Raw genomic sequence first — 56,882 nt, 5'->3', positions numbered from 1 at the left:
CGGCATCCCGGTGCGGGTCGCACACGTCGAGGGCGACGACCTCACCGGCCGGTACCCGGGGAGCCTCGCCGCGCACGCCTACCTCGGCGGCTTCGGCATCGCGGCCTGTCTGCGCGAGGGCGCCGACGTCGTCGTCACGGGGCGGGTCACCGACGCGGCCCTCGTCACCGGTCCCGCCGCCGCGCACTTCGGCTGGGCGCCGGCCGACCACGACCGGCTCGCGGGGGCCGTCGTCGCCGGGCACGTGCTGGAGTGCGGAACCCAGGCCACCGGCGGCAACTACGCCTTCTTCGGCGAGCGGCCCCCCGGCGACCTCCTGCGGCCCGGCTTCCCGCTCGCCGAGGTGCACGAGGACGGCAGCAGCGTCATCACCAAGCACCCCGGCACCGGCGGCTTCGTCGACGTCGGCACCGTCACCGCGCAGCTGCTCTACGAGACCGGCGGCGCCCGGTACGCCGGACCCGACGTCACCGCCCGGCTGGACACCGCGCGGATCGGCCGGGAGGGGCCCGACCGGGTGCGGATCGAGGGGGTGCGGGGGGAGGCCCCGCCGCCCACGCTCAAGGTCGGGCTCAACCGGCTCGGCGGATTCCGCAACGAGGTCGTGTTCGTCCTCACCGGGCTCGGTGTCGAGGCCAAGGCGGACCTCGTGAAGGAGCAGATGGCCGGCGCGCTCGCCACGTCGCCGCCCGCCGAGGTGCGCTGGGAGCTGGTACGCACCGACCGGGCCGACGCCGGTACGCAGGAGACCGCGAGCGCGCTGCTGCGGCTCGTCGTGCGGGACCCGGGGCAGGAGGCGGTCGGGCGGGCGCTGAGCGGGGCCGCCGTCGAGCTGGCGCTGGCCAGCTACCCCGGATTCCATGTGGTGGCGCCACCGGGAAGGGGCGCACCCTATGGGGTCTTCGAGGATGTGTACGTCCCCCATGGTGCCGTCGGCCATGTGGCCGTCCTCGACGACGGCCGCCGCATCCCGGTCGGCCCGCCCCACGACACCGCCGTCCTCGCGGACGTACCGGAGCCAAAGCTGCCGGAGCCCCTGGCGCCCGGCCCGGTCCGACGCGCCCCGCTCGGCCTGGTCGCCGGCGCCCGCAGCGGGGACAAGGGGGGCGACGCCAACGTCGGGGTGTGGGTCAGGAGCGACGACGCCTGGCGGTGGCTCGCGCACGAGCTGACCGTCGAGCGGCTGCGCGAGCTGATCCCCGAGGCCGCCGGCCTGCCCGTCACCCGGCACGTCCTGCCCCGCCTGCGCGCCCTGAACTTCGTCGTCGAGGGCATCCTCGGCGAGGGCGTCGCCGCGCAGGCCCGTTTCGACCCGCAGGCCAAGGCGCTCGGCGAATGGCTGCGCTCCCGCCACCTGGACATCCCGGAGGTCCTCCTGTGACCGTCCTCGCATCCGCCCTGGACACGGCGGGCCCCGACTACCGGGCCCACCGCGAGGCCATGCTCGGCAAACTCGCCGCACTCGACACCGAACACGCCAAGGCCCTCGCGGGCGGCGGCGAGAAGTACGTCGACCGGCACCGCGCGCGGGGCAAGCTCCTCGCCCGCGAACGCGTCGAACTGCTCCTCGATGCCGACACCCCGTTCCTGGAACTGTCCCCGCTGGCCGCCTGGGGCAGCGAGTACACGGTCGGCGCGTCCCTGGTCACCGGGATCGGGGTCGTCGAGGGCGTGGAGTGCCTGATCACGGCCAACGACCCGACGGTGCGCGGCGGCGCCAGCAATCCGTGGAGCCTGAAGAAGGCCCTGCGGGCCAACGACATCGCGCTCGCCAACAGGCTGCCCGTGATCAGCCTGGTGGAGTCCGGCGGCGCCGACCTGCCGTCCCAGAAGGAGATCTTCATCCCGGGCGGTGCGATCTTCCGCGACCTCACCCGGCTGTCGGCGGCCGGCATCCCGACCGTCGCCGTCGTCTTCGGCAACTCCACCGCCGGAGGCGCGTACGTCCCCGGCATGTCCGACCACGTGATCATGGTCAAGGAGCGGGCGAAGGTGTTCCTCGGCGGTCCGCCGCTGGTGAGGATGGCCACCGGGGAGGAGAGCGACGACGAGTCCCTGGGCGGCGCCGAGATGCACGCGCGCGTGTCGGGCCTCGCCGATCACCTCGCCGTCGACGAGCCGGACGCCCTGCGCCGGGCCCGGCGGGTCGTGGCCCGTATCAACCACCGCAAGGCGTACCCCGATCCGGGGCCTGCCGAGCCGCCCGTGTACGACCAGGACGAACTGCTGGGCGTCGTGCCCGGCGACCTGAAGATCCCCTTCGACCCGCACGAGGTGATCGCGCGGATCGTCGACGGCTCCGACTTCGACGCGTTCAAACCGCTGTACGGAACCAGCCTGACCACCGGCTGGGCCACCCTGCACGGCTACCCGGTCGGCATCCTCGCGAACGCCCGGGGGGTGCTGTTCAGCGAGGAGTCGCAGAAGGCCGCCCAGTTCATCCAGCTCGCCAACCAGCGCGACATCCCGCTGCTCTTCCTGCACAACACCACCGGCTACATGGTCGGCAGGGAGTACGAGCAGGGCGGCATCATCAAGCACGGCGCCATGATGATCAACGCGGTCGGCAACTCGAAGGTCCCCCACCTGTCCGTGCTCATGGGCGCCTCCTACGGCGCCGGGCACTACGGCATGTGCGGGCGGGCGTACGACCCGCGGTTCCTGTTCGCCTGGCCCGGCGCCAAGTCCGCCGTCATGGGTCCGCAGCAGCTCGCCGGGGTGCTGTCCATCGTCGCCCGGCAGTCCGCGGCGGCGAAGGGCCGGCCGTACGACGACGAGGCGGACGCGGCGCTGCGCGCCATGGTCGAGCAGCAGATCGAGTCCGAGTCGCTGTCCATGTTCCTGTCGGGGCGGCTGTACGACGACGGCGTCATCGACCCGCGCGACACCCGCGCCGTCCTCGGCCTGTGCCTGTCGGCCATCCACACCGCGCCCTACGAGGGCGTGCGCGGTGGCTTCGGCGTCTTCCGGATGTGAGGCCCGTGATTACTTCCGTTCTTGTGGCGAACCGGGGCGAGATCGCCTGCCGGATCGCCCGCACCTGCCGTGAGCTGGGAATCCGGACGGTGGCCGTGCACTCGGACGCCGACGCGGGCGCGTTGCACGCGCGCGTGGCGGACGAGGCCGTACGCCTTGTGGGGGCGGCGCCCGCCGACACGTACCTGCGCGGCGACCTGATCGTGAAGGCCGCGCTCGCGGCCGGCGCGGACGCCGTGCACCCCGGCTACGGGTTCCTCTCCGAGAACGCCGGCTTCGCGCGCGCCGTACGCGACGCCGGCCTGGTGTGGATCGGACCGCCCCCGGACGCCATCGAGGCGATGGCGTCCAAGACGCGCGCCAAGGAACTCATGGGCGTCGCGCCCCTGCGCGAGGTCACCGAGGCCGACCTCCCGGTCCTGGTGAAGGCGGCGGCGGGCGGTGGCGGACGTGGGATGCGCGTCGTACGGAGCCTCGCCGACCTGGACGCCGAACTGGCCGCCGCGCGCGCGGAGGCCGCGAGCGCCTTCGGTGACGGCGAGGTGTTCGTCGAGCCGTACGTGGAGGAGGGACGGCATGTGGAGGTGCAGGTCCTCGCCGACACGCACGGCACGGTGTGGGCGCTCGGCACCCGGGACTGCTCCCTGCAGCGCCGCCACCAGAAGGTGATCGAGGAGGCGCCGGCACCCGGCCTGACCGGCGAACTCGCCGCGGAACTCCACGCCCTCGCCGTACGCGCCGCCCGCGCGGTGGGCTACACCGGCGCCGGGACCGTCGAGTTCCTCGTCGCCGGGGGCCGGGCGCACTTCCTGGAGATGAACACCCGGCTCCAGGTGGAACACCCGGTCACGGAGGCCGTGTTCGGCCTCGACCTCGTCGCCGAACAGATCCGCGTCGCCGAGGGACACGCCCTCGGGGACGACCCGCCCCCCGCGCGCGGTCACGCCGTGGAGGCCCGTCTGTACGCCGAGGACCCCGCCCACGACTGGGCGCCGCAGACCGGCCGTCTGCACCGCCTCGCCGTCCCCGGCGCGGTCCGCCTGGACACCGGCTTCACCGACGGCGACGACATCGGCGTCCACTACGACCCGATGATCGCCAAGGTCGTCGCCCACGCACCCACCCGCGCGGAGGCCGTCCGCAAGCTGGCCGCCGCCCTGGAGCGGGCGGCGATCCACGGCCCCGTCACCAACCGGGACCTGCTGGTGCGTTCCCTGCGGCACCCGGAGTTCACCGACGGCCGCATGGACACCGGCTTCTACGACCGTCACCTGTCCGGGCTGACCGCACCGGCCCCCGACCCGTACGCCGCGCTCGCCGCCGCGCTCGCCGACGCCCATGGCCGGTCCCGGTTCGGCGGCTGGCGCAATCTGCCCTCGCAGCCACAGGTCAAGCGGTACGCCGTGGCGGGCGAGGAGTGCGAGGTCCGTTACCGGCACACGCGGGACGGGTTCGTGGTGGACGGGGCGCGGGTGGTGCGTGCCGACGCCGGTCTCGTCGTCCTCGAAGTCGACGGCGTCCGACGCCGCTTCGAGGTCAGCCGCTACGGCGACCGGGTGTGGGTCGACGGCACCGCCCTCACCGCCCTGCCGCGCTTCCCCGACCCCACCGCCCGGCCCGTCCCGGGCTCCCTGCCGGCCCCGATGCCGGGCACCGTCGTCCGGGTCGCGGAAGGACTGGCCGTCGGCGCCTTCGTACAAGCAGGGGAGCCCCTGCTCTGGCTGGAGGCGATGAAGATGCAGCACAGGATCACAGCTCCGGTCACGGGCACGCTGAGCGCCCTGCACGCACAACCGGGACAGCAAGTGGAGGTCGGCGCCCTTCTGGCCGTCGTGGAGGCGGACGCCCCCCAGGGTCCGCCCGATACGCCGATCCGCCGCGTGGGCGCGACCGGTCACACACCCGCAGCCGAAGGAGACGCATGACCGCCCTCATCGAATCCGAAGAGCACAGGGCCCTCCGGGAAGCCGTCGCCGCCCTCGGCAACCGCTACGGCCGCGCCTACATCACCCGCACCGTCGCCGAAGGCAACCACCCCGCCGAACTCTGGTCGGAGGCCGCCAAGCTCGGCTACCTCGGCGTCAACCTCCCCGAGGAGTACGGAGGCGGAGGCGGCGGCATCGCGGAACTCTCCCTCGTCCTCGAGGAGCTCGGTGCCGCCGGCTGTCCGCTCCTGCTGCTGGTCGTCTCGCCCGCCATCTGCGGCACCGTCATCGCCCGCTTCGGCACCGGGGAACAGAAGCGGGAGTGGCTGCCGGGCCTCGCCGACGGCACCCGCACCATGGCCTTCGGCATCACCGAACCCGACGCCGGTTCCAACTCCCACCGCATCACGACCACCGCGCGGCGCGACCCCGGCACCGGTGACTGGCTGCTCACCGGCCGCAAGGTGTTCGTCTCCTGCGTCGACGTCGCCGACGCCACCCTCGTCGTCGGCCGCACCGAAACCGTGTCCGCCGAAGAGGGCCGCACCGGTCGGCTCAAGCCCTGCCTGTTCATCGTCCCGCGCGACGCCGAGGGCTTCGAGCGGCGGCAGATCGACATGGAACTCGGCGCCGTCGAGAAGCAGTTCGAGCTGGTCCTCGACGACGTGCGGCTGCCCGCCGACGCCCTGGTGGGCGATGAGGACGCGGGCCTGCTCCAGTTGTTCGCCGGGCTCAACCCCGAGCGGATCATGACGGCCGCCTTCGCGATCGGCATGGGCCGTTACGCGCTCTCCCGCGCCGTCGAGTACGCGCGCGAGCGCACCGTGTGGAACACCCCCATCGGTGCCCACCAGGCCATCGCCCACCCCCTCGCCCAGGCGCACATCGACCTCGAACTCGCCCGCCTGATGATGCAGAAGGCCGCCCTTCTCCACGACACCGGCGACGACGCGGGCGCGGGTGAGGCCGCCAACATGGCCAAGTACGCCGCCGCCGAGGCCTGCGTGAAGGCCGTCGACCAGGCCGTGCACACCCTCGGCGGGAACGGCCTCACGCGCGAGTTCGGCCTCGCCTCGTTGGTAACCGCCGCGCGCGTGTCCCGTATCGCTCCGGTGAGCCGGGAGATGATTCTCAACTACGTCTCCCACCAGACCCTGGGCCTGCCCAAGTCGTACTAGGCCGTCTTGGAGGAACCATGTTCCGCAGCGAGTACGCAGATGTCCCACCTGTCGAACTCCCCATCCACGACGCCGTGTTCGCGCGCGCCGCCGAGTTCGGGGACGCCCCGGCACTCATCGACGGCATCGACGGCACCACCCTCACGTACGAGCAGGCGGACCGGTTCCACCGACGTGTGGCCGCCGCCCTCGCCGAGGCGGGCGTGCGCAAGGGCGACGTGCTCGCCCTGCACAGCCCCAACACGGTCGCCTTCCCCCTCGCCTTCTACGCGGCCACCCGCGCGGGTGCCTCGGTCACCACCGTCCACCCGCTCGCCACCGCCGAGGAGTTCGGCAGGCAACTGGCGGACTCCTCGGCCCGCTGGATCATCACCGTCTCCCCGCTGCTGCGGACCGCGCGCAGGGCGGCCGAACTCGCGGGCGGCGTCGAGGAGATCCTCGTCTGCGACAGCGCGCCCGGCCACCGCTCCCTGATCGACATGCTGGCCTCCACCGCCCCCGAGCCGCAGGTCGACATCGACCCCGCCGAGGACGTCGCCGTCCTGCCGTACTCCTCCGGCACCACCGGCACCCCCAAGGGCGTGATGCTCACGCACCGCCAGATCGCCACCAACCTCGCCCAGCTCGAACCGCTGATCACCGCCGGCCCCGGCGACCGCGTCCTCGCCGTGCTGCCGTTCTTCCACATCTACGGTCTGACGGCCCTGATGAACGCCCCCCTGCGCCAGGGCGCCACCGTCGTCGTCCTGCCGCGCTTCGACCTGGAGACGTTCCTGGCGGCCATCCAGAACCACCGCATCACCGCCCTGTACGTGGCCCCGCCCATCGTCCTGGCCCTCGCCAAGCACCCCCTGGTCGCCGAGTACGACCTCAGCTCCCTGAAGCACGTCATCAGCGCCGCCGCACCCCTGGACGCGAGCCTCGCCGCCGCCTGCTCGCAGCGGCTCGGCCTGCCGCCCGTCGGCCAGGCGTACGGCATGACGGAACTGTCGCCGGGCACCCACGTCGTCCCCCTGGACGCCATGGACGACGCGCCCCCCGGCACCGTCGGCAAGCTCGTCGCCGGCACCGAGATGCGCATCGTCGCCCTCGACGGCCCGGCGGGGGACCTCGGCCCCGGCGAGTCCGGCGAGATCCTCATCCGCGGCCCCCAGATCATGAAGGGCTACCTCGGACGGCCCGACGCCACCGCCGCGATGATCGACGAGGACGGCTGGCTGCACACCGGCGACGTCGGGCACACCAACGAGGACGGCTGGCTGTTCGTCGTCGACCGGGTCAAGGAACTCATCAAGTACAAGGGCTTCCAGGTCGCCCCCGCCGAACTCGAGGCACTGCTCCTGACCCACCCCGGCATCGCCGACGCCGCCGTCGTCGGCGTGTACGACGACGACGGCAACGAGGTCCCGCACGCCCACGTCGTCCGCGGGCCGTCCGCCCCCGGGCTCTCCCGGAGCGAGGTCATGAGGTACGTCGCCGAACACGTCGCCCCGTACAAGCGGGTCCGCCGCGTCACGTTCGTCGACGCCGTCCCCCGCGCGGCCTCCGGGAAGATCCTGCGCCGCGAACTGAGGACGCGGTCCGGGGAGCCCTCGTGACCCTGATCGGCCGCACGCGCGCGCGGGGCGTCGAGACCCTCAGCCTCGACGCCCCCGAGCGCCGCAACGCCCTGTCCGCCGCCCTCGTCGCCGAACTGGCCGACGCGCTCACCGACGCCGGCGAGGACGGCGACGTCCGCGCGGTCGTGCTCACGCACACCGGGAACACCTTCAGCGCGGGCGCGGACCTGCGTGAACCGCCGACCCCGCAGGCGCTGACCGGGCTGCTGCGGCAGCTCGTCGAACTCCCGAAACCGGTCGTCGCGCGGGTCACCGGGCACACCCGCGCGGGCGGCCTCGGCCTGCTCGGCGCCTGCGACATCGCCGCTGCCTCGGACACGGCCACGTTCGCCTTCACCGAGGTCCGCATCGGGGTCGCCCCGGCCGTCGTCTCCCTGCCGCTGCTGCCCCGCACCGACCCGCGCGCGCTGGCCCGCTACTACCTCACCGGGGAGCGCCTCGACGCCGCGGAAGCCGTCCGCACCGGCCTGCTCACCGCGTCGGGCGAGGACGTCGACGAGGTCCTCGCCCCGGTCCTCGACGGCCTGCGCCGGGCCGCACCCGAGGCCCTGGCCGAGACGAAGCGGCTGCTCACGGCTAGGGTGCTGGAGACCTTCGACCGGGACGCCGCCGACCTGACCGCGCTCTCGGCCCGCCTCTTCGCCTCCGCCACCGCACGGGAGGGGATGACGGCCTTCCTCGAACGACGGGACCCGCAATGGGCGGTGTGAGCACGACCGACCGCAGCGACCGCGGTGACCGCGGTGACCGCGCCGAGCGCGTCCCCAAGCAGGACCGCAGCCGGGTCACCCGGCAGCGGCTCCTGGAAGCCGCCGTGGCCTGCCTCGCCGAACGCGGCTGGGCGGGCTCCACGGTCCTCGTCGTCGCCGAACGCGCGGGCGTCTCACGGGGAGCGGCCCAGCACCACTTCCCGACCCGCGAGGACCTCTTCACGGCCGCCGTCGAATACGTCGCCGAGGAACGCTCCACCGCCCTGCGCGCCCTCTTCCCCGACGGCACGACCGCCGGTGACCGCCGCGCGGTGGTCACCGCGCTGGTCGACCTCTACACCGGGCCCCTGTTCCGCGCCGCCCTCCACCTGTGGGTCGCCGCCTCCAACGAGGAGCAGCTGCGGCCCCGCGTGACCGAGCTGGAGTCCCGCATCGGGCGCGAGAGCCACCGCGTCGCCGTGGACCTCCTCGCCGCCGACGAGACCCGCCCCGGCGTCCGCGAGAGTGTCCAGGGCCTCCTCGACATGGCCCGCGGCCTGGGCCTCGCCACCCTCCTCACCGACGACGCGGCCCGGCGCGAGCGGGTGGTACGCCAGTGGGCGGCGCTGCTGGACGAGGTGCTCGGCTGACGGGGGGAGAGGGGTGCGGGCGCCGCCCGCCGAGGCCGCCGGGACGGCGGCGAGGATCCGGGCGGCGGGGGTGCTCCGAAGGGCCCGGCACCCGCCCTGACGCGTCCGGCAGCCGGCCCTTCGGGACGTTCCGCACGCGAGCGGGCGTCCCGCAGGCCGCCCCGTCCGGTGCAGGTCCCGGCGCGGCACCGATGACCTGCCCGCCCGTTCACGGGCTCAGCCGCTCCACCCTCCATCCCCCGTCCGGCCGGGCCGTGTAGCGCAGGCGGTCGTGGAGGCGGTTCTCGCGGCCCTGCCAGAACTCGACCGTCTGCGGGGCCACCCGGAAGCCGCCCCAGTGCGGCGGGACCGGCACCTGCTCGCCCTCCGGGTACCGGGCCGCCAGCTCCGCGTACGTCGCGTCCAGGTCCGTACGGCCGGCCAGTACCGACGACTGGCCGCTCGCCCACGCGCCCAGCTGCGAGCCGTGCGGGCGGGTGCGGAAGTAGGCGGCCGTCTCGTCCCGGCCGGTGCGCCGCGCGACGCCGGTGACGATGACCTGCCGGGCCATCGGATGCCATGGGAACAGCAGCGAGACGTACGGGTTGACGGTCAGCTCGCGCCCCTTGCGGGAGTCGTAGTTCGTGTAGAACACGAACCCCCGCTCGTCGAAGTGCTTCAGCAACACCGTGCGGGAGCTGGGCCGGCCCTGCGCGTCCGCCGTGGACACGACCATCGCGTTCGGCTCGAACAGGCCGCCGTCCGTCGCCGCCTGCTTGAACCAGCGTGCGAACTGCTCGACGGGGGCGGCGGCCAGGTCGGTCTCGGAAAGTCCCTCGGCCCGGTACTGCTTGCGCATCGAGGCGGGGTCGAAGGGAACGGGGTCTCGGGCGGTCACATGGTCATCCTGCCGTATGGGCGGATCCCGTGGGCGGTGAGCCCGCAGGTCCGTGCGGCACGTCCCGTGGGACGGGCACGCGTGGAGGGCCGCCCGGAATTCAGTGGCACTGAGTGCCGCAAGCACTCCCCAAAACTGGCACTCAGGGATATCGTTGCTGGGCAACTGCTCCGGTTGGGTGGCCGCCGGCCGGGCATCACAGGGGTGACGTCCCGGACCGCGAGTCCTTGCGATGACGACCGTGGAGCCACCGGACGCGCACCCACCTCGACAGACCGACCGGTCACCGACCGGTCGACTCACCGACCGGCCGGCGCGTGGTCGTCCCACCCACACCGCCATCCGCCGCCCCCACCACGAGGAGCCGCCTGATGTCCGACTTCGTACCCGGGCTCGAAGGAGTCGTCGCGTTCGAAACGGAGATCGCCGAACCGGACAAGGAGGGCGGCGCACTCCGGTACCGGGGCGTCGACATCGAGAACCTGGTCGGGCACGTCTCCTTCGGGAACGTCTGGGGCCTTCTCGTCGACGGCGCCTTCAACCCCGGTCTGCCGCCGGCCGAGCCCTTCCCGATCCCCGTCCACTCCGGTGACGTCCGCGTCGACGTCCAGTCCGCGCTCGCCATGCTGGCACCGGTCTGGGGCCTGAAACCGCTCCTCGACATCGATGCCGGGCAGGCCCGCGACGACCTCGCGCGGGCCGCCGTCATGGCCCTCTCCTACGTCGCCCAGTCCGCGCGCGGCCAGGGCCTGCCCATGGTCCCGCAGAGCGAGATAGACAGGGCGCGGTCCGTCGTCGAACGCTTCATGATCCGCTGGCGCGGCGAACCCGACCCCAAGCACGTCGCCGCCGTCGACGCGTACTGGACCTCCGCCGCCGAGCACGGCATGAACGCCTCCACCTTCACGGCCCGCGTCATCGCCTCCACCGGTGCGGACGTGGCCGCGGCCCTCTCGGGCGCCGTCGGCGCCATGTCGGGTCCCCTGCACGGCGGCGCGCCCTCGCGCGTCCTCGGCATGATCGAGGAGATCGAACGCACCGGAGACGCCGAGGCGTATGTGAAGGGGGCGCTCGACCGGGGCGAACGCCTCATGGGCTTCGGCCACCGCGTCTACCGCGCCGAGGACCCCCGCGCCCGCGTGCTGCGCCGCACCGCCCGCGATCTCGGTGCCCCGCGCTTCGAGGTCGCCGAGGCGCTGGAGAAGGCCGCCCTGGCCGAGCTCCACGCCCGCCGTCCCGACCGCGTCCTGGCCACCAACGTCGAGTTCTGGGCCGCCATCGTCCTGGACTTCGCGGAGGTGCCGGCCCACATGTTCACCTCGATGTTCACCTGTGCCCGTACGGCGGGCTGGTCGGCCCACATCCTCGAGCAGAAGCGCACCGGCCGCCTGGTCCGCCCCTCCGCCCACTACACGGGCCCCGGCAGCCGCGACCCGCACGAGATCGAGGGCTACGCGGACATGGCCGACCGGGCCTGAGGCCGGGCTCCCGAAAGCGCACGGAAACGCAGACGACCCGCGAGCCTGGTCCTCCAGAGGAGGGGCCGGCCGGACGTACCGGCGACTCGCGGGTCGGGCGACTGCGTTGGATTGGGCCGGTCGCGTGCATCACGCACACGCTGGTCCGGCGCCGAACCGAGTACGGCGACGGGCTACTGGCCCGCAGCCACCTCTTCCGTCCGGTATGCGTACATCTGCCGAACCACCTCCTTTCCGGAATGCCACCACCTTAGGAAACGCCCCGCCGTCCGATCAACCGCTTTTTCGAGATATTGACCGTTGGACGTGTCGCCGCTGGTCACCCACCGTGCGGCGGACGGGAGACACGGGGCGGCGGGCGATCACGAGCGGGCCGGTGTCCGAGGAGCGGACCGGCCGCGCGCGGGCCGTGGTGGACGGGGACCGGGTGTACGTGTCCGGGACCACCGGGTTCGACCACGCGGCGATGACGATCTTCGACGACGTGGTCGAGCAGGCCGGGCAGTGCCCGCGGAACATCGCGGCGGCCCCGGACGAGGCGGGGCGCGCCTTCGCCGACGTGGCGCGGGCGCGGTACCCGCTGCCCGCGCGGGAGGACTTCGAGCCGTGCCGGCCGGTGCTGAGGCGCTGCCCCGGCGAGGCCCGGCCCGCGGCCACCGTGCAGGTGTGCGGGCCCGCCGGCCCGCGGATGAGGATCGAGACCGAGGTGGACACCCGGCCGGGGAGCGGCGGCTGAACGGCCGCTGGGCGAAAACGGGTGCGAAATGCCGGGGGCGTACAACGATTCCCTCAATGTTGCGGGAACCCGGTGTGCGCTGAGTCACGTTCAAGTTGAATGATGGCAAGTGGGCGGACCGACGTGCCGTACGTAGGACGCAGCTGCAGGGGGTGTCCAGGTGAGTGCTTCCCGGCGTAGTGGGACCACCGACGAACTGGGGCCCGACGGGCCCGGGCGGGAGAGTCCGGACGGTTCCGATCTGCTGGCCGCGTTGCTGGACGGCATGGACGCGGCCCTGTGCGCCTTCGACGCGGACGCGGTGGTGACGCACTGGAACCGTGAGGCCGAGCGCATCCTCGGGTGGACCGCGGCCGAGGCCGTGGGCCGGCGGGGTTTCGCCGGATGGGCGGTGCGCGGCGCGGACGCCGCGGAGGTCGAGGCCCGGCTGATGTCGGCCATGGAGACCGTGGGCCGGCAGGTGCACGAGTTCGCGCTGCTGACCAAGGGCGGCGGCCGGGTGCTGGTACGGACCCAGTCCGCGGCCGTACGAGGGCCCGACGGGGAGCCGGCGGGTGTGTACTGCGCGTTCAGCGAGGTGCACACGCAGATCGACCTGGAACGGTCGATCGCGCTGAGCGAGGCGCTGCTGGAGGACGCGAGCTGGGGCGTCGTCCTCGTCGACGCCGATCTGCGGCCCGCCGTGGTGAACGCGCACGCGGCGAAGGCGCTCGGCACCGGGCGCGCCTCCGTGCTGGGGCGGCCGCTCGGGGAGCTGCTGTCGCAGGGCGTGGAGGAGCTGGAGAGCGCGCTCACCCATGTGCTGGCGGAGGGTGCTCCGCCCGCGCCCGCCGAGATCTGGGTGAGTGTGCGGGAGCCGAAGGGCGAGCGGCGGCGGTGCTGGCGGTGCGGCTTCGTGCGGCTGGCGTCGCCGCTGGCGGAGGAGCCGGTGCCGCTCGGTGTGGGCTGGCTGTTCCAGGACGTGACCGAGGCCCGGCAGAGCGAGCAGGAGGCGTCGCTGGTGCGGTTCCGGGCGCAGCAGCTGCACCGGGCGGCGCGGGCGGCGGCCGAGTGCGAGGACCCGGCGGAGGCCGTCACCGTCCATCTGGACTTCGCGCTCGCCGGGTTCGCCGACCACGCGCTGATCGACCGTGTGGCGGGCCGGACGGCCGACGCGGCGGCAGGGACGGAGGGCGAGGCGGGGGGCGCGGGCCGGGTCCGGCTGGTGCGGATCGCGGCCACACCGTCCGGGGCGCCGGGACCGAGCCGGCTCGCCGGGCGGGCGGGGCTGCCGGTGCGGTACGGCCCGGGCCATCCCGCCCTGCGGTGTGTCGAGCGGGCGGGTTCCGTACGGGCCGACGCGGGGGCGGTGACGGCGCCGGAGGCGCGGGCGTGGGCGGTGTCCCGGCAGTGGCCCGCGGACGTGGCGCACGCCCTGTGCACGGTGCTGCGCAGCCGCGGACGGACGCTCGGTGCCGTGACGTTTCTGCGCGGCCCGGGACGCAACGCCTTCGAACGCCCCGACGCGATGTACGCGGAGGACGTGGCCCTCCGCATCGCCACGGCCCTGGACCTGGCGGGAGTGACCGGGCAGCGTGAGTGACGGCGGGCCCGGTGCCGGGATTCGGTGCCGGGACTCAGCGCCGGTAGAAGATCCGGTCGGCGTACTGCTCCAGGACGCGGCCGTTCCAGTCGTGGCCGCCGTCGACGTTGCCGGAGCGCAGGAGGGGCGGCTCGATACCGCGGTCGGCCAGGGTGGCGGCCGCTGTGGCCATGACCGCCTGGAGGAGGGCCGCGGTGACGACGGTGGAGGCGGGGGCGAAGGGGGCGGGGACGTTGTCCAGGGTCAGCTCCGCGTCGCCGACCGCGATCTTGGAGTCCAGGACGAGATCGCAGTGGTCCTTGAGGTAGGTCCCCGACGCGTGCCGGGACGTCGTCTTCGCCGCGTACGCCACCGAGGTCACGCCGATGACCTTCAGGCCCAGGGCACGGGCGTTCATGGCCATCTCCACGGGCAGCGCGTTGCGCCCGGACAGGGAGACGATCACCAGCGCGTCGCCCGCGCGGGCCGGGGACGAGTCGAGCACGGCGCCCGCGAGTCCGTCGACGCGTTCGAGGGCCGAGCCGAGGGTGGCCGGCATCACGTCGACGCCGACGACGCCCGGGACGGCGAGCAGGTTCATCAGGGCCAGTCCGCCCGCGCGGTAGACGACGTCCTGCGCGGCGAGCGAGGAGTGGCCGGCGCCGAAGGCGAAGAGGCGTCCGCCGCCCGAGACCGTGTCGGCGAGCAGGGTGCCCGCGGCCGCGACGGATTCGGCCTCCTCGTCGCGGACCCGGTGCAGCAGGTCGATCGCGGCGTCGAGGAACCGGCCGGCCGGCGTACGGTCGCTCATGCGGCATCCCTTCGGGGTGGACTGCTGCCGATCACCGTGCGGTCCGGACCGGCGCCGTGTCAATATGACGGCCCGAGGAGCCGGGAAGCCCTTCGTGGCGGCCCCGCACCACCCTGTACCACCCCGCGCATACCCTTCGTTTCCACGGTGCGCCCCGGTTGTCGGCGCCATGCGTCAGAATTGGGTTCAGGGCCAGCGCATGCGCCGGTGAGCCGTCCAGCCTCCGGCAGAGCCAATCGCAGATCTCATCGAGGGGCACGTATGTCCGGACTGATCGACACCACGGAGATGTATCTCCGCACCATCCTCGAGCTGGAGGAGGAAGGCGTGGTCCCCATGCGCGCCCGGATCGCGGAGCGGCTCGACCAGAGCGGGCCGACGGTCAGCCAGACGGTGGCGCGGATGGAGCGCGACGGCCTGGTGTCCGTCGCGGCCGACCGCCACCTGGAGTTCACCGACGAGGGCCGCCGGCTCGCCACCCGCGTGATGCGCAAGCACCGCCTCGCCGAGTGTCTGCTCGTCGACGTGATCGGCCTGGAGTGGGAGCAGGTGCACGCCGAGGCCTGCCGCTGGGAGCACGTGATGAGCGAGGCCGTCGAGCGCCGCGTGCTGGAGCTGCTGCGGCACCCCACCGAGTCGCCCTACGGCAACCCGATCCCGGGCCTGGAGGAGCTGGGCGAGAAGGACGGCGCCCACCCGTTCCTGGGCGAGGGCATGGTGTCCCTGGCCGAACTCGACCCCGGCCCCGAGGGCAAGACGGTCGTGGTGCGCCGGATCGGCGAGCCGATCCAGACGGACGCGCAGCTGATGTACACGCTGCGCCGGGCGGGCGTCCAGCCCGGTTCGGTGGTCAGCGTGACGGAGTCGGCGGGCGGTGTGCTGGTGGGCAGCAGCGGTGAGGCGGCCGAACTGGAGAAGGACATCGCCTCGCACGTGTTCGTCGCCAAGCCGTAGCCGTAGCCGTAGCCGTAATCGTGTCCGTGTCCGGTCAACTCGACCGGCGTGGAGGGAAGTTGCGGCGCCGGTGCTATCGCGCCGAATCCGGGACCGAGTGCGCCGAAGCGCAGCGCTCGCCCGGTTCGCGTGCGAGGCTGTCGCGTGAGGCATATGGCCTGAGGGGCTCTTGGCCGGGCCGGCAGCGCTGCCATCCGGCCGGGGAGGGGCGGGAGGATGTGCCGTGACCACGTGAGGAGCCCCGGCGCCGCACGGCGCCGGGGCCTGTCCTCCCCTGTGCTGACCCGGAGCCCCGAGCTCCCAGGGTCATTCCCTGCGGACCGGTTTCCCCGAGTGGTCCGCCTCCCGTTGGAAATCTCCCCCCGGCCGCGGCGATCAATCCTCGAACAGGGTCACTCGAACGAGGGGTGTTGGCGGCTGGAACCGCATTCTCGAAAGCGCATTCGATAATCTGTGGGGCGGCAACAGCAGGCAGGGCAAGCAGCACGGCAGGCAGCGAGCTGGGGGTGCCAAGACGATGGCGCGACGCATCGACGTGACGGGGGCGGACGGCGTACGTCTCGCCGCCTGGGAGTTCGGCGACCCGCCCAAGACCGGCAGCGACCCGACGGAGCGCCCGGACGTGCTGTTGCTCCACGGGCTCATGGGACGCGCCTCGCACTGGGCGTCCACCGCCCGCTGGCTCTCCGCGCGGTACCGGGCGGTCGCCCTCGACCAGCGCGGCCACGGCCGCAGCGACAAGCCCGCGCAGGCATCGTTCACCCGGGACGCCTACGTCGACGACACCGAGGCCGCCCTCGAGCAGCTGGGCCTCGGCCCGGCCGTCCTCATCGGCCACGCCATGGGCGCGCTCACCGCCTGGCAGCTGGCCGCCAAACGACCCGACCTGGTGCGCGGGGTGATCATCTGTGACATGCGGGCCTCCGCGCTCGGGGCCGCCTCGCAGCGCGAGTGGGCGCAGTGGTTCAAGGCCTGGCCCGTCCCGTTCGCCACGCTCGCCGACGTCCGCAAGTGGTTCGGCGAGGACGACCCGTGGGTGGAGCGTCCGAACCCGGCCCGCGGCGAGTTCTACGCCGAGGTGATGGCCGAGTCCCCGGACGGCTGGCGGCCGGTCTTCGACACCGGCCAGATGCTCCGCTCCCGCGAGACCTGGGTGTACGACGCGCACTGGGAGGAGCTGGCCCAGGTGCGGTGCCCGGCCTTGGTGGTCCGCGGCCTCGACGGCGAACTGGGCCGCGCGGAGGCCCAGGAGATGGTCCGCGTCCTGCCCCGCGGCCGGTACGCGGAAGTGGCCGACGCCGGCCACCTCGTCCACTACGACCAGCCCGACGCCTGGCGCACGGCCATCGAACCGTTCCTGGACACCCTCCAGGACACCTGAGCCCCGAGCGGTCCCGGTCCCTCGCCGGGTCCGTCCGCCGGCCGTGCCGCGTCACAGGCCCCGTTCCCGCCCCGCCCGGAGGGCGTCCTCAGCCCCTGCTGACCGCCGTGAGGATCTCCGGCAGGCGGCGGGCCGTGCTCGGGGCCGCGAGGCGCAGGCCAAGGAATGTGAGGGCGGCGCCGTACGCCGTGCCTGCCGGGAGCAGCAGCCACGTCCGGTCCCCGCCGCCCTCGCTCACGTTCAGCCAGATCGTGAGGGCGATGACCGGTGCGCAGAGCACGGCCGCCGCCACCATGCCGCCGAAGATCGAGATCCAGGCGAGTCCGGTCTGCCCGGGGGCGACGTTCTTGTGGCCCTCCTGCGGGATGGAGTAGGGGAAGCGCGCCGACGTCCACGCGCCGGTCGCGAGCATCGCGCCGAGGAGGGCGAAGGACAGCCCCAGGGCCTCCGGCAGCCGCGGCCAGTCGCCGAGCATCGCGGTGGTCACGACGGTCACGAGCGTCGAGTACGGCAGGGTGACCAGCAGCAGGGCCAGGGCGCGGGCACGGAGCTCGACGTAGGCGTCCCGGGGGCCGGCGATCGTCGTCGCGACCATCCAGAACGCGGAGGTGTCCTGGCCGAACTGGTTGTACATCATGATGCCGAGCATTCCGGCGGCGAAGCAGGCGAAGTAGACCGAGCCGGTGCCCTGCCAGGCGTTGAACACCGGAACGATCAGCCCGATGGCCAGCGAGGTCACCCACGCCGCCTTGGTCTTGGGGTCGCGCCAGATGTAGCGGAGGCCGCGTTCCATGACCGTGCCGGTGCGTCCCGCGGGCAGCAGCCGGGCGAGCCCGGTCGAGGAACGGTCGCGCACGGCCGCCTCCCCGCCCTGCAGGGTGGATCCGTCGGGCGAGGTCATCAGCTGCGACAGCGACCGCGACCAGAGCGCGAGGAGGACCACCAGCGCCCCGGCGGTCAGCGCGAGTTGGACGGCGGCGGCCCCGTACGCGCCCCCGCCCGCCGAGTGCACCGCGCCGATCGCGGACGCCGGCGGAACCCACCGGACCACGTCCGCGACCGGTGCGAGCTGTTCCAGCCCGGAGGAACCGAGCCGCTGCACGGCGAAGTTGACGAACTGCGCGCCGACCGCGATCACGAGGCCGCTGAGCACCGCGAGGTCGCGTCCCCTGCGGCTGGTCAGCAGCCGCACGTTGGCGGTGGCGACCGCGCGGGCCAGCGCCACGCACACCAGCAGCGCCGACGGGACGGCGAGGACACCGACGGCGGTCGCCACCCCGCCGCGCGCGACGGCGACCGCCGAACCGGCCAGCACGCACAGCGTGAACAGCGGCCCGATGCCGACCAGCGAGGCGACGAGCAGGGCCCGCACCAGCGGGCGGGGGCGCAGCGGCAGCATCACCAGCCGGGTCGGGTCGAGAGTCTCGTCGCCGCTGGGGAAGAACAGCGGCATCACCGCCCAGCCCAGCGCCAGCACCGCCACGAGCAGCACGACCAGCGACTCGGCGTGGTCGACGCGGCGCAGCGCGATCAGGCCGACGAGCTGGAGCGCGGCGAACAGCAGGGCGAAGACGGCCGAGGCGATGTAGGCGGCCCTGCGGCCACCGGACTGCCGCAGCCCGCCCCGCAGCAGCGACAGCTTCAGCCGGACGAAGACGGGCGTGATCGAGGGAGCGGAGACGGGAACGGGAGCGATGCCGGGGGCGGGAGCGGGGTGGGGCGCGGGGGCGGTCACCGGGGCCCGCCCCCCAGCCAGTCGAGGGCGGAACCGGTGTCGCGGCGGTGCGCGCCGACGAGTTCCAGGAACGCCGTCTGCAGCGAGGGCGCGTCGCCGCGTACCTCGGCGAGCGGCCCGTGGGCGCGGATCCGGCCCGCTGCCAGCACCGCCACCCAGTCGCACAGCGACTCGACGAGCTCCATGACGTGGGAGGAGAACACGACCGTGGCACCGGAGGCGGTGTACCGCTCCAGAACACCCCGGATGATCTGCGCGGAGACCGGATCGACGCCCTCGAACGGCTCGTCCAGGAAGAGCACTTCGGGATTGTGCAGCAGCGCGGTGGCGAGGCCGATCTTCTTGCGCATGCCGGTCGAGTAGTCGACGACGAGCTTGTGCTGGGCCCCGGCCAGGTCGAGGACGTCGAGGAGCTGGGTGGCCCGTTTGTCGACCTCGGCGCCGGGCAGGCCGCGCAGCCGGCCGGTGTAGGCGAGCAGTTCGCGCCCCGACAGCCGCTCGAACAGCCGCAGCCCCTCCGGCAGCACCCCGATCCGCGCCTTGACCTCGACCGGGTCGCGCCACACGTCGTGTCCCACGACCTCGACGGTGCCCTGGTCGGGCCGCAGCAGCCCGGTCACCATCGACAGCGTGGTGGTCTTGCCCGCTCCGTTCGGTCCGACGAGCCCGATGAACCTGCCCGCGGGCAGCTCCAGGTCGATCCCGGCCACCGCGACCTGCTGACCGAACCTCTTCCAGAGCCCCCGCACACGTACGGCGGCCGGACCCGCCCCTGTTCGTGCTGTTACCTCCGTCATACGAGGCACCCTACGGGGGCCCGTCCGACGAGGGGACGGGCCGTGCGCACCGAGTTCCTCTCCCGACGCGTGTCCCGCCGCTCCCGGAGTTCCTACCGCTCCTACCGCTCCGGCCGCTCCCGCCGCTCCCGCAGTTCGCGCCGCTCCCGCCGCTCCCGGCGGTCCTGCCGGTCGCGGCCGCACGCGTACGCCAGCGGCGGGATCAGCTCCGCGGCGTCCGGCAGCCACCGGTTCGCCGGTGTCGGCCTGCTGGCCCACTGCACGGCCCCCTTGGACCCGAACCGCGTGGGCGGGGCCGCCACGTACGTCCCCTCGCCCCGCACGGTCAGATCGAGCGGGGACAGCGACCAGCCCAGGGAACGGATCAGGGCCGGCACCTTCGCGGCGGCGCCGGGGAGCACGAAGAACTCCATGCGCCGGGCGGGCGTCAGGGTCACCGGCCCGAGCGCCAGTTCCATCCGCTCCATCCGGGCCAGCGCCAGGAATCCGGCCGTCTCGGATACGGAGATCGTGTCGAAGGAGTGGCCGGTGGGCAGCAGGATCGAGGCCGTCGGCCGCATCTGCCACATGCGGCGGACGGCGCTCGCACTGCCGGTCGCCTGGCCCGCCCAGTCGGAGCGCGCCGGGTGTGCGCCGGGTGCCGGGCACTCGACGACACCGCACGAGCAGCGGTGCACTCCGTCGACGGCCTCCAGCCAGGTGCCCGGAAACACGTCCCAGTGCCGCTCCTCGGTATAGCGAACCGCGGTGTCCAGCAGGGTTTCCCCGCGCTGCTTCGGGATCTGTCCGGCATCGGTGCCGGGGATCGTCTCTTCCACGATGAACACAACTACGTCCGCCACCAGGGGTTACGCCCGTGCCCGTGCGCGGGGGAGGGCACCTGCCCGTGGTCGGGGCGCATGGGTGCATGTGCGGGGGCGCGCGTGGGGATCGGTGTCCGCGGGTGGGTAGCCAAGGATGGGTGGCCAAGGGTGGGTGGTCAGGAGGGGTCCGGCATCCGCCGTTACCCCGTCAATTCGTACATGCCTCGCATCTTCGGCACCTCGGCGGGGCATTGATCTTCCCGGCCGGAACTTTCGTCCCTTCACGAGGGGAGTTGCCAGGGGACGGGCGGGCCCGGCCGCCGAAGACACGTCAACTCGGTGCGCGGGCAGGCACCGCAGCCTCAGGGGGTATGCCATGGCCGCAAGGCCTCTCGTCGCGCGGCAGCCGAACGAACGACTGCAGGCGCTCATCCAGGAAGCCGGGTGCTCCAACGCCGGGCTGGCCCGCAGAGTCAACATGTGCGGTGCCGAACACGGCCTCGACCTGCGGTACGACAAGACGTCGGTGGCCCGCTGGCTGCGCGGACAGCAGCCGCGGGGCCGGGCACCGGTGATCATCGCGGAGGCGCTCGGACGCAAGCTGGGCCGTACGGTCACGATCGACGAGATCGGCATGGCCAACGGCAAGAACCTCGCGTCGGGTGTCGGTCTCCAGTTCTCGCCGACGGTACTGGGGGCCATAGAGCAGGTCTGCGAGCTGTGGCGCAGCGACGTGGGCCGGCGGGACTTCCTGTCCGGCTCCTCCGTCGCCGCGTCCGCGCTGGTGGAGCCGAGCCGGGACTGGCTGATCTCCGCCCCCGACCCGCAGGTCGCGCGCTCGGCCGGGCCGCGGGTCGGGCGCTCCGACGTGGCGGCCGTGCGGGCCATGACGCAGTCCCTGGCGGACCTGGACCACCAGTACGGCAGCGGGCATGTGCGCCCGGTCGTCGTGCACTACCTCAACAGCGTCGTCTCCGGGCTGCTCGCCGGATCGTACCGGGAGGCCGTCGGACGTGAGCTGTTCGCGGCGGTCGCCCGACTGACCGAACTGGCCGGGTACATGGCCGTCGACACCGGGCAACCGGGCCTCGCCCAGCGCTACTACATCCAGGCGCTGCGGCTGGCCCAGGCGGCCGGCGACCGGGGGTACGGCGGGTACGTGCTCGCCGCCTCCATGAGCCATCTGGCCGCGCAGCTCGGAAACCCCCGTGAGATCGCGCAGTTGGCGCGGGCGGCGCAGGAAGGCACGCGCGGGCGGGCGACCCCGCGCGCGGAGGCCATGTTCCGAGCCGCGGAGGCACGCGGACACGCGCTGATGGGTGACGCGCACGCCGCGCAGGAAGCGGCCGGGCGCGCGATCAGCGCCATGGAAGCGGCCGACCCGGCCTCGGGGGACGATCCCGTGTGGATCACACACTTCGACACGGCCTATCTGGCCGACGAATTGGCGCACTGTCACCGCGACCTGGGCCAGGCCGAGGCCGCCGCGCGGTGCGCGCGCGAATCGCTGGACGGGCATCCCGAGTCGCGGGCGCGGCGCCGGGCGATCGGCTATGTGCTGCTCGCCACGGCGCAGGTGCAGCAGCGGGAGGTCGAACAGGCCTGCAGTACGGGCCTGAAGGCGGTGGAACTGCTCGACGGACTCAGGTCCGACCGGGGCGCCGAGTACCTGGAGGACTTCCAGCAGCGGCTGGAGCCGTATCAGGAGGAGCCGGTGGTGAGGGAGTTCGGCGCGCGCATGGCCCTGCCCGCGGCGGCGTGAGCGCGGCGGACAGGCCGCACGGGCCCGGCGGGGCACCGCAGGGGTGGTGCGACCGGACGCCGGTCGCCGGGTGAACCCGGCGGCCGGCGACGGGTGAACACCCGGGGTGGTCCCGGGTGAACGGGCGGGCAACGCGGGGTCGACGCGGGAGCGGAGCGGAGGGGGTGACGTGAACAGCGTGCGGTGACCCGGTTTTGTTACCGCGTTCACAGGGCATGAGGTCAGGTCCTGTGCTGCGTGGCACCGGGCTCCGGAGACCCGGTAGCGTGAGCCGACGATCCACAAGGTTCCCCATGGGTAGGAGTCCCGGTGACGCAGAGTGGACAGGGCGAGGAGCCCTCGGCGCGCCCCGCGCGCGAAGGCATCGTGCTGCCCTCCGACGGCGGCGAGCCCCTGCTGCCGGGCATGACGGGTACCCCGGCCGGTCCGGTCGCGCCGGACGGACGGGCGCCCGACGCGACCGGGCCGGCCGGCGGCCGGACCTGGGGCACGCCGTGGGGGCCCGAGCAGCAGACGCCGCCCGCGTCGCAGCCGCAGTCCGGACAGGAGTGGCAGTCGTCCCCGCCCGCCCAGCAGTGGGATACGCGGGAACCGGCGCCCTGGGGCACGCAGGGCCCGGCCGCGGGTCAGCAGGGCCCGGGCCCGCTGCCGCCCGAAGGCGCGCAGGCCCCGGCCCACGGCGGGACCTACGGGACCCACTCCCCGTACGCCCCGACGTACGAACCGAACGCGGCAGGCGGCTCCGCCCCCGGAGGGGCGGGCGGGTACGGGCAGCAGGGCGGAGGCACTCCGCTGCCGCCGCAGCAGGGTTCCGGATACGGTGCCCCCGCCGGCGCGTACGGCTCCGGCGGGGCGGGCGCGCTGCCCGACGGGTCGGAGGGGGCCACCCAGTTCATGCCGCCGGTGCCCGCCGCCCCCGTGGACGAGGGGGCGACCCAGTTCATACCCCCGGTGGGTCCGGGAGCGCTGCCTCCCGAGATGCCCGCCGCACACGACGAAGCGACCCGTTACCTGGGTCTGCCCGCCCAGGGCCGGGACGGCGGACCGCCACCGCCCGCGGGCAACCCCGACGCCGAGGCCACCCAGTTCATGGCACCGGTGACCGACCGGCCCCAGGGCACGCCGTACGGCGCCGCGCCCGGTGCTCCCTCCGGTGTTCCCGCCGACGAAGGGAACCGGCAGCCGCCCGCCGAGTTCGACAACCTCTTCCGTGCCTCCGGCGGCGAGGAGCAGGCCGGGTCCACCCAGCAGATGCCCCGCGTCGAGCACCAGCGGCCCCCCGCTCCTCCGCAGGCCGGACACGGCGGCGGCGGCGGTGGCGGCCGGCGTGCCGCACGTCGGAACGAGGGCGGAGGCAGGGGCGGCCGTACGGGTTCGAAGGTGCCGCTGATCGCGGCGGTCGGCGTCGGTCTCGTCGTGCTCGGCGTCGGGGCGGGCGCCCTGCTCGGCGGCGGGGGCGACGACGGCGACGGCAACCAGACGGTCTCCGCCACCGCGCCCGCGAGCGAGGCGTCGTCGGCCGAGCCGTCCGCCGAGCCGTCCGTCGACCCGGTCCGGCAGCAGGCCGTCGAGCTGGACAAGCTGCTGGCCCACAGCGGCGACAGCCGGTCCGCCGTGATCAACGCGGTGGAGGACGTGAAGGCCTGCAAGGACCTCCAGCAGGCGGCCAAGGACCTGCGGGACGCGGCCGGGCAGCGCAACCAGCTCGTCACCGACCTGACCGCGCTCCCGGTGGACGAACTGCCCGGGCACGCGGCGCTGACCGCCGCGCTCACCAAGGCGTGGCAGGCGTCGGCGTCGGCCGACAACCACTACGCGGCCTGGGCCGACCAGACCGCGGGCAAGAAGGGCTGCAAGAAGGGCCAGGCCCGTTCGACCGGCGAGACCGCGGCCGCCAACAAGGCCAGTGGCACCGCGACCGCCGAGAAGACCAGGGCCGCCGAGCTGTGGAACGCGATCGCCAGGGAGCACGGCCTGACCGAACGGCAGCCGACCCAGCTGTGACCGGCCCGGCCGCGGCCGGGTGGACGTCCTGCCCCGTGCGTCAGGCCAGATCGACGTTGCGCAGCGTGTCCGTCACGTCGATGAAGCCGTCGCGGCCGGACACGAGCCGGCCGTCCTCGACCTCCTGGAAGGTCACGTGGGCGTTGACCAGCCGGGGGAAGCCGACAGCGGCCAGCTTGTCCTGGAACTGCCAGCGCAGGGTGGGGGTGAGCCCGCCCGTCTCGGCCTTCAGTCCGTCGTCCAGCGTCCGGGTCACGGTGTCGGCGCTGACCTCGCCGTCGCCGAGCGACTCGAGGACCTGCCTGAACACCGTGTAGGCGATCCAGGTGGTCTGCACGCCGGCGTCGGCGGGGTCGATCCGGTTGTCGCCGAACGCCTCCTTCTTGATGACGTCCTTCATCGGGTCCCAGAGCTCGTCGCTCGACGCCGGGTACCAGCCGGTGACGTACGACCCCTCGTACGGGCCCGACGCCCCGCCGGCCGCGTTGATCGTCGTCTGGTCGACGCTGCCCAGCACGGTCGCGGTGCGCACGTCCGGGTAGTCGGCGCGGGCGCGGCGGAAGGAGTCCATGAAGGTGCTGGTGCGGTCGCCGAGCGCGGGCACCACGCAGCCCTCGCCCTCCGGGCCGGCGGTGCTGGTCTCCAGGGCCCGCTTCGCCTGCCCGCCGTACTCGGTGGCCTCCTCCGCCGCCCGCTGGTCCGCGGTCGGCTCGTGGCCGCCCGCGGACAGGCCCGAGTCGAGCAGCGGGGGCAGCTGGTCGCCCGCGATGGTGTCCGGCCGGATCAGGGTGACCGGCCCGCAGACGTCGGCGAGGGCGCGGCCGAGGCCCGCCAGCAGCGCCGGCTGGCCGCCGTTGACGGGATAGGACAGCGGGCTGGTGAACTCGTCGGTGGTGATGCCGTAGCCGCCTATGTACGGGATGCCGGCGCCCTCGAGGGTCGGCAGGAACGCGTCGGCGTGCTGGCTGTACGAGCCGACCACAGCGACGGCGTTCTCCTTGACGGCGGTCCGGGCGCACCGCGAGGCGGACACGCTGTCGTTGTGCTCGTTGCAGGTGATCACGTCGAGCTCGCGGCCGTTGATGCCGCCCCGGGCGTTCACCCAGCTCGCGTACGCCCGGGCGAAAGCGGGCATACCCGGCTTGTTGGTGGCGCTGGTCTTCTCGGGTGCCCAGGTCATGACGGTGATCGGTTCGTCGCCGGCGCCTCCCGGGCCGGGGACGACCCCGCATCCGGCGGTCAGCATCGTCGCCGCCAGCGCGCCCGCGGTCAGGGTGCCGGCTCTGGACGGCCGAGGGCCGCGGCGGGGGAGGGGGTTGCTGCGGCTGCGGCTGCGGTTGCGTGGACTGCCGGTCATGTTCACGCACGATTCCCCCACATCGTCAACCAGTGGGTGACCTGTCGTCAACGGACAGTGACGGCGAGGTGAATTGCCGGGTCCGGTGTGACCGGTGGCGAGGCGAAACGTACGATCGACGACCGTGCAAGGTTCGGAGAACTCTTCCCGTCGCGGCCGTCGCTCCTTCACCATGGGCGGCATGCCACTCAACGACATGCCCTGGTGGCGCTGGCGCAGCAATGTGCGCTCCGCGCTGCACATGCTTTCCGACCCCGGGTTCCAGCACGGCGTCTGGCTGGCCGGTGTGGACGGCTACGGCGACGTCACCGACGCGGTCTACCGGCTGGTCGAGGACACCTGGCTGGACAACTGGTCCGCCGAGAAGTACGTGGGCACGGTCTTCCGCGACTCCCAGGAGGCGGCGCTCGTGGACACCGCGGTGCTGCGCGTGCTGCGGATCATGCACCAGGTCGGTCCGGACGCGCCCGTCACCGCCTACCTCGCGCACGAGGGGTGGCCGGACGCGGTGCGCGCCGCGCGGGACGCGCATGTGCGGCTGGCGACCAGTGACGGGGAGGACCCCGACACCCCGCCGCAGAGCCTCGAGGTGCTGAGCATCCTGACCCGGTCCGCGTAGCGGAACGGCCGCACGGCCCGGAGCCGCGTATGGGACCCTTTTCCGCATGAGTGAGCAGCCCACCCGAGCAGAGGCCCCCGCCGACCAGTACGTTCTGACCCTGTCCTGCCCTGACAAGCAGGGCATCGTGCACGCCGTGTCGAGCTACCTGTTCATGACCGGTTGCAACATCGAGGACAGCCAGCAGTTCGGCGACCACGACACCGGGCTGTTCTTCATGCGGGTCCACTTCTCCGCGGAGGCCCCGGTGACCGTGGAGAAGCTGCGGGCGAGCTTCACGGCGATCGGTGACGCGTTCCGGATGGACTGGCGGATAAGCCGCGCCGACGAGAAGATGCGCATCGTCCTGATGGTCAGCAGGTTCGGCCACTGCCTGAACGACCTGCTGTTCCGCGCCCGGATCGGCGCGCTGCCGGTGGAGATCGCCTCAGTGGTGTCCAACCACACCGATTTCGCCGAACTGGTGGCCTCGTACAACATCCCCTTCCACCACATCCCGGTGACGAAGGACACCAAGACCCAGGCCGAGGCGAGGCTGCTGGAGATCGTGCGCGAGGAGGGCGTCGAACTCGTCGTGCTCGCCCGCTACATGCAGGTCCTCTCGGACGACCTGTGCAAGCAGCTCTCCGGGCAGATCATCAACATCCACCACTCCTTCCTGCCGAGCTTCAAGGGCGCGAAGCCGTACCACCAGGCGCACGCCCGGGGCGTGAAGCTGATCGGTGCCACCGCGCACTACGTCACCGCCGACCTCGACGAGGGCCCGATCATCGAGCAGGAGGTCGAGCGGGTGGGCCACGACGTCACCCCCGACCAGCTCGTCGCCGTCGGCCGCGACGTCGAGTGCCAGGCACTCGCCCGCGCCGTGAAGTGGCACGCGGAGCACCGCATCCTGCTGAACGGGCGTCGGACGGTCGTCTTCACCTGAACCGCCGGGGCCGCCGGGGCCGCCGGGGGCACGGACGGCACGGGGGCGGAGCCGCGGAGCGCGGCCGGCGACCGGTGTGGGGCCCGTTCCGGGGCGTTCCCCCGACGGGCCCTGGTTCCGGGCAGGCTCTAGATCCGGCTCATCGAGGCCGCCGCCAGCAGGACGTCCCGGATGGCGGCCTTGTCCCCGACCTGCCCGGCGGCCGCCTCCTGCGGAGACACGTGGCCCGCGGCCAGGCGGCAGAACTCCGAGCCGTCGAGCGCGATGTGGGCCACCTCGTGCTCCGCGGACCCCTTGGCCGCCGGGGACTCCAGCGGGATCAGCCACTCCCCGCCGCCGGACCCCTCGATCTCCAGCCGCAGGCTCCGCCCCGGCGCACCGGCCGCGACCAGCCGCCGCCCGGTGGAGACCTCCTGACCGGCCTGCCGGCGTGCTTCGAGGACGGCCGGCAGCATCCGCGCGGCCAGGTCGACCATGCCGTGCAGATGCCGTCCGGTCGGCGGCTCGTAGGGATAGTCCACCGCCTCGGCGATGTCCTCCCCGTGCACCCAGCACTCGAAGGCGCGGTCCAGCATCGCGTCGTGCAGCGGCAGCTCGTAGCCGCCGTACGAGACCGGCGTCCGCCCCGCGCTGTTGTCCGTGAAGGACACCGTCCGTACCAGGTCGTGGCTCTGCGCACGCCAGGGCGTCCGCACGGAGCGGGTCGGCGGGTGGTGGGCGCCGCGCCAGAACGCCTCGGTACGGGCCGACGGGGTGGCCGGCTCGGGCACGAGGTCGCCGAGCGGGTCGGTCAGGCCGAGGGCGGCCGCGACCAGCCCGTCGACCGCCATCAGATGCGCGATGACCCCGGCGACGGTGGTGCGGCGGGTGGCCGCCTCGTCGTCCTCGTACCAGCGCAGCCGCACGGGCGCGTGCCACTCGGTGTCGCCGAAGTCCTGGAGCAGCGCGTCCAGCCGGGCCGTCTCGGCGTCGTAGGCGGCGGCCCAGTCCGGTACGGGGATGCGCGGCGGGCGCCGCTTGAGACAGGACTCCAGGACGCGGGTGCGCAGCCCCGGGTCCAGGTCGAGGTTCTCGGGCCGCTGCAGCAGCCCGACGGCGTCCCGCAGGCGCAGCGCCTCCTCGGCGCAGGCCCCGCAGTCGCCGAGGTGCTCCTCGACGGCCGTCGCCTCCTCCGGCGTACAGGCGGCCAGTGCCCACGCGCCCAGCAGTGACTTCAGCACCCGGTGACCCGGCGTCAGCGACTCGGGTTCCGGTTCCTGTTCCGGTGCCACCGCCGGCAGGAGCTGTCCGGTGTCCTCGACGGAGGTGCGGGGCGGCGGTACACGGGCGGAGCGGCCGGTCCCGGCAGCACCCTTTGGACCGCCCGGAACGTCCCGCTCGCGTGTGCCGTCCGCCCCGTTTCCCGAGCCCGTGCGTGGGCCCGCGTCCGTGTCGTCGTGACGCTCCCCGTCCCCCTCCCGCTCCTCGTGCCCGTGCTCATGGTCGTCGTACGGCTCGAAACGGTCGTCGCTCACGTCGCACCCCCGATGCCGGGCGGGGTGCCCGGGGCCTCGGCGTCGTGGGCCGTGGCCAGCAGTTGGAGGCCCAGCCGGAGGCGGCGGCGGGCCTCGTCCTCGGTGACGCCGAGGTCGGCGGCGGTCTGCCGGCAGTCCCGGCGCTGGAAGTACGCCAGCTCCAGCGCGGCCCGCAGCGACACCGGCATGGCGTGCACGATGTAGTCCGCGCGGGCGGCCACCGAGGCGCGCAGGACCTGGTGTTCCGGCTCCTGCGCGCTGCCGGCGCCGCCCCGGGCGAGCCCGGCGGTCCCGCCGGCGCGCAGCCGCTCGACGGACAGCCCGCGCGTCAGCGCGGCGATCCATGTACGCAGCGAGCCCTGCCGGGGGTCGTAGGCGTCCGGATGTTCCCAGACGTGGGCGAAGACGTCGCGCGTGACGGCGTCCGAGGCGTCCTCGTCCCCGAGGACGCGGTGGGCGAGGCCGTGCACGAGGGAGGCGAACCGGTCGTAGAGCTCACCGAGCGCGGCGGCCTCTCCGCGGGCGAGCCGCTGTTGCATCGTGCGGTCCCAGCGGGGCGGTACGTCCTGTCGTGTCACGCGGCCCCTCACCCCCTGCTCCTCTCCGGCGTCCCGGGACGGCCGTGCCCGGTCCGGCGGATGCCCGGGACGGCCGTGCCCGGTCCGGCGGGCGCCCGCCGCCTCCACGAATGTAGTCGGCACGTACGGGCACGCACGCCCCTTTGCGGCAATGCGCGCCCCCCGTCGGCCCCCAGGTGGTAAAGGGCGGCCGCGTGAGCGTCGGATGCCGTCAGGTGGCCTGCCTACCCAGCCCTTCGTCGATCGGAACCGATCGAATGGGATCGAAGTCGACTGAAACAAGCCTTTTCTGTTCGGTCACCGTTTCTTGGGCCATGTTTCAGGGCACGGCCGGTGGGCAGCCGCGCTGCAAGGAAGCGTAGGTGCTTCTTCCGTTTCGGCGAGCGAAGGGCGTGGTGGTGACCTTCAATGTGACCGACGGAGAGCAGGGCGATTGGGCCGTGCTCCAGGTGTCGGGCGAACTGGACCTGGTGACCTCGCCGGTGCTGCGCCAGCGCGTGCACGATGTCGTGGCCGACGGCAGGCACCGCATCGTCCTCGATCTCTCCGAAGTGTGGTTCTGCGACTCCAGCGGCGTGGGAGTGCTCATCGCCACCCGTCGGCTGCTCCGTTCGTGCCAGGGCAGCCTGCGGCTGATCCTCCCCGCCCAGGGCGCCGAGGACGGCAGCCACGTCAACCGGGTGCTCGGCGCGCTCGGGGTGCGCCGGCTCTTCGACGTCCACCCGGACGTCCCGTCCGCGGTGGACGGGGACTCGCGCCCGCTGTCGGCCTGACCCGGACCCGGACCCGGCGCAAGCGTCGTTTCCGGGCTCACGGAAGGCACCGCACGTCGTACGCTCCGAGCGAGACGATCCCATTGGGACCCCACTGACCTAAGGCGGCCTGAAAGAGACATGGTCACCAGCGAGTACGAGCGCAGGATCGCGGCCCGCTTCGCCACCTTCGACCAGGACGGCAACGGCTACATCGACCGCGAGGACTTCAGCGGAGCGGCCAAGGCGCTCCTCGCCGAGTTCGGCACCCGGGCCCGGTCCGACCGGGGCCAGGCGCTGTACGGCGGCGCCGAGGCCTTCTGGCAGGGTATGGCGGGCATCGCCGACCGTGACGGCGACCAGCGCATCACCCGCGGGGAGTTCGTGAACGGCGCGGTCAAGCGCCTGCGGGACACCCCGGACCGGTTCGCCGAGATCGCCCGGCCCTTCCTGCACGCGGCCCTGGCCGTGGCCGGCGGTGGCGGCGACGGCGACGGCACGGTGGGCGTCGAGGAGACCGCCCGCCTCCTGAAGGCGCTCGGCGTTCCCGGGGACCTGGCCGGATCCACCGCCGCCACGCTGGACACGGACGGCGACGGCAGGATCGGCGAGGAAGAGATCGTGGGCGCCTTCGCCCGCTACTTCACCGTGTCCGAGTAACGCTCCCGCAGCTCGCACCGCCGCCGCGGTGGACGGCGGCCCGGTCGCCGTTCCCGTTCCCGTCACCGCGGGCGAGCAGCCGGGCACCGCCACGAGCGCGTGCGAGCCGATGGTGCAACACGCCCGGCCCCGTGAACAGTTCGGCCGGCCGGCCGGGGGACTTCCGGACGGTGGCCCGGCCGCCCGCCGCCGAACCGCGCGCCGAACGGCCCGCCGGAACCACCCGGCCCGCCCCCCGTCCGCGGTGTCGTGTCCGCGGTGTCGTGGGTCACCCCGCACGGATGTCACGGATCGTGGCATCCGGAGGTCACGGAGCGTTGAGACCGGGTTGTGTCCTACGCGTGACTTGTCACGCCCTGGAGTCGGCTGTCCGCTCCGGTACCTTGTGTGGGATGCGAGTGGTTGTGAGCACACACCGCACCGGAGCCGCCCCCGGGGCGAGTCCGGAACGGCCGGTGCCCGCCGCCGTTCGCCGTGCTGTCGGGCCGACCGCAGCCGCCTGTTCGACCAGCCGGGGCGAGCGTCGCACAGTATGCCGCACGGGTACTCCTTCGCGCTGGAATATGCCCGAAGCGCTTGTTGGCGTGACTGTACGTCAACCATGCTGTCCTGCAAGGGATTCACGTTCCGTGATCCCTGTCCCGGCCGTTGTCCAGGCCATGCAGAGAATGGCTACGATCGTGGCCCTCGTGAGGCGCGAGTCCAAGTGTCCGCCGGTTCGGATGGTGTGAGCGGTGCAGGTGCTTCAAGTGCAGCTGGAGATCCGGCCCGACCCCACTGAGGTGGGACGGGCCCGTCGGTGGGCCCGCTCGCGTCTGGCCGGTTCGGGGATCGCGGCCGACGAGCCGCTCGCCGAGACGCTGGTCCTGCTCGTCTCGGAGCTCGTCACCAACGCCGTGGTGCACACCGGCCGTCCGGCCGTACTGAGACTCTCCCTGCCGGGTGCGACGGCCGGGGAGGCCACCGTCCGCCTCGAGGTCGCCGACCGGAGCGCCAGGGCGCCGGTGCCGCGCTGCGTGGGCGGCGATTCGACCGGCGGGCGTGGTCTCGCCCTCGTCGACGGCCTGGCCGACCGCTGGGGCTGGAGCGCCGACGGCGCCGGCAAGCGCATCTGGTGCGAACTCGACCGCTGTGCGGCGGCCCGGGAGGCCGCGGCCCCGACCTGGGGCGGCTTCGCGTACGAGGCGGTGTAGGGAGCCGGGCCCCCGGGCGATCCGGTGGGCACGGTTGTACGTGCGCACCGGTGCACCGATGCACGGCGGGACGGTCGTGCGGACGGGGACGCGAGCCGGTGCGCCGGGTGTGCTTCCGTGCGCGGCGCCGAATAACCGGGCATGTGTCACAGATTCATCCATAGCCGCCCGAAACGGTGTTGACGTGATGTGACCGCGTGATCACGCTGTTCGTCAGCGATTCGCTGCGAGGGGACGGCGAGGACTTCGACGACGGGAGCCCTCGGCGAGTGTGGGTCGTGATTCCGGCGCCGCTTCTCTCCTGGCCGAGAGGAGCCGGGCGGGAGCGCCGGAGTCGGAAGGCGGTACGGTGCCGCGCGCTCGGGACGGGCGGCACCGCACCGCGTCGCCGTCATCGCCGTCGCCGTCTTCCCGCGTTCCGCGGGGGCGGGTCCGGCAGGCGCGGCGGCCGCTTCCTCCACAGGGTGTGGATAACTTTTCGGATTCCGGATTCCGGATTCAGGACTCCGGTTCTGGCCCTGTGGCATGCCCGCTTCCACCGCTACGGATCCCGCCGCCCCCGGCGGGACGTCGCCCGGTACGCCGAGCCGTACCGGCAGGGGTGCCTCCTCCCGGACGAACCCGTCACCACCGCCTACCCGGTGGGTGACTTCGAGAAGGCCCGCGCGGACGCGGTGGCGGGACGCCTGGCCCCACCCCCGCCCTTGCCCCCGAGGTTCCCGCCCCCGGCCCGGAAGGTCCGCCGGTACGCGGACGGGGTCACCCCCAGCGCCGCCTGGAAGTGCTGGCGCAGCGACTGGGCGGTGCCGAACCCGGCGTCACGGGCCGCCTGGTCCACGGACAGGTCCGTGGACTCCAGCAGGTGCCTGGCCCGCTCCACCCGCTGCCGGGTCAGCCACTGCCCCGGACTGACCCCGGTCTCCTCACGGAAGCGGCGGGTGAAGGTGCGGACCGACATCGCCTCCCGGGCGGCCATGTCGCGCAACCGGATCGGCTCGTGCAGCCGGCCCAGTGCCCAGGCGCGGGCACCCGTCGTGGACACCTGCTGCTGATCGGGCACCGGCCGCTCGATGTACTGCGCCTGCCCGCCGTCGCGATGCGGCGGTACGACCGTACGGCGGGCCACGTCGTTGGCCACGGCGGCACCATGGTCGCGGCGGACCATGTGCAGGCACAGGTCGATGCCGGCCGCGACCCCGGCCGAGGTCAGGATGTCTCCGTCGTCGATGAACAGCACGTCCGGATCGACGTCGACGTCCGGGAAGAGCCGCTGGAACCGTGCGGCGTCCGCCCAGTGCGTGGTCGCGGGCCGGCCCTCGAGGTGACCGGCGGCGGCGAGGACGTACACGCCGGTGCAGATGGAGGCGAGCCGGGTGCCGGGGCGGACGAGGGCGAGGGCGGCGGCCAGTTCCGGGGTCAGCTCGCCCCGTTCGAAGACCGGGCCCAGCTCGTAGGAGGCCGGGACGATCACCGTGTCGGCGGTGGCCAGGGCCTCCGGGCCGTGGGGGACGTGGAGGGAGAAGTCCGCGTCGGTCTCGACCGGTCCGGGCGGCCGGACGGAGCAGGTGACCACCTCGTACAGCGGCCGCCCCCCGGCGTCGCGGGGGCGGCCGAAGATGCGGTGCGGGATGCCCAGTTCGAAGGGGAGCAGCCCGTCCAGGGCGAGGACGACGACGCGGTGCGGCTCGAAGACGTCGGTGCCGGGGGCGTCGGGGGCGGGGTCGGCCGATTCCATGGCCCGATCCTAGCGAACAATGTCCTTCGGGCCACTCGATGCGAGGGCCCCGCGCGCGGAAGCTCTATGACGTGACCCGGACGAGCGAGACAGCCGACACGGTGGGGCAGCCGGACGCCGAGGAGCGGGACGGACCGCGGGCGGGCGGCCGGCGGACCCGCCCCGGCCCGCGCCGCCCCCGCGTCCACCGCGCGTGGTTCGTCGTCGCCGTCACCTTCGTGACGATCATCGGCGCCGCCGCCTTCCGCTCGGTGCCGGGGCTGTTCATCGACCCGTTGAACGAGGAGTTCGGCTGGTCGCGCGGGACCATCGGCGCCGCGGTCTCCGTGAACCTCGCCCTGTACGGCCTCACCGCCCCCTTCGCGGCGGCGCTGATGGACCGCTACGGCATCCGGCGGGTCGTCGCGGTGGCCCTGACCGCGATCGCGCTCGGCTCCGGGCTGACGGTGTGGATGACGGCGCCCTGGCAGCTCATGCTGTGCTGGGGCCTGCTGGTGGGCCTCGGCTCCGGCTCGATGGCGCTGGCGTTCGCCGCGACCGTGACCAACCGCTGGTTCACCGAACGCCGCGGTCTGGTCACCGGCATCCTCACCGCCGCGTCCGCCTCAGGACAGCTGATCTTCCTGCCCGTGGTCTCCTGGATCGTCGCGACGCACGACTGGCGCCCGGCGGCCGTCACGGTGGCGCTCGCCGCGCTCGCGGTCGTCCCCTTCGTCTGGCTGCTGCTGCGCGACCACCCGGCCGACGTGGGCCAGAAGCCTTACGGGGCGAAGGAGTTCGTCCCCAAGCCCGAGCCCGTTCCCGGTGCCGCCCGCCGCGCGCTCACCATTCTGTTCTCGGCGGTGCGCACCGGACCGTTCTGGCTGCTCGCCGGCTCCTTCGCGATCTGCGGCGCCTCGACCAACGGCCTGATCCAGACCCATTTCGTGCCCGCGTCCCACGACCACGGCATGCCGGTCACCACCGCCGCGTCCCTGCTGGCCGTCATCGGGATCTTCGACGTCGTCGGCACGGTGGCCTCCGGCTGGTTCACCGACCGCTTCGAGCCGCGCCGTCTGCTCGCCGTCTACTACGCCCTGCGCGGCATCTCCCTGCTCTTCCTGCCCATGCTCCTGGCGCCCGGCATCCATCCCCCGATGGTCTTCTTCATCGTCTTCTACGGCCTCGACTGGGTCGCCACCGTCCCGCCCACCCTCGCCCTGTGCCGCGAGCACTACGGCGACGACAGCGCCATCGTCTTCGGCTGGGTGCTGGCCTCCCACCAGGTCGGTGCCGCCCTGGTCGCCTTCCTCGGCGGCGTCGCGCGCGACGTCTTCGGCTCCTACGACGTGGTCTGGTACGCCTCCGGCGCCCTGTGCGCGGCGGCGGCGCTGATGGCGCTGGTGATCCGCAGGCGGCCGCGTACGCCGGGACCCGCCGTGGGCTGACGGGCGCCGGGCGGCTGACGCCCTGCCGGGGCCCTGAAGCGACGAGGCCTCAGGAGCGCCTGTGGAGAGCCGGGTCGGCCGACAGGAGACCGCCCGGGCCGGTACCGGGGCCGGAGGCGGTGGTCGTCAGTCGGGGAGCCGGGAGATGCCCGGTGCCCCGCGGCGGGTCAGTGCCCTGGCGATCTTCTCCGCGTCGATGGCCAGTTCACGGAGGTTGCCGCTGATGGGGTTGGTGAAACCGGTGAAGTACAGGCCGGGGGCGTCGGGCGGGGTGCCGGCGCCGCGGACGAGGGGTCTGCCCCGGTCGTCGAGGACGCCGAGGTGGCCGACGAGACCTTCCAGGGCGCGCGTGTACCCGGTGGCCGCGATCACCGCCTCCGGGCCGACGCGGTTGCCGTCGGCGAGGACGACCTTCCCGTCCTCGAACCCCTCGACGGCGGCCACGATCTCCACCGTGCCCTTGCGCACGGCGTCGACCAGGCCGACGTCCTGCACGGGAATGGCGCCTTCCAGCACCCTGCTGTAGAGGCCGCTGTCCGGGCGCGGCAGGCCCTGGGCCGAGAGGTCCGGCATCGTCACCCCGGCCTGCACCCGGCACAGCCGGTCGACGAGCCCCACCGGCAGCCGGCGCACCAGGACGGCCGAGTTCTGGGCGGGCCAGCCCGCGGTCGAACGGCGCACGATGTGCGGGACGGTACGGACCGACAGCCGTACCCGGGAGGCGCCGCCCTCCGCCAGGTCGACGGCTATCTCCGCGCCCGTGTTGCCGATCCCCGCGACGAGGACGTCCCGGCCCGCGAAGGGCTGCGCGTTGCGGTACTCGCAGGCGTGCAGGAACGTGCCGGTGTAGGCGTCCCGGCCGGGCCAGTCGGGCAGCCGGGGCGTGTGGTTGAAGCCCGTCGCGACCACGACCGCGGCGCCGGTCAGCTCGCGGCCCCCGGTGGCGTGCAGCAGCCAGCCGGTGCCGTCGGCGGTGCGCTCGACGCGGGAGACCTCGACCCCGGTGACGATCTCCAGGCGGTGGTGCTCGGCGTACTTCTCCAGGTACCGGACCATGTCGTCGCGGGCGACCCACCGTCCGAACCGCCGCGGTATCGGCAGGCCGGGCAGCGCGGACATGCGCCGGGTGGTGTGCAGCCGCAGCCGGTCGTAGTGGCGTCGCCAGGACGCGCCCACGTGGTCGGACCGCTCCAGGACGACGGCCCGCACGCCCCGGGCGCGCAGCGCGTACGCGACGGCGAGCCCGCCGGGACCACCGCCGATGACATAGGCGGGACGGTCTTCCCGGTGCGGTGCCGTGGGGTTCGGGGGTGTGGTGGAGTCGGCCATGAGCGCGAGCGTAATCCCGCACATGCTTGATGGGTCTCGGTCAAGACCGGAATTGGTTGCGGATTGATCACGTCTGCGGGAGTCGGGGCGGGACCGGTGACGCAGGGTGCCCGGATGTGAAGGGGACGCCTCGCGCGATGACTCCCGGCCCGAACCGCCCGGCCCCGCACCGCCGTTGTCGCTTCCTCACGGCCAGAGGAGTTCCCTGGCCCACTCCTCCCGCGGTGACCGCGGCGACCGGCGGTAACGCAGACGGGTGTGACGGCGGAGGGAGTCGCCCTGGAAGAACTCCACCTCGTCCGGGCGCAGGCGGTACAGGGTCCAGGACGGAACCGGGGTGTCCGGCTCCCGCCGCGCCAGCTCCCAGGCGGCCTGCGAGGCGCGGGCCAGTTCCTCGGGGGAGCCGAGGACCTCGCTCTGGCGGCCGGTGAGCGCGGAGGCCAGCGCCCCGGCCGAGCGGGCGCGCAGATCGGCGCGTGCCTCCTCGGCCGGGGCGGTGACGACGGACCCGCGGACCCGGACCTGGCGGCCCAGCACCGGCCAGTAGAAGGCCAGCGCCGCGTACGGGCGGGCGGCGAGGTGGCCGCCCTTGCGGCTGTGGGTGTGGGTAGCGAAGGACCAGCCGTCCGCGTCCGCGCCGTGCAGCATCACGATCCGTACGTCGGGCAGCCCCTCCGCGTCCGCCGTGGCGAGCGACATGGTGTGCGGTTCGGGCTGGCCGGCCGCCACCGCCTCGGCGAACCACCGCGTGAACAGCGGCAGCGGCTCGGCGGGGGCGGCGGCCGGGTCGAGCACCGGAAGGTCGGTGACCTCCGGGTCCCACACCCGAAGCGACGTCAGCAGCTCGTGAAGGTCGGTTCCCATACCCCGGTCGTTCCTGTCCCTCGCGTCGTCGTACCGTCGTGCGGCTTGTCGTCCGGATCCGCTCTCACACGGATCCGAGGTCGGACGACACCCAGCGCTCGGGCCGCATGCGCACGACGACCTGCTCGCCGTGCTCCTTCCAGGCGAAGGCGACGTAACCCTCGACCTTGTCGGCCGGGAGGTAGCGGGAAGCGAGCTCCCGCAGCTGCTCGACGGTCGCCGGGGTGGTCTCGACGACCGGCCCCTCGACCGAGACGTAGCGGATGGTGGGGTCGAGGCGGTCGACCATGAGGGAGAACCGGCCCGCCGCGCCGATCAGCCGGTTCTTGCGGGAGCCCAGTCCCGTCATGATCCATACGTCTTCGCCGGGCGCGTACTGGTACCAGATCGGCACGGTGAGGGGCGCGCGCCCCTCACCCGAGTCGACGGCGATCGCGGCGACATGGGGCTCGGCCAGGAACTGTTCGCGCTCTTCTCGGGTCAGGGCCATTGCGGGTTCCTCCTGCGACGTCTGCGGCGTGCGGGCTGCTGTGGTTGCCGGGGTGTCACTCGGGTGTGCTCTCGCGCGCTCCGGCCCGCGTCCGGGCGGCCGGGTCGCGCGGGCGGGCCGTCGGCCGGCTCGGGACCCCTCACGGAGTGCTCAACGGGAGCGCACGCGGCCGTGTTCCCCCTTCGCTGATACGGACCCCCCGCCTCCGCTCGTGCCGCCGACGCGGGCGGGGGGAGGGCGGCGTCCGTGGCTCCGGTGTGCGTGGCGGCCCCGGCAGAGCGGCCGGAAAAGCGACAGGCGGTGGTTCACCGGAGTGAACCACCGCCTGCCGGACAGGACGTGGGGCGACTGGGGAATGAGGGAAAAGGGCTGTGGGCGTCCCGTTCACTTGGTCGGTTTCTTGCCGGTGACGCCCAGGTGGACCAACAGGGCCAGGTTGGGTTTGAGTTCCGCCTGCTTCACGCCCCAGGAGGTGAAACCTTTCTGGTGCGAGGCGGCGGCCGCGAGCATGGTGACCAGGGAACCGGCCATCGCGGCGGGGTTGACGTCCTTGTCGACCCGTCCCTTGGCCTGCAACCCGGCGACGGCGTCCGCCAGGGAGTTGTTCACCGAGTTGAGAATCCTCATGCGGATCTTGTAGAAGCGCTTGTCGCCCTCGGCGGCACCGAGATCGACGACACGCAGGATCGCGTCGTTGCGCTTCCAGAAGTCCAGGAAGCCGTCCACGAGTTCCTGCGCGGTCTGCCAGCCGGCCTTGCCGACCCAGGAACGGCCCTCGATCAGTTCCGTCAACTCGGCGCCCTCGGAAGCCATGTGCTCCGCGATCTCCAGGACGGCGCCCTCGACGTCGGGGAAGTACTGATAAAAGGTCGCGGGCGAAGTCCCCGCCTTCCGGGCGACATCGATGACTTTGACATCCCGGTAGGGGGAGGAGCTGAGCATCTCGCTGAGGCAGTCGAGCAGCTTCTGCCGGGTCGCCTGCCCTCGCCGGCCGGCCACGCGGCCGTCGACGGTACGCACTTGTCCTGTCATGACGTCAGCTTACCGAGGGGTGATGGGAGCGCGATTCGGCCGACTGCAAATGGGGTGCGAGGGGCGGCCGCGCCAGGTGTGCCTGGTCTGCGCGGTGCGTGCGGCACCGCTACTTTGACGGCATGGCCGAAAACAGGGCATCGGAGTACACGGAGGGCACCCCGTGCTGGGTGGACGCGCAGCTTCCCGACGTGGAGGCGGGCAAGCGGTTCTACGGCGAACTCTTCGAGTGGACGTTCGAAGACCAGCCGGAGCAGCCCGAGTGGCCCTCACCGGTCACGCGCCCCGCGCAGTCCGTGCGGCCCTCGCCGCCCCTGGGGACCGTGCGGGCCCTGCTCGGCGGCAAGCCGGTGGCGTCCCTCGCGCACAAGACGGACGGCCGGCTCCCCACCGTGTGGACGGTGTCCTTCGCGACCCCGGACGCCGAGGCGCTGTGCCGGCGGATCCTCACGGCGGGCGGACGGCTCGTCTCGGCGCCGCGCGCGGTCGGCGGACTCGGCGTCACCGCACTCGTCACGGATCCCGAGGGCGCCGTCTTCTCCCTGTGGCAGGCCGGCGGACGACCCGGCTTCGGCCGCCGGCACGAGCGGGGCGCCTTCGCCTGGGCCGAGCTCTACACCCGGAACACCGAGGCCGCCAACGCCTTCTACGGTGCCCTCTTCCACGACGCCCTGTTCGGGAAGGACACCGAGCCCGACTTCGGCCGCGCCCCGGTCTCCGGCGTCTTTCCGGCCGAGATGCCGCCCCATTTCCTCGTGCACTTCGCCGTCGAGGACCCCGAGGCCGCCATGGCGGACGTGACCCGGCTCGGCGGCCGCGTCCAGGTGCCGCCCTTCGAGACGTCGTACGGCACGGTGGCCGTGGTCACCGACGACCAGGGCGCCTCCTTCGCCCTGCTGTCCCGCTGAGCGGACACCGGGCGGCCCTTCGGCCGCCCACCCTGCCCCCTGTCCGCCCCATTGCTTTGCATATGACACCGGACACCCCCTATGTCGCCGGGTTCGCAACCAGGGCCCCGGACAGGAAGAATCGGGGTGCGTGCCGCCACGGGGCTGCGGTGGTGAGACGCTGCACTTCGGTCGCGCACAGGTGGTGGCGCGACTCGTACGGGGAGGTGGCAGGCAAAGTGGTGGATCAGCTGACGCAGCACGATCCGCGGCGTATCGGGCCGTTCGAGGTGCTGGGACGGCTGGGTGCCGGCGGCATGGGGCTGGTCTATCTCGCGCGGTCGGCGTCCGGCCGGCGCGTGGCGATCAAGACGGTCCGCACCGAGCTGGCCGAGGACCAGTTGTTCCGCGTCCGCTTCACACGCGAGGTGGAGGCTGCCCGAGCCGTCTCCGGTTTCTACACCGCGGCCGTGGTGGACGCCGATCCGCGCGCCGCCGTGCCGTGGCTGGCCACCGCGTACGTCCCCGCGCCCTCCCTCGAGGAAATAGTGAACGAGTGCGGGCCGATGCCGGCCCAGGCGGTGCGCTGGCTGGCGGCCGGAGTGGCGGAGGCGCTGCACTCGATCCACGGTGCCGGGCTCGTCCACCGCGACCTCAAGCCGTCGAACGTCCTCGTCGTCGAGGACGGCCCGCGGGTGATCGACTTCGGGATCGCCTCCGGTGTGTCGAACACCCGCCTGACGATGACGAACGTCGCCGTCGGCACCCCCGCCTACATGTCTCCCGAGCAGGCCAAGGACTCCCGCAGCGTCACCGGCGCCAGCGACGTGTTCTCCCTCGGTTCCACCCTGGTCTTCGCGGCCACCGGACACGCCCCGTTCCACGGCGCGAACCCGGTCGAGACGGTCTTCATGCTGCTGCGTGAGGGTCCGGACCTGGACGGTCTCCCGGACGAGCTGCGCCCGCTGATCGAATCCTGCATGCAGATGGAGGCCCCGGCCCGGCCCAGCCCCGCCGACCTCCAGTCCCAGCTCGCCCCGCACCTGTTCGGCTCCGGCTCCGACGACAGCGGTACGGCTTCCGCGTGGCTGCCCGAGCGGGCGGTGAGCCTGATCGAGGGACGCCGGGGCGGCCGTCCGCCCGCCCGCCCCGCCCCCGGGCCGGGCCGCAGCGTCGGCGGCGGCCGGCCCGCGGTGCCGCCCCCGCCCCCGGTCGACCCCGTCATCCCGCCGCCCCCGCCCCGGCCGCCGGTGCCGGCCGGCGTCGCCCCCGACCCGGGCCCGGTCCGGCTGGCCGGTGCCGCGGTGCCCATCGGTCCCGGCCCGCGCGTCGCCGACACACGCGCCGCCGCCGTCAAGGCGCCCCCGCCGGAGGCCGCCCTCGCCGCCTCCTGGTCCAGGACCCGGCCCGGCGTCAACGGCGCCGACCCCGACCCGGCCGGGGCGCCCGCCGGGACGCCGGAGCAGCCGAGCGGCTGGCGGCCGTGGCGTTTCCGGATGTCCAACGACGTATGGGGCACCCCGTCCGTCGCCGGTGACCTCGTCTACGTCACCTCCTTCGAGGTGCACGCCCTCGACGTGGCCACCGGCCGCCGCCGGTTCAAGACCCGGGACGTCGCCTGGTCGATGGCGGTCGCCGACGGCCGGATCCACGCCTCCGACGGCCCCACCCTGTTCGCCCTGGACGCCCGCGAGGGCGGCGACCTGTGGCGGTTGTCCACGGACGCCTGGGTGTACTCGCTCCAGGCCGACCGCGGCACCGTCGTCACCGGTACTCGCGGCGGCGGCGTGCAGGGCTGGGAGGCGTCCACCGGCCAGAAGCTGTGGGAGGTCACCGGCTGCCAGACCGACTTCGAGTCCCCGGAGGCCGGCCCCGCCGTCCACGACGGCACGGTCTACGTCTGGCAGGACGCCCGCCTGCGCGCCCTGGACGCGCGCACGGGCGAGGAGCGCTGGTCGTACCCCATCGGCGACGCGGCCTCCTGCGGCGGTGTCCCGGTCCGCCTCGCCCCCGCGCCCGACGGATACGTGTACGTCTGTGCGGGCACCCGCGTCCTGGCCCTGGACATCGCCGGCGGGCACGTCCGCTGGCACTTCGAGGCCCCCGCGGTCTTCCTCTCACCGCCCGCCTTCGTCCCCGGCCCGGCCGTCGCCGGCGGCGGTGTGTACCTCGCCGACTACCTCGGCACGGTCTACGCCCTCGACGCCACCGACGGCCGCGACCGCTGGCGCATCGCCACCGAGGCCCGCTCCTCCGTGGAGCCGGTCCTGGCCGCCGCCGGGCACGTCCACGTCGGCAGCGGCAAGGGCCTCTACACCCTGGACGCCGTCACCGGCACGCCCAAGTGGCGCTTCCAGTCCGGCGGCGACATCGTGGGCGCCCCCGCGGTCGCCGAGGGCCGGATCCACTTCGGCTCCACCGACCATCTCCTCTACACCCTGAAGGCCGACGACGGCCGGCTGAGATGGAAACTCGCGACCGGCGGCGAGATCACCGGCTCCCCGGTCGTCCGGGACGGGGTCGTCTACGCCTGCAGCAAGGACCGTTGCGTCTACGCCCTGGACGCGGAGAAGGGGACGGGGACGGCACGGACGACGTGACGGCCGCCGGGGGACCGGGCGCGCCGACCGCCCGGATCACGCCCCCGGCGTGCGGGACCCGTCGGGTGCCCGGCCGCGGCCGCCGCCTGCCGCCCGCGATCCGGGGCGGCGGGCGCGTCCCGGCGCGGGAGCGCCCGGCGCCAGTCTCCGGCACGAACTCCGGAGGGCCGGGGGGCTGGTGGTCCGGGAGTCCGGGAGTCCCGAGGCACGGAAGCACGGACGGGGGCACGGCGAAGGCGGGCGGCGCCGTGCCCCGGATGCCTCGCCCGCCCGTCCGCCGGGCGCTCCGCGTGGCGGGAGACCGCCGTCGCCCGTCGTTGACGGACTGTGCGACTGCCCGGGCACCCGTGCCTCCGCGTACGGTGCCGCGAACGGCTGCGTTCCCGACGCTGCCCCGCCGTGCGGCGGGACCGGGAAGGCGCCGAGGAGCGGGCTGAGGGGAGAGCCGGGGCCGCTCTCGGCCCAGCCGCTGTTTTCGGGCAGGCGGACGGGCCGCGACGGCTCCCCCTCCGCGCCGTCGCGGCCCATCCTTTTCCCCGTGCTGTGCGGTCCGCCTACCGGGCCGGCTTGAAGGGCTCCGACGTGGCGTGGATGTCCTTGGTCTCCAGCGGCTCGTCCGTGGCGTGGATGTCGCCCTGGGTGGTGGCGCCGCCGTCCCCGCTCTTGCCGTCCTCGGCCTTGATGTCGAGCGGCTCCGAGGTGGCGTGGATGTCGCCCAGCGGCTTGACGACCTGCTCGTCGCTCATGATTCTTCCTGCTCCCCTGTGTGGTGTTCCTGCCGTCCGGCCCGTCCGGGCACTCCCCCGAGGGTGACCGGACGGGCCGCTTCGGCCGCTCGGCCCTGATGGACCGGTGCTGCGGCCTCTCCTGACGACCCGCCTGCCCCCCGACGCGACGGATCGACTGGGTCCACCCTCCCGCCCGGCGATAAACGAACGATGAACGCCGCGGCGACGGGCACCGACATACCCCGCGGCCCCCGCCGTGCCGCCCTCAGGCCGCCTCGACCGGCGTCAGCAGGGCCCGTACCGTCGCCGCCTCCGGTGACCCGAGCGCCTCGTAGATGCGGGCCGCCTCCTCCCAGCAGACGCGGGCGCGGCCCATGTGGCCGACGCCGGTGAGGGCGTGGCCCAGGACCGTCAGGACGTTGCCGCGCCGCCACTCGCCGCCGATGCCGCGCAGCACCGTCAGCGCCAGCTCGGCGTTCGCCGCGCCCTGGGCGTACCGCTGCCCGGCGAGGTCGACCTCCGCCAGGCGGAACAGGGTCATGCCCTCCCACAGCCGCTGCCGGCTGTCGCGGAAGACCTCCAGCGCCTCCAGGAGCCGGTCGGCCGCGTCGACGAGCCGGTGGCTCTGGGTGAGGGCCATGCCGAGGGCGTAGCGGCCGTTCGCGCCGCGCAGGGAGTTGCCCATGGCGTCGTAGATCTCCATGCCCTCCTGGGCGAGCGCCACGGCGCTGTCGGTACTGCCGGCGGCGAGCCGGACCCGTGAGAGGTTGCAGAGCGCGCTCGCCTCACCCGGGCGGTCGCGCAGCCTCCGGAAGTGCGTGAGGGCGTGGGTCAGATGCTCCTCGCCGGCCTCGGTGCGGCCCTGGTAGAGGGCGATCACGCCGCGGGCGTTGTGGGCCCAGCACACGGGCAGCAGGTCGTCGGCCCGCCGGGCCAGCCGGACGACCTGCTCGGCCTCCTCGTCGGCCAGGTCGAACCGGCCGCCGTCGAGGTGCGCGTGCGCCAGCGTCATCAGCGCCCGCGCCTCCATCCGCGCGACGCCGACCTTCCGGGCGGCGTCGCGGAGGGTGCGCGCGGTGGCCTCGTACTCCTTGGAGTTGGCCCCCGACTCTGACAGGTCCACGGCGGCCCACAGCAGGTCGATGCTCCGGCGCAGCGTGTCCGGCAGGTCGGCGCACTGGCGGGCGAAGGACAGCAGGCAGTTCGCCTCGGTGTAGAGCCAGTCCCGTGCCGCCTTGCGGTCGGGGAAGCGCAGCCCGGGGTGGTCGGTGGTGGCCAGGTGGTCGACCAGCCGGTCCCCCGGCCGCTCGATCGCGTACACGCCCGCCGCCGTCGCCAGGTAGAAGTCCAGCAGGCGGGACAGGGCCGCGGCGCGTTCACCCGGGGGCCGCTCGTCGCGTTCGGCGCAGGAACGCGCGTAGAGGCGGACCAGGTCGTGCAGGCGGTAGCGGCCGGGCGCGGCGGACTCCAGCAGCGAGGTGTCCACCAGGGACTCCAGCAGGTCCTCCGTGTCCTCGGCCGGGAGGTCCAGGACGGCCGCGGCCGCCGCCAGGGAGATGTCGGGCCCGTCGGCCAGGCCGAGCAGGCGGAAGGCGCGGGCCTGGGCGGACTCCAGCTGGCCGTAGCCGAGTTCGAAGGTGGCCTTCACCGCGAGGTCGCCCGCCTGCAGCTCGTCCAGGCGGCGGCGCTCGTCGGCGAGCTTGGCCGCCAGCACGGACACGGTCCAGGTGCGGCGGGCCGCGAGACGGGAAGCCGCGATACGGATGGCCAGCGGGAGGAACCCGCACGCCGCGACGACGTCCAGCGAGGCCTCGCGCTCCGACGCGACCCGCTCCTCGCCCACGATCCTCGTGAACAGGGCCAGCGCCTCGTCCGGGGACATCACGTCCAGGTCGACCAGGTGGGCGCCGGCCAGGTCCACCATCCGCACCCGGGACGTCACCAGGGCCGCGCAGCCCTCCGTGCCCGGCAGCAGGGGCCGTACCTGGGCCGCGTCGCGCGCGTTGTCCAGCAGCACCAGCACCCTGCGGCCGTCCAGCGCGGAGCGGTACAGCGCCGCCCGCTCCTCCAGCGAGTCCGGCACGGCCGCCTCCGGGGTGCCGAGGGCGCGCAGGAAGGCGCCGAGGACCGTCTCCGGCTCGGCCGCCCGGGAGCCCGCGCCCTGGAGGTCGACGTACAGCTGTCCGTCGGGGAAGACGGCCCGCGCCCGGTGGGCGACGTGCACGGCGAGCGTCGTCTTGCCGACGCCGCCTATCCCGGCCAGCGCGGACACCGCCATCACCCGGCCCTCGGCCGAGGCGAGGATCGCGCCGAGTTCGCGTACGAAGGACGAGCGGCCGGTGAAGTCGGGCACGTTCGCGGGAAGTTGGGCGGGACGCACGGCGGAGGCGGCCGGTTCGGGCGGCGCGGGGGAGGAGGGCTCCGCCAGCTGGGGGTCCGCCCTCAGGACGCGCTGCTGGAGCTCCTGGAGGCCGGGGCGCGGGTCCACGCCCAGCTCGTCGGCGAGCAGCCGGCGGGTGTCCGCGTACACCGCCAGCGCCTCCGCCTGGCGGCCGCTGCGGTACAGCGCCAGCATCAGCAGCTCGCGCAGGCGTTCGCGCAGCGGGTGCGCCGCCGTGAGCGCCGTCAGCTCCGAGACGGCCTCCGCGTGGCAGCCCTGCTCCAGGTCCATGTCCAGCCGCGTCTCCGAGAGCTGGAGCCGCCACTCCTCCAGCCGCACCCGCTGCGCCTGTGCGTACGGGCCCGGTACGCCCGCCAGCGTCTCGCCGTCCCACAGCGCGAGGGCGCGGTCCAGGAGCGTACGGGCCGTGCACAGGTCCCCGGCGTTCTTCGCCCGCTCGGCGTCGGCGGCCAGCCCTTGCGCCACTTCGACATCCAGCGCGCCCTCGCCCGTCCCGCGCACCGCGTACCCACCGGACTCGCTGACCAGAACGCCGGACCCCAGCGCCTTCCGCAGCCGGGACGCGTACGTACGGACCGCGGCCAGGGCCTGCGAGGGGGGCTTCTCGCCCCACAGGGCGTCGATCAGCTCGGCCGCCGTCGCCGTACGTCCGCCGCGGAGCAACAGGGCGGCGAACAGCGCGCGTTGCTGCGGACTGCCGGTGGCGACGGGCTCGCCGTCACGCCAGGCGCGCACCGGACCGAGCACGCTGAAGCGCAGCACCGGAGGTAACGGTGACTCCGGCGGGGCGGGCGACCCCGGCGGCTTTGGCCATTCCAGTGGCTTCTGCGCCTCCTGCGCCTCCTGCGGCTCCTGCGACGCCGGTGGCTCCGCCGGCGAACCGGGACGCCGCTGCTCCGGTACGCGCGGTGCACCGTCCATGCAGTCCCCCTATGCATCCTCAACAACCACGCCAGTCTGCCTTGTCCGTGACGGATGCGGCAGTCGTGCGAGACGGCGATCACACGGGCGCGCGCACGGTCCACAAGGTCCCCACACCTTCTGCGCACACGTGCGCACGTGCGCCGCGCGGACGGTGCGCCGGGGGGCGGTGGCCGCCCGGCGCTCGTGCCCGCCGTGGTGGTCCACGGACCCGGGAGTCCGGGCCCGCCGTCGTACTTCTGCCGGGAGCTGCCGGGAGCTGCCGGCGGCCCGGGTCCGCGAACGCGGCCAGGGCACGGGTGCGGGGGCGGTGCGGTGTGGTGCGGTGTGGTGCGGCCCTTGCGCGGTGCGGTGAACTGCCGTGCGAGGGAAGGGAATCGGCGGATCGGTAGAGAGGGAGCCCGCTTGTCGCCCTTCTCGGCGACGGGGCAGGTTCCGACCGGTCGGTATGGACAGATGACCCGGGCCCGGGTATTGATGACTCCGTCGTCCGCGTACGAAAGGCCGCTCATGCGCATCGCCGTCACGATCTTCCTCACCGACGAGACGATCACCCCCACCCGGCTCGCCCGTGAGCTGGAGCAGCGCGGGTACGCCGGGCTGTACCTGCCCGAGCACACGCACATCCCCGTCGAACGGACCACCCCGTACCCGGCGGGCACCGAGCTGCCCCGGGAGTACACCCGCACCCTGGACCCGTTCGTCGCGCTCGGGCAGGCCGTGGCCGTCACCGAGCGGCTCGGCGTCGGCACCGGCATCACGCTCGCCGCGCAGCACGACCCGATCGGCCTGGCCAAGCAGATCGCGACCCTCGACCACCTCTCCGGCGGCCGGTTCACCCTCGGGGTCGGCTTCGGCTGGAACGTCGAGGAGGCCGCCGACCACGGCGTGCGATGGCGTACCCGGCGCGATCTGGTCCGGGACCGGATGGGCCTGATGCAGGCCCTGTGGTCGGAGGAACCAACCGCGTACGAAGGCGAGTTCGGCAGTGTCCGGGCCAGCTTCGCGTACCCCAAACCGGTCCAGAAGCCGCGGGGCCCGGTCGTCGGGCCGCGCACCCTGGTCGGCGGGGCGGCGGGCCCGAAACTGTTCACGCACATCTGCGCGTACGCCGACGGCTGGCTGCCGATCGGCGGGCGCGGCCTGTCCGAGTCCCTGCCCGCGCTGCGCACCGCCTGGGCCGACGCCGGCCGCGACCCGGGCGCCCTGCAGATCGTCCCGTACGCGGTCCGGCCCAGCCCGGGGAAGCTCGCCCACTACGCCGATCTGGGGATCGACGAGGTCGTGGTGCAACTGCCTCCGGAGGGGGAGGCGGGGGTGCTGCGGGCGCTGGACGCGTGCCAGCCGTACGTCACCGACGCCCGGTGACGGTGCCCGGTGAGCGGCTTTCGGGCACCCCGCCCGGTGCTCACCCGGCACCCGCCCGGCTCCCGCCCGGCTCCCGCCCGGCTCCCGGCCCGGTCCTCCATGCCCTGACCACCCCGAACGTATCCTCGAGGAATGACGACATCGGCATCCGCGACCTCCGGAACCGGCCCGACCGAGAACTCCATGCGTCGCGCCCTCAAACGGGCGAGGGACGGGGTGTCCCTCGACGTCGCCGAGGCGGCCGTCCTGCTCCAGGCGCGCGGTGAGCAGCTGGAGGACCTGTCCGCCTCGGCCGCCCGGGTCCGGGACGCGGGCCTCCTGGCCGCGGGCCGGCCCGGAGTGATCACGTACTCGAAGAGCGTCTTCATCCCGCTGACCCGGCTGTGCCGGGACAAGTGCCACTACTGCACGTTCGTCACCGTGCCCGGCAGGCTGCGCCGCGCCGGGCACGGGATGTTCATGTCGCCGGACGAGGTGCTCGACGTCGCCCGCAAGGGCGCCGCCGCCGGCTGCAAGGAAGCCCTGATCACCCTCGGCGACAAGCCCGAGGACCGCTGGCCCGAGGCGCGCGAGTGGCTCGACGCGCACGGCTACGACGACACGATCGCGTACGTCCGCGCCGTCTCCGTGCGCATCCTGGAGGAGACGGGCCTCCTCCCGCACCTCAACCCGGGCGTGCTGACCTGGACCGACTTCCAGCGCCTCAAGCCCGTCGCACCGTCCATGGGCATGATGCTGGAGACCACCGCGACCCGTCTGTGGTCCGAGCCCGGCGGCCCGCACCACGGTTCCCCGGACAAGGAACCCGCCGTCCGCCTGCGCGTCCTGGAGGACGCCGGCCGTTCCTCGGTCCCCTTCACCTCGGGCGTCCTCATCGGCATCGGCGAGACGTACGAGGAGCGCGCCGAGTCCCTCTTCGCGCTGCGTAAGGTCTCCCGGGCCCATCACGGCATCCAGGAACTGATCATCCAGAACTTCCGCGCCAAGCCGGACACCGCGATGCGCGGCATGCCGGACGCGGAACTCGACGCGCTGATCGCCGCGGTCGCCGTCGCCCGGCACGTCCTCGGCCCCGGCGCCTGCATCCAGGCCCCGCCCAACCTCGTCGACTCCGAGTACGAGCGGCTGATCGCCGCCGGCATCGACGACTGGGGCGGCGTCTCCCCGCTCACCATCGACCACGTGAACCCCGAGCGCCCCTGGCCGCAGATCGACGAACTCGCCGAGAGGTCCCGCGCGGCCGGCTTCGAACTGAGGGAACGTCTCTGCGTCTACCCGGAGTTCGTCCGGCGCGGCGAGCCCTGGCTGGACCCGCGGCTGCGCCCGCACGTGGCGGCGCTCGCCGACCCGGCCACGGGCCTGGCGCGCTCCGGTGCCCTCCCCGAGGGGCTGCCCTGGCAGGAGCCGGACGAGGCGTTCACCGCCAGCGGCCGTACCGACCTGCACCGCACCATCGACACCGAGGGCCGCACCGGCGACCGCCGTGACGACTTCGACGAGGTGTACGGCGACTGGGGCGCCCTGCGCGAGGCCGCCGCCCCCGGCATGCGGCCCGAGCGCATCGACACCGACGTGCGCCAGGCCCTCGCGACGGCGGCCGACGACCCGGCCCGGCTCACCGACGACGAGGCCCTCGCCCTGCTGCACGCCGACGGCCCGGCGCTGGACGCCCTGTGCCGGATCGCGGACGACGTACGGAAGTCGGCGGTCGGCGACGACGTCACCTACATCGTCACCCGCAACATCAACTTCACCAACGTCTGTTACACGGGCTGCCGTTTCTGCGCCTTCGCGCAGCGCCGCACGGACGCCGACGCGTACACGCTCTCCCTGGAGCAGGTGGCCGACCGTGCCCAACAGGCTTGGGAGGTGGGCGCGGTGGAGGTCTGCATGCAGGGCGGCATCCACCCCGACCTGCCCGGGACGGCGTACTTCGACATCGCGAAGGCGGTGAAGGAGCGCGTCCCCGGCATGCACGTGCACGCCTTCTCCCCGATGGAGGTGGTCAACGGCGCCACCCGCACCGGCCTGTCGATCCGCGAATGGCTGACCGCCGCCAAGGAGGCCGGCCTGGACACCGTCCCCGGCACGGCGGCGGAGATCCTCGACGACGAGGTCCGCTGGATCCTGACCAAGGGCAAGCTGCCGGCGGCCACCTGGACCGAGGTCATCGAAACGGCCCACGACCTGGGCATCCGTTCCTCGTCCACGATGATGTACGGCCACGTGGACCAGCCCCGCCACTGGCTCGGGCACCTGCGCACCCTCGCCGGTATCCAGCAGCGCACCGGCGGCTTCACGGAGTTCGTCACCCTCCCCTTCATCCACACCAACGCCCCCGTCTACCTGGCCGGCATCGCCCGGCCCGGCCCGACGGCCCGCGACAACCGAGCGGTCACGGCGATGGCCCGTCTCCTCCTCCACCCGCACATCCCCAACATCCAGACCAGCTGGGTCAAACTGGGCGCGGAGGGTGCGGCGGAGATGCTCCGCTCCGGCGCCAACGACCTGGGCGGCACGCTGATGGAGGAGACCATCTCCCGCATGGCGGGCTCCTCCTACGGCTCGTACAAGTCGGTCAGGGACCTGATCGCGGTGGCGGAGGCGGCGGGCCGCCCGGCCAGGCCCCGCACCACCCTGTACGGCGAGGTCCCGGAGGAACGGCGACGGGCGGCCGAGGCGTCGGACGGCCACCTGCCGGAACTGCTGCCGGTGCTGGACTGAGGGGCCGAGGGAGAAACCGAGCCGGGCAGGCCGGGCAGTAGGATGATCTGACCCTCGGTGTCCTTGACGCCAGGGGTCGGAACTCCGCCCGACCTAGGAGATGCGTACCGGTGCCTGCCCGTCTTCCTTCGTGGGCCTGGGTGACCGGGCTGACCACGGGGGCGATAGCCGTAGTGGCGGTCCTGGGCGTCCAGGCGGACCGGGGGACGAAGCCCACCGCGTCCACGAGCCGCCCGAGCGCGCCGGCGACGGCGGACGCGAAACCGTCCGCGGAACCGAAGGAGAAGGAGGAGGAGGAGGCCGGGGCGGAGGCGGTCCCGGCGGACTCCGGCACCGGCCGCCGTATCGTCTACTCCCTCGACGCGCAGCAGGTGTGGCTGGTCGACGCCAGCGACGCCCCGCGCCGCTCCTTCGAGGTCTGGCCGGGCACGGTCGACCCCGACCCCGGTACGTACACGATCGGCACCCGCACCGGGGCCACGACCGGCAGCGACGGCGTGGAGGTCGAGCACATCGTCTACTTCGCCGCGAAGTCCGGCGTCTCCATCGCCTTCTCCAACGCCGTCGACGGCTCCTCGCCCCCGCCCGCCGAAGGCCGCCGGACCGGTGGCATCCGCGTGGCCAAGGCCGACGGCGAGGCCCTGTGGACCTTCGGAACGGCGGGGACGACGGTGCGGGTCGTCGAGTAACGGCGGACCCTCGCCGATCCGGCGCCGCCGCGGGTGGTCAGTCGGTGTCCTCGGGATGCCGGGGGGAGGCGTACACGAGGTGGACCGTCCGGCGCTCTTGGTCGACGAGGTGGCGGACGCGGCCGCCTGCCGTCACCTCGTACTCCCCCTGGGCGAAGTCCTGGCCGCGGAGGTTGCGCGTGGCCAGTCGGCCGTGCAGCCGGTGCTGACGGTCGGGGTGGGCCCGGGACAGCGGGTCACTGCGCAGGGCCTCGTCACAGCGACGTGTGTTTCCCGGTGCTTCCGCGCCCAGCTCACCCCATCCCTTCGCCGCCTCGTTCGTCGCGAATCGCAGATGCCATTCCTCGCCCACGGAGGGAGGCGCGACGCCGTCGCCCCGCTTCGGGGTCACGGCGCGGTCACCTCGCCGTGGTCCTCGTCCGGCAACCGGCGGGTGAGCTGTGCGGTGAGTTCGGGGTCGGCGAGGATCCGGGCCGTCGCGCGCCATTCGACGACGACCCTGTGCGGGTTGCCGTGGACGTCCGGCTCGGCCGCGTCGTTCGTGGCGTCGATGAGCTCGGCCACGAACTCCTTCAGCTCCTCCGACGGCAGGTGCCGGACCCACGGAAAGACGGAGGGAAGGGCACGCAGTATGGCCTGCCCGCCGGCTTCACTACGGACAAGAGCGGCGAGAAGGCGGGCGGCCATGTCCGCCGTTTCCACACGCTGTCGGTCATGGCGCGCGGTCGTCAGGTAGAGGTCCTCGCCGTCCCGACGTGTGATGTGAACACGCTTTTCCGGACTAAGAAATGATCTTGTAGCTGAGGCCAGCGAGGCTGAGCCGTAGGCTGCCTGCCATGGCGCGATTCGTTGAGGTCATGGCGACGTTCTGGGGTGACGGTGATCACGGCGTCCAGCAGCCTCTGAGGACGAGATGGTGAGAGAAGCCGAGCGTGTACTCGGTGTGACGCTGCCTTCGGCCCTGCTCGATCTTCTGCGGGTTCAGAACGGCGGCGTCGTGGCTACTGATCACGATGTGTTCCCCACGAGTCGGCCTACCTCGTGGAGCGAAGACCACGTCCCCTTCGACGACCTGATGGGCATCGGGCGACGCGATGGGATGACCTCGTTGCTCGACACTCCGTACTTGGTTGAGGAGTGGGGCATGCCGGCACCACTGGTGCTGCTCTCCGGTGATGGGCACTGCTGGATTGGGCTCGACTACCGCACCTGCGGGCGGGATGGCGAGCCCTCGGTCACATGGTTCGAGACCGACCTCGACTCGGAGCTCGTCCTGGCTGGTGATTTCCGCTCGTTCGTCGAGGGCCTCACTGCGGGCAGCACGTATGGTGACGGCTCTCCTGAGGACCCCGTGCCAACTTCTTGACGACGGCGTCCAGGCCAAGGAATCGATCACGATGCGGCTGGCTTCAGCACGCGGGGGAGATGGGCGTGCATGTGCTCGATCGTGGTCTCCCGGCCCAGGTCACGGATGCGTTGACCGATGATTTGGACCGAACCGCAGGCCCTTTTCCGGACTAATGAGTGTCCGCGCCTTTGTCAAATGCATCCCTGTGCCGTTCGACTTCGGGGAGGTGGTCGGCGGTCCAGGCGCGCAGGATCGAGAAGGGCTCCTCAAGCGTGCGACCCAGCGGCGTGATCCGGTACTCCACAGCAATGGGGCGTTGCGTCAGTACCCGGCGCTCGACGAGGCCGTTGCGTTCCAACCGTCGCAGTGCCTGCGTCAGCGATTTTTGAGTGACCCCATCGAGCTCTCTCTTGAGCTCGTTGAAGCGTCGCGGCTGCTGGCACAACGCGGCCAGCAGCAGGTGACCCCACTTGTCCAGCAGCTGATCCAGGAGCTCGCGCTGCGGGCCGACGATGGTCTCGTGACCGGCAGGATCTTCGCGGATACCAGGTTGCGTTGAAGTACCTGTCATGTCCCAGGTATACCAGAGATACCGTCAACCCAAAGGAATCTCATGACCGAACAGTCCCTGCCCAGCCTCAATGTCAAGCGCCAGGACGGAGTGCTATGGGTCTCGATTGATGTTCCGCCCGTCAACCTGATGACGGCGCAGCTCATGCTCGACCTGGACGCCGTCGCTGCATCGGCCGAGAATGATCCCGATCTGCACGTCATCGTGGTCCAGAGCGCCAATCCGGAGTTCTTCCTGGCACACGGCGACCTGTCATTCGTGGAGGACCCCGCGACCTACGCCGCCCTCCCGATCGCGGAGGAGACGCTTGTCGGGACGGGCCCGATGATGCGGCTTCATGAACGCTGGCGGCGTCTGCCTCAGACCACCATCGCCAAAGTCGCGGGACTCGCCCGTGGCGGTGGATCCGAGCTGGTCTCCAGCCTGGATCTGCGATTCGCGGCCCTCGAGACTGCGGCGTTCGGCCAGTTCGAGACACTGATCGGCATCGTCCCTGGAGCCGGTGCAACTGCCCACCTGCCCCGCCTCGTGGGTCGCGCTCGCGCTCTCGAGATCGTGCTGACAGGCGGGCTCGTCGACGCGGCGACTGCCGAGCGGTGGGGATGGGTGAACCGAGCTCTGCCCGCCGCAGAACTGGACGAATATGTTGAGTGGGTCGCACTGACCATCGCGAATCTGCCCGCCGGTGTCCGCGCCGCGGCTACCGAAGCAATCGACGCGGCCGACGGCACGCTCGAGGACGCACTGCGCGCGGAAGACCGCCTGCTCGGCGAAACGTTCACCCCCGCGTCTGGAGAGCTTGCCCGGGCAGCACTCGCGGCCGGGGTTCACACGCGCGAGGTGGAGTTGGACATCGAAGAGGTGCTGCGCGCGAACCTCGTCCGACATTCGTAACGAGTCGCCCTGCACGGGTGGAGTGCAAAAGTTGTCCACACGGTCCGTTTGGTAATTCGGGTCGAATGACCGTACGGGCCGCCTCCAACTCTGTGAAGACCACGCTTCTCTTGATGGGTAGGTGCCGGGCATCATGGTCATCGACGGCAGCCCATGTCCGAGAGGACGAGTGCGGCAGGTGTTTGGAGACGTACGGACGGTCTTGACGGACCTGTGGCAGCGGCATTGGCCGGACTGCCCGCCGGTTGGTTACAAGCTCCGCGACCCGTACCGCAATGTCTGGGTGCGCTTCCACAGCCTGCCGGAGTCGAAGCGATACGCAGAGGACGAGAGCGAGTACGCCGTCGTCCTGGAGCGGTACAACACAGTCCTCGATGAGTTGTTCGCTGGTGGGGATGTGTACGTGATCACGCCGGTCTGGACGACCGAAGCCGACGTTCCGCCGGTGCGGCCTGACGCTGCCTACTGACAGGGCCTGCTGGCGCAGGACGATCCTGACCCCGAGTTCCGTACCTACTGCCATCTCTTCGCCGCCCGCCAGCTGAGGTTCCCCCCGCCGGCCGGACAGCTTGATACTGGGACGGATGGTCCCGGAGGAAGCAGTCACAGGCAGTGAGTAGCAAGAGCAATATGAGCAAGCGGTACACGGCCGAGTTCAAGCGGGACGCGGTCGCCTTGGTGTTGTCCTCGGAGAAGACGGTCACCGAGGTCGCGAGGGATCTGGGCGTGAGTCCGGAAGGGCTGCGCGGGTGGGTGAAGCAGGCGAGGGTCGACCGTGGTGAGGGGCCCGCCGGGGCTTTGACCTCTGCGGAGCGTGAGGAGTTGGTCCGGCTGCGGCGGAAGGTCCGCGAGCAGGAGGCCATGATCGAGGTTCTGGGAAAAGCGACCGCCTTCTTCGCGCAGGACAAGATGAGGTAGACACTGCGGCACGGTGTCGTTTCATCGGTGCGGGGAGGGCATCGGAGGGTAATCCTGCGGGTCACAGTGTTGCGTTTCTGTGCCGTGTGCTGGGAGTGACCCGTTCCGCCTACTACGCGCACCGGGCGTCACGGTCGGCCCGGACGGTGCGGGAGCGGGCCGAGGAGGTGCTGGTGGGTGGGATCCGGGTGCTTCACGCCGGATCTCGCGGTGCCTACGGGGCCCCGCGGATCCACGCCGCCCTGCGGCGGGCCGGGCGGGTGGTGAACTCCAAGAGGGTCGAGCGGCTGATGCGCAAGCACCGGATCGTCGGGATCACCCGCCGCCGGCGTCGGGGTCTGACCCGGCAGGCGAAGCGGGCGGTGTTCGCGCCCGACCTGATCGGCCGGGACTTCACCGCGCCCCGGCCCGGGGTGCGCCTGGTCGGCGACATGACTGAACTGGGCACGCGGGAAGGGAAGTTGTATCTGGCGACCTGTATCGATCTCGCGACGCGGGTGGTGGTCGGCTGGGCGATGGCCGATCACCACCGCGCCGAGCTGCCGGTCGCCGCCTTGCGGATGGCGGCCGGGCGTGGCGGCCTGGAGCACGGTTGCGTCATGCATACGGATCGCGGCAGCGAGTACACGAGTGACGAATTCCGCACCGAAATACGCAAGTTGCGCATGAGGCAGTCGATGGGGCGCGTCGGCTCTTGTTGCGATAATGCCGCTGCGGAAAGCTGGTTCGCCATCCTGAAAGCGGAGATCGGGACGACCATGTGGGATACCCGGGAGGCCGCCCGGGCCGACGTTTTCCGCCACGTCGAGGTCGAGTACAACCGCAGCCGGCTCCGTCGGCACCCCGACTACGGGTACGTCACCCCGCTCGAAACGAGATCCCTGCTCAGGCAGAACCTCGCCCCGGCAGCGTAAACACCCGCTGTCCAGTTCGCGGGGGGAACTCCACACTCACCCGCCCCCATCGCGGCAGGCTGATCGACTGGATGTCACGTGATGTCGCGTCCAAGTCCGTCGCGCTCCTTCGTCGTTCGGATGCGCAACGTGTACCGGCTAGACCAAGCGGGTGAGGCACACGCCTCCGGCGTGTCGTCTCGTAGTCCGGTCAACACCTCTGTGCCTGGTCGAGGGTCTCGGCGACGCGCTTCGGGTTCTTCGAGAGTTCGGAGAAGGCGGCCGTGGGGGTGGACATGGCGCCACCGCACTTCGGAACGTATTCCGAAGTCAATCGCCGGAATGCCCGGTTCGCCCGGTGTCAAGCCCCGGCAGCTGGTTGACCAGCAGGACCACCCCGCTGAAGACGAACGCCCGGGTCGCCGCGTCCAGGCCGTTCCAGTCCGCCGACTGCCACATCGCGAACCACTCGCCGCCGATCGCGAGGAAACCGGCGCCGAACAGGAGCATGACCATGAGGAGGCCGTAGGTGGAGACGCGGCGGGCGCGGGTGTGGTCGCGGCGGGCCCGGAGCCAGGTGCCGTAGGCCAGGACCAGCGCGGCCACCGTCTCCCATACGATGATCGCCACGTACGCCGCGTCCTGGAGCCCTTCGTGCGTGATCGCGCGCCACATCAGGTCGTCGTCCTCGAACGTGGTGTCCATGGCCAGGACGTGCCGGACGAACTCCTGGTTCGTGCCGAAGTCCGTGATGTTGCCGAAGGCGACGAGTGCCATGTAGAGGGCGACGGAAGCGGTGAGCAGCGCGGCGGTCAGCGGGAGCGCGCCCCGTGCGGTGGTGGTGGACATGGCGGGTTTCTTCCCCGTCCGACGGCCCGTGTCCCGTACGCATTGAGACAGAATGGGGCCCGTCGGGTCGGGGACAGGGCCAGGAGGGCGGAGGGGCGTACGCGTGGCGCAGGCACGGCCGTCGATGCAGCAGCTCGTCCAACAGCGCCACCGCGCCGGGTTCGTGGCCCGCGATGCCGAACGGGAGCTGTTCCGGGCGAACTTCGACACCCCGCCGGAGGACGAACGGCACCGGTTCCTCTTCCACGTGCACGGCGACGCGGGTGTCGGAAAGACTTTCCTGGTGCGGGAGTTCGAGCAGCTGGCGCGGGCGCGCGGCGCGTTGACGGCCTACGTCGACGAGAGTGCGGGCGGCGTGCCGGAGGCGCTGGACGCGATGTGCCGCCAGTTCGCGGCCCAGGGGCACCGGGCCAAGGACCTGGAGCGGCTCCTGGCCACCTACCGCGAGCGGCGCCACGAGGCGGAGACGGCCGTCCTCGCCGCGCTGGAACCGGAAGCGCAGGACCCGTCGGCGGGCAGCATGGCGGTCGCCCGTGCCGGACTGGCCGGGCTCGGCATGGTCCCGGGCCTCGGCGCCTTCACCGGTGTCCTCGACCCCGCCCAACTCGCCCAGGGAGCCGACCGGTTGCGCGCCGGTCTCGGCGCCCGCTTCCGCAACCACGAGGACGTGCGGCTCG

Annotated in this window: 49 protein-coding genes and 1 pseudogene (2 of these 50 running past the window's edge); 31 read left to right on the top strand and 19 right to left on the bottom strand. The window is 72.9% G+C overall.

All coding sequences use genetic code 11. The features are described from left to right. The 7 genes in view from ACWZEH_RS14915 to ACWZEH_RS14885 are tightly spaced (at most 17 nt apart) and all read left to right on the top strand, a layout consistent with a single transcriptional unit that may run on beyond the window. Nucleotides 1-1,381, top strand: the 3' portion of a protein-coding gene (locus ACWZEH_RS14915) for an acyclic terpene utilization AtuA family protein (protein ID WP_456198826.1). The gene continues 308 nt to the left of window position 1, outside the view; 1,381 of the gene's 1,689 nt are visible here — the last part of the coding sequence; the start codon falls outside the window, past its left edge; it ends in the stop codon at nt 1,379-1,381. Next, entirely contained in the window at nt 1,378-2,976 is a 1,599-nt protein-coding gene (locus tag ACWZEH_RS14910; protein WP_456198825.1) for an acyl-CoA carboxylase subunit beta, read from the top strand. Before ACWZEH_RS14915 ends, ACWZEH_RS14910 begins: the two co-directional genes overlap by 4 nt. A gap of 5 nt (nt 2,977-2,981) precedes the next feature. After that, a complete protein-coding gene (locus tag ACWZEH_RS14905; protein ID WP_456198823.1) occupies nt 2,982-4,901 on the top strand; it encodes an acetyl/propionyl/methylcrotonyl-CoA carboxylase subunit alpha in 1,920 nt (639 codons plus the stop codon). Continuing rightward, nucleotides 4,898-6,079 (top strand): acyl-CoA dehydrogenase family protein, encoded by a 1,182-nt coding sequence (locus ACWZEH_RS14900; RefSeq protein ID WP_456198822.1) that lies wholly within the window; start codon nt 4,898-4,900, stop codon nt 6,077-6,079. The genes ACWZEH_RS14905 and ACWZEH_RS14900 overlap by 4 nt, the downstream gene beginning before the upstream one ends. 17 nt (nt 6,080-6,096) lie before the next feature. Next, nucleotides 6,097-7,677 carry a 4-coumarate--CoA ligase family protein gene (locus ACWZEH_RS14895; protein ID WP_456198820.1) on the top strand — a complete coding sequence of 527 codons (1,581 nt, stop codon included), beginning with the start codon at nt 6,097-6,099 and terminating at the stop codon, nt 7,675-7,677. Then, nucleotides 7,674-8,408 (top strand): enoyl-CoA hydratase family protein, encoded by a 735-nt coding sequence (locus tag ACWZEH_RS14890; RefSeq protein ID WP_456198818.1) that lies wholly within the window; start codon nt 7,674-7,676, stop codon nt 8,406-8,408. The genes ACWZEH_RS14895 and ACWZEH_RS14890 overlap by 4 nt, the downstream gene beginning before the upstream one ends. Beyond that, nucleotides 8,396-9,037 carry a TetR/AcrR family transcriptional regulator gene (locus tag ACWZEH_RS14885; RefSeq protein ID WP_456198816.1) on the top strand — a complete coding sequence of 214 codons (642 nt, stop codon included), beginning with the start codon at nt 8,396-8,398 and terminating at the stop codon, nt 9,035-9,037. Before ACWZEH_RS14890 ends, ACWZEH_RS14885 begins: the two co-directional genes overlap by 13 nt. Before the next feature lie 208 nt (nt 9,038-9,245). Here ACWZEH_RS14885 and pdxH read toward each other — a convergent pair whose 3' ends face one another. After that, a complete protein-coding gene (gene pdxH, locus ACWZEH_RS14880) occupies nt 9,246-9,914 on the bottom strand; it encodes a pyridoxamine 5'-phosphate oxidase (RefSeq protein ID WP_456198815.1) in 669 nt (222 codons plus the stop codon). A 371-nt stretch (nt 9,915-10,285) separates the two neighbouring features. On the opposite strand from pdxH, the gene ACWZEH_RS14875 reads away from it, so the two are divergent. The 3 genes from ACWZEH_RS14875 (at nt 10,286) to ACWZEH_RS14865 (ending at nt 13,710) form a co-directional block, all read left to right on the top strand. After that, nucleotides 10,286-11,392 carry a citrate synthase 2 gene (locus tag ACWZEH_RS14875; protein WP_456198814.1) on the top strand — a complete coding sequence of 369 codons (1,107 nt, stop codon included), beginning with the start codon at nt 10,286-10,288 and terminating at the stop codon, nt 11,390-11,392. A gap of 376 nt (nt 11,393-11,768) precedes the next feature. Continuing rightward, nucleotides 11,769-12,128 carry a Rid family hydrolase gene (locus tag ACWZEH_RS14870; protein WP_456198812.1) on the top strand — a complete coding sequence of 120 codons (360 nt, stop codon included), beginning with the start codon at nt 11,769-11,771 and terminating at the stop codon, nt 12,126-12,128. Nucleotides 12,129-12,288: 160 nt separating this feature from the next. Further along, nucleotides 12,289-13,710 carry a PAS domain-containing protein gene (locus ACWZEH_RS14865; protein ID WP_456198810.1) on the top strand — a complete coding sequence of 474 codons (1,422 nt, stop codon included), beginning with the start codon at nt 12,289-12,291 and terminating at the stop codon, nt 13,708-13,710. A gap of 34 nt (nt 13,711-13,744) precedes the next feature. Here ACWZEH_RS14865 and ACWZEH_RS14860 read toward each other — a convergent pair whose 3' ends face one another. Beyond that, complete coding sequence (locus tag ACWZEH_RS14860; protein ID WP_456198808.1) at nt 13,745-14,500, bottom strand: SIS domain-containing protein; 756 nt, start codon at nt 14,498-14,500, stop codon at nt 13,745-13,747. 261 nt (nt 14,501-14,761) lie between these two features. On the opposite strand from ACWZEH_RS14860, the gene ACWZEH_RS14855 reads away from it, so the two are divergent. Next, complete coding sequence (locus tag ACWZEH_RS14855) at nt 14,762-15,454, top strand: iron-dependent transcriptional repressor DtxR (protein WP_456198806.1); 693 nt, start codon at nt 14,762-14,764, stop codon at nt 15,452-15,454. A gap of 517 nt (nt 15,455-15,971) precedes the next feature. Continuing rightward, entirely contained in the window at nt 15,972-16,835 is an 864-nt protein-coding gene (locus ACWZEH_RS14850) for an alpha/beta fold hydrolase (RefSeq protein WP_456198805.1), read from the top strand. A gap of 88 nt (nt 16,836-16,923) precedes the next feature. Here ACWZEH_RS14850 and ACWZEH_RS14845 read toward each other — a convergent pair whose 3' ends face one another. From ACWZEH_RS14845 to ACWZEH_RS14835, 3 genes and pseudogenes are all read right to left on the bottom strand, one after another. Then, nucleotides 16,924-18,570, bottom strand: a complete 1,647-nt coding sequence (locus ACWZEH_RS14845; protein WP_456198803.1) for a transporter — start codon at nt 18,568-18,570, stop codon at nt 16,924-16,926. Beyond that, nucleotides 18,567-19,367, bottom strand: coding sequence for an ABC transporter ATP-binding protein (locus tag ACWZEH_RS14840; RefSeq protein ID WP_456198801.1), 801 nt, complete (start codon nt 19,365-19,367; stop codon nt 18,567-18,569). The genes ACWZEH_RS14845 and ACWZEH_RS14840 overlap by 4 nt, the downstream gene beginning before the upstream one ends. Before the next feature lie 167 nt (nt 19,368-19,534). Continuing rightward, a pseudogene (locus tag ACWZEH_RS14835) lies at nt 19,535-20,194 on the bottom strand (bifunctional DNA primase/polymerase); the annotation flags it as partial. A 352-nt stretch (nt 20,195-20,546) separates the two neighbouring features. On the opposite strand from ACWZEH_RS14835, the gene ACWZEH_RS14830 reads away from it, so the two are divergent. Continuing rightward, nucleotides 20,547-21,932 carry an NsdA family TPR-like regulatory protein gene (locus ACWZEH_RS14830; protein ID WP_456198800.1) on the top strand — a complete coding sequence of 462 codons (1,386 nt, stop codon included), beginning with the start codon at nt 20,547-20,549 and terminating at the stop codon, nt 21,930-21,932. Between the two features lie 309 nt (nt 21,933-22,241). Then, nucleotides 22,242-23,936 carry a hypothetical protein gene (locus tag ACWZEH_RS14825; protein ID WP_456198799.1) on the top strand — a complete coding sequence of 565 codons (1,695 nt, stop codon included), beginning with the start codon at nt 22,242-22,244 and terminating at the stop codon, nt 23,934-23,936. A gap of 40 nt (nt 23,937-23,976) precedes the next feature. Here ACWZEH_RS14825 and ACWZEH_RS14820 read toward each other — a convergent pair whose 3' ends face one another. Beyond that, the gene (locus ACWZEH_RS14820) at nt 23,977-25,293 is read right to left on the bottom strand and encodes an ABC transporter substrate-binding protein (RefSeq protein WP_456198797.1); all 1,317 of its coding nucleotides are present in this window, start codon (nt 25,291-25,293) and stop codon (nt 23,977-23,979) included. A gap of 172 nt (nt 25,294-25,465) precedes the next feature. Between ACWZEH_RS14820 and ACWZEH_RS14815 the strand changes: the two genes are divergently transcribed. Beyond that, complete coding sequence (locus ACWZEH_RS14815) at nt 25,466-25,912, top strand: SCO4402 family protein (RefSeq protein ID WP_456198795.1); 447 nt, start codon at nt 25,466-25,468, stop codon at nt 25,910-25,912. Between the two features lie 46 nt (nt 25,913-25,958). Next, complete coding sequence (purU, locus tag ACWZEH_RS14810) at nt 25,959-26,840, top strand: formyltetrahydrofolate deformylase (protein WP_456198793.1); 882 nt, start codon at nt 25,959-25,961, stop codon at nt 26,838-26,840. 128 nt (nt 26,841-26,968) lie between these two features. On the opposite strand, the gene ACWZEH_RS14805 is transcribed toward purU, so the two are convergent. Further along, a complete protein-coding gene (locus tag ACWZEH_RS14805; protein ID WP_456198791.1) occupies nt 26,969-28,354 on the bottom strand; it encodes a maleylpyruvate isomerase N-terminal domain-containing protein in 1,386 nt (461 codons plus the stop codon). Next, on the bottom strand, nt 28,351-28,932 hold the full coding sequence (locus ACWZEH_RS14800) for a sigma-70 family RNA polymerase sigma factor (RefSeq protein ID WP_456198790.1): 582 nt from the start codon (nt 28,930-28,932) through the stop codon (nt 28,351-28,353). Before ACWZEH_RS14800 ends, ACWZEH_RS14805 begins: the two co-directional genes overlap by 4 nt. Nucleotides 28,933-29,324: 392 nt before the next feature. Between ACWZEH_RS14800 and ACWZEH_RS14795 the strand changes: the two genes are divergently transcribed. The 3 genes from ACWZEH_RS14795 to ACWZEH_RS14785 all read left to right on the top strand — a co-directional run bounded on the left by ACWZEH_RS14795 (nt 29,325) and on the right by ACWZEH_RS14785 (nt 31,537). Beyond that, on the top strand, nt 29,325-29,705 hold the full coding sequence (locus ACWZEH_RS14795) for an STAS domain-containing protein (RefSeq protein WP_456199607.1): 381 nt from the start codon (nt 29,325-29,327) through the stop codon (nt 29,703-29,705). Between the two features lie 120 nt (nt 29,706-29,825). Next, the gene (locus tag ACWZEH_RS14790; protein ID WP_456198788.1) at nt 29,826-30,344 is read left to right on the top strand and encodes an EF-hand domain-containing protein; all 519 of its coding nucleotides are present in this window, start codon (nt 29,826-29,828) and stop codon (nt 30,342-30,344) included. A gap of 749 nt (nt 30,345-31,093) precedes the next feature. Next, nucleotides 31,094-31,537 carry an ATP-binding protein gene (locus ACWZEH_RS14785; protein ID WP_456199606.1) on the top strand — a complete coding sequence of 148 codons (444 nt, stop codon included), beginning with the start codon at nt 31,094-31,096 and terminating at the stop codon, nt 31,535-31,537. Nucleotides 31,538-32,171: 634 nt separating this feature from the next. Here the strand turns inward: ACWZEH_RS14785 and ACWZEH_RS14780 are convergent. Next, on the bottom strand, nt 32,172-33,272 hold the full coding sequence (locus ACWZEH_RS14780; RefSeq protein ID WP_456198786.1) for a GlxA family transcriptional regulator: 1,101 nt from the start codon (nt 33,270-33,272) through the stop codon (nt 32,172-32,174). 71 nt (nt 33,273-33,343) lie between these two features. Here ACWZEH_RS14780 and ACWZEH_RS14775 point away from each other — a divergent pair, with 71 nt between their 5' ends. Beyond that, on the top strand, nt 33,344-34,699 hold the full coding sequence (locus ACWZEH_RS14775; RefSeq protein ID WP_456198785.1) for an MFS transporter: 1,356 nt from the start codon (nt 33,344-33,346) through the stop codon (nt 34,697-34,699). A 126-nt stretch (nt 34,700-34,825) separates the two neighbouring features. Here ACWZEH_RS14775 and ACWZEH_RS14770 read toward each other — a convergent pair whose 3' ends face one another. The 4 genes from ACWZEH_RS14770 to ACWZEH_RS14755 form a co-directional block, all read right to left on the bottom strand. After that, nucleotides 34,826-36,028, bottom strand: a complete 1,203-nt coding sequence (locus ACWZEH_RS14770; RefSeq protein WP_456198783.1) for a flavin-containing monooxygenase — start codon at nt 36,026-36,028, stop codon at nt 34,826-34,828. A gap of 186 nt (nt 36,029-36,214) precedes the next feature. Continuing rightward, nucleotides 36,215-36,892, bottom strand: coding sequence for a pyridoxine/pyridoxamine 5'-phosphate oxidase (locus tag ACWZEH_RS14765; RefSeq protein ID WP_456198781.1), 678 nt, complete (start codon nt 36,890-36,892; stop codon nt 36,215-36,217). Nucleotides 36,893-36,956: 64 nt separating this feature from the next. Beyond that, nucleotides 36,957-37,382: a pyridoxamine 5'-phosphate oxidase family protein gene (locus tag ACWZEH_RS14760; RefSeq protein ID WP_456198779.1), complete on the bottom strand. Its 426-nt coding sequence runs from the start codon at nt 37,380-37,382 to the stop codon at nt 36,957-36,959. A gap of 384 nt (nt 37,383-37,766) precedes the next feature. Next, complete coding sequence (locus tag ACWZEH_RS14755) at nt 37,767-38,402, bottom strand: TetR family transcriptional regulator (protein ID WP_456199604.1); 636 nt, start codon at nt 38,400-38,402, stop codon at nt 37,767-37,769. Nucleotides 38,403-38,536: 134 nt separating this feature from the next. Between ACWZEH_RS14755 and kbpA the strand changes: the two genes are divergently transcribed. Together kbpA and afsK are read left to right on the top strand one after the other, a co-directional pair. After that, nucleotides 38,537-39,322: an AfsK-binding protein KbpA gene (gene kbpA, locus ACWZEH_RS14750; RefSeq protein ID WP_456198777.1), complete on the top strand. Its 786-nt coding sequence runs from the start codon at nt 38,537-38,539 to the stop codon at nt 39,320-39,322. A gap of 218 nt (nt 39,323-39,540) precedes the next feature. Next, entirely contained in the window at nt 39,541-41,901 is a 2,361-nt protein-coding gene (gene afsK, locus ACWZEH_RS14745; protein WP_456198775.1) for a protein serine/threonine kinase AfsK, read from the top strand. 554 nt (nt 41,902-42,455) lie between these two features. On the opposite strand, the gene ACWZEH_RS14740 is transcribed toward afsK, so the two are convergent. Beyond that, nucleotides 42,456-42,647 carry a hypothetical protein gene (locus ACWZEH_RS14740; RefSeq protein ID WP_456198773.1) on the bottom strand — a complete coding sequence of 64 codons (192 nt, stop codon included), beginning with the start codon at nt 42,645-42,647 and terminating at the stop codon, nt 42,456-42,458. Nucleotides 42,648-42,894: 247 nt separating this feature from the next. Beyond that, nucleotides 42,895-45,951, bottom strand: a complete 3,057-nt coding sequence (afsR, locus tag ACWZEH_RS14735; RefSeq protein WP_456198772.1) for an SARP-family global regulator AfsR — start codon at nt 45,949-45,951, stop codon at nt 42,895-42,897. Between the two features lie 510 nt (nt 45,952-46,461). Between afsR and ACWZEH_RS14730 the strand changes: the two genes are divergently transcribed. The 3 genes from ACWZEH_RS14730 to ACWZEH_RS14720 all read left to right on the top strand — a co-directional run bounded on the left by ACWZEH_RS14730 (nt 46,462) and on the right by ACWZEH_RS14720 (nt 50,732). Continuing rightward, nucleotides 46,462-47,319, top strand: coding sequence for a TIGR03619 family F420-dependent LLM class oxidoreductase (locus tag ACWZEH_RS14730; RefSeq protein ID WP_456198770.1), 858 nt, complete (start codon nt 46,462-46,464; stop codon nt 47,317-47,319). A 132-nt stretch (nt 47,320-47,451) separates the two neighbouring features. Continuing rightward, nucleotides 47,452-50,043: a bifunctional FO biosynthesis protein CofGH gene (locus tag ACWZEH_RS14725; RefSeq protein ID WP_456198768.1), complete on the top strand. Its 2,592-nt coding sequence runs from the start codon at nt 47,452-47,454 to the stop codon at nt 50,041-50,043. 110 nt (nt 50,044-50,153) lie between these two features. Continuing rightward, nucleotides 50,154-50,732 carry a hypothetical protein gene (locus tag ACWZEH_RS14720; protein WP_456198767.1) on the top strand — a complete coding sequence of 193 codons (579 nt, stop codon included), beginning with the start codon at nt 50,154-50,156 and terminating at the stop codon, nt 50,730-50,732. A gap of 37 nt (nt 50,733-50,769) precedes the next feature. On the opposite strand, the gene ACWZEH_RS14715 is transcribed toward ACWZEH_RS14720, so the two are convergent. Further along, a complete protein-coding gene (locus tag ACWZEH_RS14715; RefSeq protein ID WP_456198765.1) occupies nt 50,770-51,123 on the bottom strand; it encodes a hypothetical protein in 354 nt (117 codons plus the stop codon). After that, entirely contained in the window at nt 51,120-51,419 is a 300-nt protein-coding gene (locus tag ACWZEH_RS14710) for a prevent-host-death family protein (RefSeq protein ID WP_456198764.1), read from the bottom strand. Before ACWZEH_RS14710 ends, ACWZEH_RS14715 begins: the two co-directional genes overlap by 4 nt. A gap of 229 nt (nt 51,420-51,648) precedes the next feature. On the opposite strand from ACWZEH_RS14710, the gene ACWZEH_RS14705 reads away from it, so the two are divergent. Next, nucleotides 51,649-52,098: an SMI1/KNR4 family protein gene (locus ACWZEH_RS14705; protein WP_456198762.1), complete on the top strand. Its 450-nt coding sequence runs from the start codon at nt 51,649-51,651 to the stop codon at nt 52,096-52,098. Between the two features lie 151 nt (nt 52,099-52,249). Here ACWZEH_RS14705 and ACWZEH_RS14700 read toward each other — a convergent pair whose 3' ends face one another. Then, complete coding sequence (locus ACWZEH_RS14700; protein ID WP_456198760.1) at nt 52,250-52,651, bottom strand: winged helix-turn-helix transcriptional regulator; 402 nt, start codon at nt 52,649-52,651, stop codon at nt 52,250-52,252. 42 nt (nt 52,652-52,693) lie between these two features. Between ACWZEH_RS14700 and ACWZEH_RS14695 the strand changes: the two genes are divergently transcribed. The 4 genes from ACWZEH_RS14695 to ACWZEH_RS14680 all read left to right on the top strand — a co-directional run bounded on the left by ACWZEH_RS14695 (nt 52,694) and on the right by ACWZEH_RS14680 (nt 55,377). Then, nucleotides 52,694-53,545 carry an enoyl-CoA hydratase/isomerase family protein gene (locus ACWZEH_RS14695; protein WP_456198758.1) on the top strand — a complete coding sequence of 284 codons (852 nt, stop codon included), beginning with the start codon at nt 52,694-52,696 and terminating at the stop codon, nt 53,543-53,545. A 133-nt stretch (nt 53,546-53,678) separates the two neighbouring features. Further along, nucleotides 53,679-54,014 carry a DUF3885 domain-containing protein gene (locus ACWZEH_RS14690; RefSeq protein ID WP_456198757.1) on the top strand — a complete coding sequence of 112 codons (336 nt, stop codon included), beginning with the start codon at nt 53,679-53,681 and terminating at the stop codon, nt 54,012-54,014. Between the two features lie 161 nt (nt 54,015-54,175). After that, nucleotides 54,176-54,463: a transposase gene (locus tag ACWZEH_RS14685; protein WP_456198755.1), complete on the top strand. Its 288-nt coding sequence runs from the start codon at nt 54,176-54,178 to the stop codon at nt 54,461-54,463. A 23-nt stretch (nt 54,464-54,486) separates the two neighbouring features. After that, a complete protein-coding gene (locus ACWZEH_RS14680; protein WP_456199603.1) occupies nt 54,487-55,377 on the top strand; it encodes an IS3 family transposase in 891 nt (296 codons plus the stop codon). A gap of 309 nt (nt 55,378-55,686) precedes the next feature. Here ACWZEH_RS14680 and ACWZEH_RS14675 read toward each other — a convergent pair whose 3' ends face one another. After that, nucleotides 55,687-56,205 (bottom strand): DUF2165 domain-containing protein, encoded by a 519-nt coding sequence (locus ACWZEH_RS14675; protein ID WP_456198753.1) that lies wholly within the window; start codon nt 56,203-56,205, stop codon nt 55,687-55,689. Nucleotides 56,206-56,329: 124 nt separating this feature from the next. Here ACWZEH_RS14675 and ACWZEH_RS14670 point away from each other — a divergent pair, with 124 nt between their 5' ends. Further along, a protein-coding gene (locus tag ACWZEH_RS14670; RefSeq protein WP_456199602.1) for a tetratricopeptide repeat protein crosses the window boundary here: on the top strand, nt 56,330-56,882 show its 5' end (the start). The gene runs 1,943 nt beyond the window's last position; the window shows 553 of its 2,496 coding nt (coding positions 1-553); its start codon is at nt 56,330-56,332; the stop codon falls past the right edge of the window.

This window comes from Streptomyces yamdrokensis (genome assembly GCF_053890455.1).
Note: the sequence above shows the minus strand (reverse complement) of the source record. Positions and strands in the feature narration are given on the sequence as shown.

What these genes read in the sequence shown, in the direction of transcription:
- ACWZEH_RS14900 (WP_456198822.1), top strand. Translation starts at nt 4,898, where the DNA reads ATGACCGCCCTCATCGAATCCGAAGAGCACAGGGCCCTCCGGGAAGCC.
- ACWZEH_RS14895 (WP_456198820.1), top strand. Translation starts at nt 6,097, where the DNA reads ATGTTCCGCAGCGAGTACGCAGATGTCCCACCTGTCGAACTCCCCATC.
- ACWZEH_RS14885 (WP_456198816.1), top strand. Translation starts at nt 8,396, where the DNA reads ATGGGCGGTGTGAGCACGACCGACCGCAGCGACCGCGGTGACCGCGGT.
- ACWZEH_RS14875 (WP_456198814.1), top strand. Translation starts at nt 10,286, where the DNA reads ATGTCCGACTTCGTACCCGGGCTCGAAGGAGTCGTCGCGTTCGAAACG.
- ACWZEH_RS14860 (WP_456198808.1), bottom strand. Translation starts at nt 14,500, where the DNA reads ATGAGCGACCGTACGCCGGCCGGCCGGTTCCTCGACGCCGCGATCGAC.
- ACWZEH_RS14855 (WP_456198806.1), top strand. Translation starts at nt 14,762, where the DNA reads ATGTCCGGACTGATCGACACCACGGAGATGTATCTCCGCACCATCCTC.
- ACWZEH_RS14850 (WP_456198805.1), top strand. Translation starts at nt 15,972, where the DNA reads ATGGCGCGACGCATCGACGTGACGGGGGCGGACGGCGTACGTCTCGCC.
- ACWZEH_RS14840 (WP_456198801.1), bottom strand. Translation starts at nt 19,367, where the DNA reads ATGACGGAGGTAACAGCACGAACAGGGGCGGGTCCGGCCGCCGTACGT.
- ACWZEH_RS14830 (WP_456198800.1), top strand. Translation starts at nt 20,547, where the DNA reads ATGGCCGCAAGGCCTCTCGTCGCGCGGCAGCCGAACGAACGACTGCAG.
- ACWZEH_RS14820 (WP_456198797.1), bottom strand. Translation starts at nt 25,293, where the DNA reads ATGACCGGCAGTCCACGCAACCGCAGCCGCAGCCGCAGCAACCCCCTC.
- ACWZEH_RS14815 (WP_456198795.1), top strand. Translation starts at nt 25,466, where the DNA reads ATGGGCGGCATGCCACTCAACGACATGCCCTGGTGGCGCTGGCGCAGC.
- purU (WP_456198793.1), top strand. Translation starts at nt 25,959, where the DNA reads ATGAGTGAGCAGCCCACCCGAGCAGAGGCCCCCGCCGACCAGTACGTT.
- ACWZEH_RS14790 (WP_456198788.1), top strand. Translation starts at nt 29,826, where the DNA reads ATGGTCACCAGCGAGTACGAGCGCAGGATCGCGGCCCGCTTCGCCACC.
- ACWZEH_RS14780 (WP_456198786.1), bottom strand. Translation starts at nt 33,272, where the DNA reads ATGGAATCGGCCGACCCCGCCCCCGACGCCCCCGGCACCGACGTCTTC.
- ACWZEH_RS14770 (WP_456198783.1), bottom strand. Translation starts at nt 36,028, where the DNA reads ATGGCCGACTCCACCACACCCCCGAACCCCACGGCACCGCACCGGGAA.
- ACWZEH_RS14765 (WP_456198781.1), bottom strand. Translation starts at nt 36,892, where the DNA reads ATGGGAACCGACCTTCACGAGCTGCTGACGTCGCTTCGGGTGTGGGAC.
- ACWZEH_RS14760 (WP_456198779.1), bottom strand. Translation starts at nt 37,382, where the DNA reads ATGGCCCTGACCCGAGAAGAGCGCGAACAGTTCCTGGCCGAGCCCCAT.
- kbpA (WP_456198777.1), top strand. Translation starts at nt 38,537, where the DNA reads ATGGCCGAAAACAGGGCATCGGAGTACACGGAGGGCACCCCGTGCTGG.
- ACWZEH_RS14740 (WP_456198773.1), bottom strand. Translation starts at nt 42,647, where the DNA reads ATGAGCGACGAGCAGGTCGTCAAGCCGCTGGGCGACATCCACGCCACC.
- afsR (WP_456198772.1), bottom strand. Translation starts at nt 45,951, where the DNA reads ATGGACGGTGCACCGCGCGTACCGGAGCAGCGGCGTCCCGGTTCGCCG.
- ACWZEH_RS14730 (WP_456198770.1), top strand. Translation starts at nt 46,462, where the DNA reads ATGCGCATCGCCGTCACGATCTTCCTCACCGACGAGACGATCACCCCC.
- ACWZEH_RS14725 (WP_456198768.1), top strand. Translation starts at nt 47,452, where the DNA reads ATGACGACATCGGCATCCGCGACCTCCGGAACCGGCCCGACCGAGAAC.
- ACWZEH_RS14710 (WP_456198764.1), bottom strand. Translation starts at nt 51,419, where the DNA reads ATGGCCGCCCGCCTTCTCGCCGCTCTTGTCCGTAGTGAAGCCGGCGGG.
- ACWZEH_RS14700 (WP_456198760.1), bottom strand. Translation starts at nt 52,651, where the DNA reads ATGACAGGTACTTCAACGCAACCTGGTATCCGCGAAGATCCTGCCGGT.
- ACWZEH_RS14695 (WP_456198758.1), top strand. Translation starts at nt 52,694, where the DNA reads ATGACCGAACAGTCCCTGCCCAGCCTCAATGTCAAGCGCCAGGACGGA.
- ACWZEH_RS14690 (WP_456198757.1), top strand. Translation starts at nt 53,679, where the DNA reads ATGGTCATCGACGGCAGCCCATGTCCGAGAGGACGAGTGCGGCAGGTG.
- ACWZEH_RS14685 (WP_456198755.1), top strand. Translation starts at nt 54,176, where the DNA reads ATGAGCAAGCGGTACACGGCCGAGTTCAAGCGGGACGCGGTCGCCTTG.
- ACWZEH_RS14675 (WP_456198753.1), bottom strand. Translation starts at nt 56,205, where the DNA reads ATGTCCACCACCACCGCACGGGGCGCGCTCCCGCTGACCGCCGCGCTG.